At 72.2% G+C, this 57671-nt stretch carries 50 protein-coding genes (1 of these 50 cut by a window edge); 25 read left to right on the top strand and 25 right to left on the bottom strand.

The genetic code is table 11. The features are described from left to right. Positions 1–53, top strand: the 3' portion of a protein-coding gene (locus ABD419_RS05595; RefSeq protein ID WP_425555934.1) for a sulfurtransferase. The gene continues 757 nt to the left of window position 1, outside the view; the window shows 53 of its 810 coding nt (coding positions 758–810); its start codon lies off the left edge, out of view; the stop codon is at positions 51–53. Beyond that, positions 50–664: a hypothetical protein gene (locus tag ABD419_RS05590; RefSeq protein WP_344482872.1), complete on the top strand. Its 615-nt coding sequence runs from the start codon at positions 50–52 to the stop codon at positions 662–664. The genes ABD419_RS05595 and ABD419_RS05590 overlap by 4 nt, the downstream gene beginning before the upstream one ends. A gap of 282 nt (positions 665–946) precedes the next feature. Here the strand turns inward: ABD419_RS05590 and ABD419_RS05585 are convergent, their stop codons facing one another. The 5 genes from ABD419_RS05585 to ABD419_RS05565 form a co-directional block, all read right to left on the bottom strand. Continuing rightward, entirely contained in the window at positions 947–1633 is a 687-nt protein-coding gene (locus ABD419_RS05585) for a metal-dependent transcriptional regulator (protein WP_344482870.1), read from the bottom strand. Between the two features lie 96 nt (positions 1634–1729). Continuing rightward, the gene (locus ABD419_RS05580; RefSeq protein WP_344482868.1) at positions 1730–2698 is read right to left on the bottom strand and encodes a sigma-70 family RNA polymerase sigma factor; all 969 of its coding nucleotides are present in this window, start codon (positions 2696–2698) and stop codon (positions 1730–1732) included. Between the two features lie 151 nt (positions 2699–2849). Beyond that, the gene (locus ABD419_RS05575; RefSeq protein ID WP_344482867.1) at positions 2850–3479 is read right to left on the bottom strand and encodes a trimeric intracellular cation channel family protein; all 630 of its coding nucleotides are present in this window, start codon (positions 3477–3479) and stop codon (positions 2850–2852) included. Positions 3480–3548: 69 nt separating this feature from the next. Continuing rightward, positions 3549–3791 carry a DUF3039 domain-containing protein gene (locus ABD419_RS05570; protein ID WP_344483455.1) on the bottom strand — a complete coding sequence of 81 codons (243 nt, stop codon included), beginning with the start codon at positions 3789–3791 and terminating at the stop codon, positions 3549–3551. Positions 3792–3882: 91 nt separating this feature from the next. Next, entirely contained in the window at positions 3883–4206 is a 324-nt protein-coding gene (locus ABD419_RS05565) for a DUF3099 domain-containing protein (RefSeq protein WP_344482866.1), read from the bottom strand. A gap of 41 nt (positions 4207–4247) precedes the next feature. Between ABD419_RS05565 and dtd the strand changes: the two genes are divergently transcribed. After that, positions 4248–4670, top strand: a complete 423-nt coding sequence (gene dtd, locus ABD419_RS05560; RefSeq protein ID WP_344482864.1) for a D-aminoacyl-tRNA deacylase — start codon at positions 4248–4250, stop codon at positions 4668–4670. 96 nt (positions 4671–4766) lie between these two features. Beyond that, positions 4767–6485: a DEAD/DEAH box helicase gene (locus ABD419_RS05555; protein WP_344482862.1), complete on the top strand. Its 1719-nt coding sequence runs from the start codon at positions 4767–4769 to the stop codon at positions 6483–6485. A gap of 100 nt (positions 6486–6585) precedes the next feature. On the opposite strand, the gene ABD419_RS05550 is transcribed toward ABD419_RS05555, so the two are convergent. The 3 genes from ABD419_RS05550 to ABD419_RS05540 form a co-directional block, all read right to left on the bottom strand. Beyond that, complete coding sequence (locus ABD419_RS05550) at positions 6586–6825, bottom strand: DUF7455 domain-containing protein (RefSeq protein WP_091053111.1); 240 nt, start codon at positions 6823–6825, stop codon at positions 6586–6588. A gap of 309 nt (positions 6826–7134) precedes the next feature. Further along, the gene (locus ABD419_RS05545) at positions 7135–8727 is read right to left on the bottom strand and encodes an RNA polymerase sigma factor (RefSeq protein ID WP_425555933.1); all 1593 of its coding nucleotides are present in this window, start codon (positions 8725–8727) and stop codon (positions 7135–7137) included. Between the two features lie 202 nt (positions 8728–8929). After that, positions 8930–9442: a LytR C-terminal domain-containing protein gene (locus ABD419_RS05540; RefSeq protein ID WP_344482856.1), complete on the bottom strand. Its 513-nt coding sequence runs from the start codon at positions 9440–9442 to the stop codon at positions 8930–8932. 350 nt (positions 9443–9792) lie between these two features. Between ABD419_RS05540 and ABD419_RS05535 the strand changes: the two genes are divergently transcribed. Then, a complete protein-coding gene (locus ABD419_RS05535; protein ID WP_091053105.1) occupies positions 9793–10089 on the top strand; it encodes a DUF4193 domain-containing protein in 297 nt (98 codons plus the stop codon). An 86-nt stretch (positions 10090–10175) separates the two neighbouring features. On the opposite strand, the gene ABD419_RS05530 is transcribed toward ABD419_RS05535, so the two are convergent. Continuing rightward, complete coding sequence (locus tag ABD419_RS05530; protein WP_344482850.1) at positions 10176–10646, bottom strand: DUF3093 domain-containing protein; 471 nt, start codon at positions 10644–10646, stop codon at positions 10176–10178. Between the two features lie 137 nt (positions 10647–10783). Between ABD419_RS05530 and dut the strand changes: the two genes are divergently transcribed. Genes dut through ABD419_RS05510 form a run of 4 tightly spaced genes read left to right on the top strand, consistent with a single transcriptional unit; the run spans position 10784 to position 13131 of the window. Next, a complete protein-coding gene (gene dut, locus ABD419_RS05525) occupies positions 10784–11263 on the top strand; it encodes a dUTP diphosphatase (protein ID WP_344482847.1) in 480 nt (159 codons plus the stop codon). Further along, a complete protein-coding gene (locus ABD419_RS05520; RefSeq protein WP_344482844.1) occupies positions 11256–11999 on the top strand; it encodes a DUF3710 domain-containing protein in 744 nt (247 codons plus the stop codon). Before dut ends, ABD419_RS05520 begins: the two co-directional genes overlap by 8 nt. Beyond that, on the top strand, positions 11999–12373 hold the full coding sequence (locus ABD419_RS05515; RefSeq protein WP_344482841.1) for an OB-fold nucleic acid binding domain-containing protein: 375 nt from the start codon (positions 11999–12001) through the stop codon (positions 12371–12373). Before ABD419_RS05520 ends, ABD419_RS05515 begins: the two co-directional genes overlap by 1 nt. A 35-nt stretch (positions 12374–12408) precedes the next feature. Then, the gene (locus ABD419_RS05510) at positions 12409–13131 is read left to right on the top strand and encodes a DUF3159 domain-containing protein (protein ID WP_344482838.1); all 723 of its coding nucleotides are present in this window, start codon (positions 12409–12411) and stop codon (positions 13129–13131) included. A gap of 45 nt (positions 13132–13176) precedes the next feature. Here the strand turns inward: ABD419_RS05510 and ABD419_RS05505 are convergent, their stop codons facing one another. The 4 genes from ABD419_RS05505 to ABD419_RS05490 all read right to left on the bottom strand — a co-directional run bounded on the left by ABD419_RS05505 (position 13177) and on the right by ABD419_RS05490 (position 16970). Then, complete coding sequence (locus ABD419_RS05505) at positions 13177–14310, bottom strand: lytic polysaccharide monooxygenase (protein ID WP_344482835.1); 1134 nt, start codon at positions 14308–14310, stop codon at positions 13177–13179. 160 nt (positions 14311–14470) lie between these two features. After that, a complete protein-coding gene (locus ABD419_RS05500; RefSeq protein WP_344482832.1) occupies positions 14471–15538 on the bottom strand; it encodes a lytic polysaccharide monooxygenase in 1068 nt (355 codons plus the stop codon). Positions 15539–15639: 101 nt separating this feature from the next. After that, positions 15640–16305: a potassium channel family protein gene (locus tag ABD419_RS05495; RefSeq protein ID WP_344482830.1), complete on the bottom strand. Its 666-nt coding sequence runs from the start codon at positions 16303–16305 to the stop codon at positions 15640–15642. After that, entirely contained in the window at positions 16305–16970 is a 666-nt protein-coding gene (locus ABD419_RS05490) for a potassium channel family protein (RefSeq protein ID WP_344482827.1), read from the bottom strand. Before ABD419_RS05490 ends, ABD419_RS05495 begins: the two co-directional genes overlap by 1 nt. Positions 16971–17138: 168 nt before the next feature. Between ABD419_RS05490 and ABD419_RS05485 the strand changes: the two genes are divergently transcribed. The 4 genes from ABD419_RS05485 to ABD419_RS05470 all read left to right on the top strand — a co-directional run bounded on the left by ABD419_RS05485 (position 17139) and on the right by ABD419_RS05470 (position 22277). Then, positions 17139–18164 carry a S66 peptidase family protein gene (locus ABD419_RS05485; protein ID WP_344482824.1) on the top strand — a complete coding sequence of 342 codons (1026 nt, stop codon included), beginning with the start codon at positions 17139–17141 and terminating at the stop codon, positions 18162–18164. Positions 18165–18265: 101 nt separating this feature from the next. Continuing rightward, a complete protein-coding gene (locus ABD419_RS05480) occupies positions 18266–20233 on the top strand; it encodes an APC family permease (protein ID WP_344482821.1) in 1968 nt (655 codons plus the stop codon). A 66-nt stretch (positions 20234–20299) separates the two neighbouring features. Further along, positions 20300–21478, top strand: a complete 1179-nt coding sequence (locus tag ABD419_RS05475) for a class I SAM-dependent RNA methyltransferase (protein ID WP_344482819.1) — start codon at positions 20300–20302, stop codon at positions 21476–21478. 64 nt (positions 21479–21542) lie between these two features. Further along, entirely contained in the window at positions 21543–22277 is a 735-nt protein-coding gene (locus tag ABD419_RS05470) for a hypothetical protein (protein WP_344482816.1), read from the top strand. A gap of 154 nt (positions 22278–22431) precedes the next feature. Here the strand turns inward: ABD419_RS05470 and ABD419_RS05465 are convergent, their stop codons facing one another. From ABD419_RS05465 to ABD419_RS05440, 6 genes are all read right to left on the bottom strand, one after another. Continuing rightward, complete coding sequence (locus ABD419_RS05465) at positions 22432–23544, bottom strand: DUF5685 family protein (RefSeq protein ID WP_344483453.1); 1113 nt, start codon at positions 23542–23544, stop codon at positions 22432–22434. A 535-nt stretch (positions 23545–24079) separates the two neighbouring features. Then, positions 24080–25447, bottom strand: a complete 1368-nt coding sequence (locus ABD419_RS05460) for an alginate lyase family protein (protein ID WP_344482813.1) — start codon at positions 25445–25447, stop codon at positions 24080–24082. A gap of 188 nt (positions 25448–25635) precedes the next feature. After that, entirely contained in the window at positions 25636–26547 is a 912-nt protein-coding gene (locus ABD419_RS05455; RefSeq protein WP_344482810.1) for a glycine betaine ABC transporter substrate-binding protein, read from the bottom strand. Positions 26548–26605: 58 nt separating this feature from the next. After that, positions 26606–27505, bottom strand: coding sequence for an ABC transporter permease (locus ABD419_RS05450; RefSeq protein ID WP_344482807.1), 900 nt, complete (start codon positions 27503–27505; stop codon positions 26606–26608). Beyond that, entirely contained in the window at positions 27502–28611 is a 1110-nt protein-coding gene (locus ABD419_RS05445) for a quaternary amine ABC transporter ATP-binding protein (protein WP_344482804.1), read from the bottom strand. Before ABD419_RS05445 ends, ABD419_RS05450 begins: the two co-directional genes overlap by 4 nt. A gap of 299 nt (positions 28612–28910) precedes the next feature. Continuing rightward, positions 28911–29807, bottom strand: a complete 897-nt coding sequence (locus ABD419_RS05440; RefSeq protein WP_344482801.1) for a hypothetical protein — start codon at positions 29805–29807, stop codon at positions 28911–28913. 218 nt (positions 29808–30025) lie between these two features. Between ABD419_RS05440 and dxs the strand changes: the two genes are divergently transcribed. Then, a complete protein-coding gene (gene dxs / locus ABD419_RS05435) occupies positions 30026–31951 on the top strand; it encodes a 1-deoxy-D-xylulose-5-phosphate synthase (protein WP_344482798.1) in 1926 nt (641 codons plus the stop codon). A gap of 310 nt (positions 31952–32261) precedes the next feature. Here the strand turns inward: dxs and ABD419_RS05430 are convergent, their stop codons facing one another. The 6 genes from ABD419_RS05430 to ABD419_RS05405 all read right to left on the bottom strand — a co-directional run bounded on the left by ABD419_RS05430 (position 32262) and on the right by ABD419_RS05405 (position 43501). Continuing rightward, positions 32262–34943, bottom strand: coding sequence for a proline-rich domain-containing protein (locus ABD419_RS05430; RefSeq protein WP_344482795.1), 2682 nt, complete (start codon positions 34941–34943; stop codon positions 32262–32264). 281 nt (positions 34944–35224) lie between these two features. Beyond that, entirely contained in the window at positions 35225–37483 is a 2259-nt protein-coding gene (locus tag ABD419_RS05425; protein ID WP_344482792.1) for an SCO7613 C-terminal domain-containing membrane protein, read from the bottom strand. 260 nt (positions 37484–37743) lie between these two features. Further along, positions 37744–38559, bottom strand: coding sequence for a peptidase M23 (locus ABD419_RS05420; RefSeq protein ID WP_344482789.1), 816 nt, complete (start codon positions 38557–38559; stop codon positions 37744–37746). Between the two features lie 249 nt (positions 38560–38808). Continuing rightward, positions 38809–40887: a 3-hydroxyacyl-CoA dehydrogenase NAD-binding domain-containing protein gene (locus ABD419_RS05415; RefSeq protein ID WP_344482786.1), complete on the bottom strand. Its 2079-nt coding sequence runs from the start codon at positions 40885–40887 to the stop codon at positions 38809–38811. Then, positions 40887–42077 carry a thiolase family protein gene (locus tag ABD419_RS05410; RefSeq protein ID WP_344482783.1) on the bottom strand — a complete coding sequence of 397 codons (1191 nt, stop codon included), beginning with the start codon at positions 42075–42077 and terminating at the stop codon, positions 40887–40889. Before ABD419_RS05410 ends, ABD419_RS05415 begins: the two co-directional genes overlap by 1 nt. Positions 42078–42286: 209 nt before the next feature. Next, on the bottom strand, positions 42287–43501 hold the full coding sequence (locus ABD419_RS05405; protein WP_425555931.1) for a ribonuclease D: 1215 nt from the start codon (positions 43499–43501) through the stop codon (positions 42287–42289). A gap of 206 nt (positions 43502–43707) precedes the next feature. Between ABD419_RS05405 and hemE the strand changes: the two genes are divergently transcribed. The 11 genes from hemE (at position 43708) to ilvC (ending at position 57598) form a co-directional block, all read left to right on the top strand. After that, positions 43708–44748: a uroporphyrinogen decarboxylase gene (gene hemE / locus ABD419_RS05400; protein ID WP_425555949.1), complete on the top strand. Its 1041-nt coding sequence runs from the start codon at positions 43708–43710 to the stop codon at positions 44746–44748. Then, entirely contained in the window at positions 44745–46151 is a 1407-nt protein-coding gene (hemG, locus tag ABD419_RS05395) for a protoporphyrinogen oxidase (RefSeq protein ID WP_344482778.1), read from the top strand. The genes hemE and hemG overlap by 4 nt, the downstream gene beginning before the upstream one ends. A 30-nt stretch (positions 46152–46181) precedes the next feature. Next, a complete protein-coding gene (gene hemQ, locus ABD419_RS05390) occupies positions 46182–46895 on the top strand; it encodes a hydrogen peroxide-dependent heme synthase (protein ID WP_344482776.1) in 714 nt (237 codons plus the stop codon). Positions 46896–46904: 9 nt separating this feature from the next. Further along, positions 46905–47096, top strand: a complete 192-nt coding sequence (locus ABD419_RS05385; protein WP_344482773.1) for a hypothetical protein — start codon at positions 46905–46907, stop codon at positions 47094–47096. Beyond that, a complete protein-coding gene (locus ABD419_RS05380) occupies positions 47083–47508 on the top strand; it encodes a S24/S26 family peptidase (protein ID WP_344482770.1) in 426 nt (141 codons plus the stop codon). The genes ABD419_RS05385 and ABD419_RS05380 overlap by 14 nt, the downstream gene beginning before the upstream one ends. Before the next feature lie 65 nt (positions 47509–47573). After that, positions 47574–49418, top strand: coding sequence for a dihydroxy-acid dehydratase (gene ilvD, locus ABD419_RS05375; protein ID WP_344482768.1), 1845 nt, complete (start codon positions 47574–47576; stop codon positions 49416–49418). Positions 49419–49541: 123 nt separating this feature from the next. Further along, a complete protein-coding gene (locus ABD419_RS05370) occupies positions 49542–51113 on the top strand; it encodes a hypothetical protein (protein ID WP_344482766.1) in 1572 nt (523 codons plus the stop codon). Positions 51114–51237: 124 nt separating this feature from the next. Next, positions 51238–53931 carry a putative bifunctional diguanylate cyclase/phosphodiesterase gene (locus tag ABD419_RS05365; protein ID WP_344482764.1) on the top strand — a complete coding sequence of 898 codons (2694 nt, stop codon included), beginning with the start codon at positions 51238–51240 and terminating at the stop codon, positions 53929–53931. A 227-nt stretch (positions 53932–54158) separates the two neighbouring features. Beyond that, positions 54159–56039, top strand: coding sequence for an acetolactate synthase large subunit (locus ABD419_RS05360; RefSeq protein WP_344482761.1), 1881 nt, complete (start codon positions 54159–54161; stop codon positions 56037–56039). Continuing rightward, positions 56039–56566, top strand: a complete 528-nt coding sequence (gene ilvN / locus ABD419_RS05355; RefSeq protein ID WP_091053034.1) for an acetolactate synthase small subunit — start codon at positions 56039–56041, stop codon at positions 56564–56566. Before ABD419_RS05360 ends, ilvN begins: the two co-directional genes overlap by 1 nt. 21 nt (positions 56567–56587) lie before the next feature. After that, positions 56588–57598 carry a ketol-acid reductoisomerase gene (gene ilvC / locus ABD419_RS05350; protein WP_344482757.1) on the top strand — a complete coding sequence of 337 codons (1011 nt, stop codon included), beginning with the start codon at positions 56588–56590 and terminating at the stop codon, positions 57596–57598. Positions 57599–57671: the final 73 nt, after the last annotated feature.

Here is a 57671-nt window from a genome sequence, read left to right as displayed (position 1 = left end):
GGAGCGACTGGACCTCCCGCGACCGCGAGGTCGCCCGCGGGGAGGAGTCGTGAACCGCCTCCTGGTCGCCGTCCCGGCGGCGCTCCTGCTGGCCCTCGGCGCGTGCAGCGACGACGCCGACCCCGCCGACGACGGGTCCATGGACACCGCCGCGAACGAGGGCGACGCCGCCGAGACGGGCTCCGCGCCGGTCGAGCTCGACCTGGCCGACGCCGCGGGCGCGTGCCCGTTCATCGACTCCGAGCTGCTGAACTCGACCACCGGCGAGGACTTCCGCTTCGCCTCCGGCGGGCCCGGCGCCGTCGAGGGCGAGGAGGCCCCCGCGCAGCTCACCTGCGCCGTCCAGACCGGTGAGGCCGCCTACCCGGACCTGACCGTGTTCATCATCGGCACCGACGCGAGCGTCGAGGTGTACGAGGAGGAGCTGGCCGACGGCACCTCCGAGGTCGACGGCCTCGGCGAGGCCGCCTACTGGATCGTCCACACCGAGGACACCGGCGCCGGCCCGGCCCTGGAGATGGGCTGGTACGACGGCGGCACCATCTTCGAGATGCGGTACACCACGCCCGTCGACACCGACCCGGCCGCCGTCGAGGGCCTGGTGAACGGGTTCGCCTCGATCGGCGCCGGCATCTCGGCCGCGCACGCCGAGGCCGCCGGGTAGCCGCAGGCGCGAGCACGGCCGCCGGACCCTCGGTCCGCCGGCCGTTTCCTCTCCGCACGCGAGCGCCCTCCCCGCCGGGGGTGCGGGGAGGGCGCTCAGGTGCGGAGTGCAGTTCGGGGGGTTTCGGGCGGGTCGGCTCGGGAGTGGAGCTACCGCGCGATTGAAACCGTTTCCAACGCTTTGGTCAGCCTACTCCCCGGTAGTCCGGTGGTCAAGACTCCGTCACGTGCCTTAAACGCATCGTCATGTCGACGAAAACGCTTGCGACGCAAGCGAATCGGACTAAACGACAGGAACGGCGAAGATCTTCGCGGCGTCGTCGACCGACAGCCGCAGCGAGCGCCCGCCGGAGGTCACCGCGACCTCGCCGTCCTGGCGGTCGATGACCACCTCGGCGCCCGGGTCCACGCCCGCCTCGTGCAGCGAGGCCAGCAGGTCGGGGTGGGTCTGCGCCGACTCGCACAGGCGCGTCACGCGCACCTTCGCGCCGGGGGAGACCACGCTCATGGGCCGCTCGTCGGCCTCGTGCGCCGCCGTCACGGCGTCCGCGTCGAGCTCCGACAGTCCGGGGATGGTGTTGCCGTACGGCGAGCGGGTGGGGTGCTGGAGCAGCTCGTACACGCGCTTCTCGACGGTGTCGCTCATGACGTGCTCCCACTTGCACGCCTCGTCGTGCGCCTCGGTGTAGGACATCCCGATGACGTCGACCAGCAGGCGCTCGGCCAGCCGGTGCTTGCGCATCACCGCGACCGCCTGGCGGCGGCCCTCCTCGGTGAGCTCCAGGTGGCGGTCGCTCTTGACGTTGAGCAGTCCGTGGCGCTGCATCCGGCCCACGGTCTGCGAGACCGTCGGACCGCTCTGCTCGAGCCGCTCGGCGATCCGGGCGCGCAGCGCCGGGACGCCCTCCTCCTCGAGTTCGAGGATCGTGCGCAGGTACATCTCGGTGGTGTCGACGAGGTCCGTGGTCACAGCTTGGTTTCCTTCACTTTGTCCGCCCGCAGGGCACCGGGCGGGGTGGGTCAAGTAGCCGCCAGACCCCCTGTCTGCACCAATGGTATACGGCGATCAGGCCACATAGTCGGCGAGCCGACCCGCGTAGTCGGGCTGGCGGAGGCGGTGCAGCGCGTTCTTCTCGATCTGGCGGACGCGCTCTCGCGAGAGCCCGAAATCGGCCGAGACCTCCTCGAGCGTGCGCTGGCGCCCGTCATCGATACCGAAACGCAGGCGGAGGACCGTTTGTTCCCGCTCGGGCAGCGAGGCCAGCACGTTCGCGATGTGGCGGCGCAGCAGCGCGTACGAGACCGCGTCGTCGCTCGCCCGCTCGCGCGGCAGGTGCGCGACCAGGTCGCCCAGGGCCGTCGAGTCGTCCTCGCCGACGGTCTGGTCCAGGCTCACCGGCTCGCGGTCGTAGGACATGAGCTCCAGGACCTTGCCCGGGGTCGTGTCGAGCTCGCGGGCGATCTCCTCGTAGCGGGGCTCGCGGCCCAGCTCGGCCATGAGGTCCTGGCGCACCCGGTTCATCCGCTTGATCTGGTCCACGGTGTGGGCGGGGACGCGGATCGTGCGGGACTGGTCGGTGACGGCCCGGTTGATCGCCTGGCGGATCCACCAGGTGGCGTACGTGGAGAACTTGTAGCCCTTCTGGTAGTCGAACTTCTCGACCGCGCGGATCAGGCCCAGGTTGCCCTCCTGGATCAGGTCGAGCAGGCTCATCCCGGCCCCGGAGTAGCGCTTCGCGACGGACACGACCAGGCGCAGGTTCGACTCGAGCATCCGCTGCTTGGCGGCGCGGCCGTCGGCGGCGACGCGGGCCAGGTCGGAGCGGCGGTCGGGGTCGGTGGTCTCGGAGATCCGGCACTCGGCCATCAGGCCGGCCTCGATGGCCTTGGCGCACTCGACCTCCTCGGAGGCGGTGAGCAGGCGGTGCTTGCCGATGCCGTTCAGATAGGCGCGCACGGGGTCGCCGGAGTACTCGGTGGCCCGCTGCGCCGGTCGCTGGGCCGGACGCTGACGGATGCTGTCGACAGGTGCCATCGGATTCGCCTTTCGCTGCATTCCCTCGCGTGCGGGTCGGGGAACCCGCACCAGGCCCGGCGGGCACCGGGCTTGGGTTTACCAGCTTGCAGCGGTTTTCACGTTTTCAGATCCCCCGGCGCGAAGGGTGGCACGAACCCGGGAGACACGATCAGAAATTCGGCTTCGGGGCCTCCCAGCGATACCTGATCGCCACCAGCCGTACAACGAAGATCGTCGCGATGGCGATCAGCATCAGGGTCCAGTGCCCGATCTGGGACTCCCACCGGGCGCCCACCGCGACGATGACCGACCCGACGGCCGCCGCCATCGCGTAGAAGTCCTCGCGGAGCACCGCAGGGATCTCCTGGACCAGCATGTCGCGCAGGATGCCCCCGCCGATTCCGGAGAGTACACCGACGATGCAAGCCGCGTAGACCGCGAAGCCGTAGTCGAGGCCCTTCAAGGTCCCGACGACGGTGAACAGCGCCAGCCCGGCCGCGTCGAGCACGAGCATGGTGGGGCGGATGCGCGACAGCGCCGGGTGGAACCGGAACACCACGAGGGAGGCGACCACGGCCACCAGCGGGTACCGCCAGTCCGTGAGCGCCAGGGGCTTCGCGTCGATGAGGACGTCGCGCAGGGCGCCGCCGCCGAGGGCGCACAGGGCCCCGATGACGACGACGCCGAACAGGTCCAGCCGCTTGCCGACCGCGGCGCTCGCGCCGGAGGCCGCGAACACGGCGATGCCGGCGAGCTCGGCGACCAGCGTCACGGTCCCGCCGTCGATGTCAGTCTCCACCTGAGCGTTATAGCAGGCAGATCCAGGTCACACCGGCGCTCGGCGAGAAGGTGAGAGCGGCGTTGCCCGCTACTTCCGCATCTTCTCGTAGATGTCCTTGCACTGCGGGCAGATCGGGAAGCGGTCGGGGTCGCGCGTGGGGACCCACATCTTCCCGCACAGGGCCTTCACCGGGACGCCGTCGACCATGGCGGCCATGAGCTTGTCCTTGGGCACGTAGTGCGAGAACCGGTCCTCGTCGCCGTCCTCGTAGGTGTAGTTCGGCTGCGTCTGGGTCTGCTCTTCGAGCAGGGTGGAGCCGCCGCCGTCCAGACCGCCGGTCCCGGTCTCGGGAAGTCCGCTCACGTTGATCCACTCCTCGTCGCGCGGGCAAGATCCGTCAATCTTGCCACGCTCGGGGCGCTCACTCCGAATCGATCATGGGCCGGTCGGGCGCGGGCAGGGTCTCGGCCCGCCGCTGCCGCCGGAAGAACGCGCCGGGGCGCTTGACCACCCGGTCGTTCGCGAGGAGGACGGCCAGCCACGGCAGGACCGCCATGCCGGCGACCCCGAAGAGGAGCCACACCCACAGGTACGGGACGTCGGCCATGACCAGGACGCCCAGCAGGATCACCAGGAACCCGCGGACGGACATCATCAGGATGTAGCGGACCGTCCGGTACCGGCGCTCCTCTTCCAAGGAGATCGCCGCATCGGTGATGACCGCTGTCTTCTCACGCCGACCCACCCTCCGAGCGTACGCCTGCCCCATAGGGGAGGATCGGGGGCATGAGAGCAGTCGTCCAGACCGTCGCCGAGGCCGAGGTCACCGTCGACGGGGCGAGGGTCGGGGCGATCGGCGAGGGCCTCCTCGTCCTGGTCGGGGTCACCCACACGGATGGAGACGCGGAGGCGCACTGGATCGCCGAGAAGATCTGGAGCCTCCGCATCATGGAGGGCGAGCGGTCGGCGTCCGATCTGGACGCCCCGGTCCTCCTGGTCAGCCAGTTCACCCTCTACGCCGACACGAGGAAGGGCCGCAGGCCCTCCTGGAACGCCGCGGCGCCCGGACCGGTGGCCGAGCCCCTGGTCGAGGCCGTCGCGGCCCGCCTGCGGGCCCTGGGCGCGCATGTCGAGACGGGGAGGTTCGGCGCCATGATGCGCGTCGCGAGCGTCAACGTCGGACCGAACACCGTCATCCTGGAGCGCTGAACGTGACCGCCCCGATGTCCGGGCGGCAAGCGGCCGCCGGGACGGGCGCCGCGGCCTAGAATCATCCGGGTCCGTCGTCCACCGGAAGGAGCCCGCATGATCCCGGCCGCCCCACCCGAATCGCTTCCGTCGCTTCGGGTCTGGCAGCGCAAGGCCATGGTCGCGTACCACCGGGGTCAATCGCGCGACTTCCTGGCGGTCGCCACCCCGGGGGCCGGCAAGACCACGTTCGCCCTGCGCATCGCCTACGACCTGCTCGCCGACGGCACCGTCGACACGGTCACCGTCGTGTGCCCGACCGAGCACCTGAAGGTGCAGTGGGCCGGCGCGGCCGCGCGCTTCGGCATCGAGCTCGACCCGGCCTTCCGCAACTCGCACGTCCACAGCGCCGCCGACTTCCACGGCGTGGTCCTCACGTACGCGCAGATCGGCGCCGACCCGGCCGTGCACCGCCGCCGCACCCTCGCCCGCCGGACCCTGGTGATCCTCGACGAGATCCACCACGCCGGCGACGCGCGCTCCTGGGGCGACGGCGTCAAGACCGCGTTCGACGAGGCCGAGCGCCGCCTGGCGCTCACCGGGACGCCGTTCCGCAGCGACGACAACCCGATCCCGTTCGTGGAGTACGAGGAGTACGACGACGGCGCCCGGCGCTCGCGCGCCGACTCCCTCTACGGCTACCGGGACGCCCTCGCCGACGGCGTGGTCCGGCCCGTCATGTTCATGGCCTACTCCGGCCAGGCGAAGTGGCGCACCAGCGCGGGCGACGAGCTCGCCGTGCGCCTCGGCGAGCCGCTCACCAAGGACATCACCAGCCAGGCCTGGCGCACCGCGCTGGACCCGGAGGGGGAGTGGATCAAGCAGGTCATCCGGGCCGCCGACCGGCGCCTGACGTCGCTGCGCGCCGCGGGCATCCCCGACGCCGGCGGCCTCATCATCGCCTCGGACCAGAACTCGGCCCGCGCCTACGCGGGCATCCTGAAGCGGGTCACCGGCAAGAGCGCCGCGATCGTCCTCTCCGACGACGCGGGCTCCTCCGACAAGATCGCGAAGTTCGCGGCGTCCGAGGACGAGTGGCTGGTCGCGGTGCGGATGGTCTCCGAGGGCGTCGACATCCCGCGCCTCGCGGTCGGCGTGTACGCCACGAACGCGCACACCCCGCTGTACTTCGCGCAGGCCATCGGCCGCTTCGTGCGGTCGCGGCGGACGGGTGAGACCGCGTCGGTGTTCCTGCCGAGCGTCGTCCCGCTGCTGAGCCTGGCCGAGAACCTCGAGCAGGACCGCGACCACGTCATCAAGCCGAAGTCCGAGGACCAGGACCCGGAGCTGCTCCTGGAGCAGGCGCAGCGGGTCCTCAACGAGGGCACCGAGCTCGGAGGCCAGCGCGAGACCCTGGAGTCGAGCGCCGAGCTCGACCAGGTGATCTTCGACGGCGGCTCGTTCGGCCTGCCGGTGCAGGCCGGGAGCCACGAGGAGCAGGAGTACCTGGGCCTGCCGGGGCTCCTGACGCCCGAGCAGATCCACCTGCTGCTCCAGAAGCGCCAGCGCGAGCAGATGTCGAAGCAGAAGAGCGGCGGCGCGCGCACCGACGTCGCCGAGCGCCCGGCCGCCACCGAGCCGCCGATGACGAACGCGCAGCGGCGCCTCAAGCTCCGCAAGCAGCTGAACGCGCTCGTGGGCGCCCGCTCGTTCGCCACGAACGAGCCGCACGGCAAGATCCACGCGGCCCTGCGCTCCAAGTGCGGCGGCCCGCCGAGCGCCCAGGCGACCATCGAGCAGCTGGAGGAGCGGATCGCCGCGATCCGCTCCTGGTAGCGCGGACGGCCGGNCCGGGGGGCCCCGCCCGCCTCCTGAGAACGACGCAGGGCCCGAGCGGACAACCGCTCGGGCCCTTGAAGTCTTGATGTGTTCCGGGCTAGTTCTCCGAGGCCATGAGGTCGGTGCCGCGCCACTCGAATTCGGGGTCGGCGGTGAAGTCGATGGCGATCGGCACGAGCTTCTCGGCGAACTGGTTCGCGTGGTGGCCGCAGAAGACGAGGTCGCCGCCTTCGGCCAGGGTCACGCGAAGCTTCGCCGCGGCGCTACACCGATCGCAGCGCTCGCCCGCGATCGGACGTTCCTCCGTCTGGGGCGGGGGCGTCAGGGTGGATGTCATACCAGGTCCTCCGCTGCGTTCGGTCGCTGTGCTTTCAACACAACGTAGGTGTTCTGTCGGCCTGTTGACCGGCTCGTTCCGTTCAACGCCTGCACTGTACTACCCCTTCCCGACATCGACCGACTGAGACTCGGCTCACTCGCCCTTGACGGTCGGGATAGTTGTTCCACACCGTAGCCCACGGAACGGCGATCGACAACCCGGTGCGTTGTTCAGGTACCCACCCGTTCGGGTGATACACACCAGGTCCGGGGCTTGGGGTGATCGCGACTTCGGGTGCCGTGTAAGCCGACAGCGAACGGATCGCCGCTAATCGAGGTAGTCGCGGAGCACCTGCGAGCGGGACGGGTGTCGCAATTTGGACATCGTCTTGGACTCGATCTGGCGGATCCGCTCGCGCGTGACGCCGTAGACCTGACCGATCTCGTCCAGGGTCCGCGGCTGGCCGTCGGTGAGCCCGAAGCGGAGCCGCACGACCCCGGCCTCGCGCTCCGAGAGGGTCTGGAGCACCTGCTGGAGCTGACCCTGGAGGAGCGAGAAGGAGACCGCGTCGACGGCCACGATGGCCTCGGAGTCCTCGATGAAGTCGCCGAGCTGGCTGTCGCCCTCGTCGCCGATGGTCTGGTCGAGGCTGATCGGCTCGCGCGCGTACTGCTGGATCTCCAGGACCTTCTCCGGCGAGATGTCCATCTCCTTGGCGAGCTCGTCCGGGCTGGGCTCGCGGCCCAGGTCCTGGAGCAGCTCGCGCTGGATGCGGCCGAGCTTGTTGATGACCTCGACCATGTGGACCGGTATGCGGATGGTCCGCGCCTGGTCGGCCATGGCCCGGGTGATCGCCTGCCGGATCCACCAGGTGGCGTACGTGGAGAACTTGTAGCCCTTGGTGTAGTCGAACTTCTCGACGGCGCGGATGAGGCCGAGGTTGCCCTCCTGGATCAGGTCCAGGAACGCCATGCCGCGGCCGGTGTAGCGCTTCGCGAGCGAGACGACGAGGCGGAGGTTCGCCTCCAGGAGGTGGTCCTTGGCGCGGTCGCCGTCGCGGACGATCCACTCGAGGTCGCGGCGCATCTGCGTCGGGATCTCCTCGCCGCCCTCCTTGAGGAGCTTGACGCGCTCGACGGCGTACAGGCCGGCCTCGATGCGCTTGGCGAGCTCGACCTCCTGCGCGGCGTTGAGGAGCGGGACCTTGCCGATCTGCTTGAGGTACGCGCGGACCGAGTCGGCCGAGGCCGTCATCTCGGCGTCCTTGCGGGCCTGCTTCAGGGCTTCGGAGTCCTCCTCGTCCCACTCGAAGCCGGACTCCTCGTCGTCGTCCTCGTCGCCGTCCTTCTTGGACTTCCCGCGGGCGGTGGTCTTCTTGGCGGCCTTCTTGCGGGTGGCCTTCTTCGCCGGCGCGGCCGCGGCGGCCTCGGCCAGCGCGTCGTCGTCGGCGGCGGCCGCCGCGGCGAGGTCGGCCTCGTCGGGCTCCTCCTCGCCGGGGACGGCGGCCTTCTTGGCCACGGCCTTCTTCGCCGTCTTCTTCACGGCGGCCTTCTTGACCGCGGTCTTCTTGGCGGCCTTCTTCGCCGGGGCGCCGGACTCGTCGTCCTCGGCGCTCTTCACGGCGGCCTTCTTCACCGCGGCCTTCTTGGCGGCCTTGGCGGTGGTGGTCCGGGACGAGGTGGCGGTGCGGGCGGCCGGCACTCGCTTGCGCGTCGAGGTCGAGCCGTCGACGACCACGGTGACATCGGCCTCGGCGAGTGCGCGGAGGACCTTCTTGCCTTCGGCGGGGGAGGCCGACGCCGACTCCAGAACCTGGGCGACCGTCGCGGACGTCAGCTGCCCGTTGCTCTCTCGGGCCAGAGCGAGCAGCGAGTCGGTCAGGGAATTGACGTCTGTGCCGGTGGGACGTGCGTCAGTCACGAGCAACCTTCCGAGGCAATGGCGGGCACGGCGCAGCCGGGCTCCATAGCGGGTGAGCATTGGATATTGGGTCGGCAGCCCAGGTCGGCACAACGACCGGGCAGGCGTGAATTGTAGCGCCGAAAATCGCCTGCGGCCCGTCCGTGATGCCGTTTCGAGCTGTGTTTCCGCATTTTCAGTGAGCGTCGGGGGTGACGGCGGTCTATTCTACCGTGCAGGTGCCCTCGGGCGCCTCGATGCCGCCGCTCTGCGCGAACGACTGCCGCGCGTCCGACGCGGACCTGACCTCCCGGAAACCGTCTCCCAGCGTGATCGTGATCGGCTGGTCCCACTCGAGGTCGAACCCGTCGCGGCCCTCGTAGAAGTACGCGTACGTGTGAAGCCCGGCGGCGTACTGCTCCGGCCCGTACTGGATCAGCGCCGTCCCGTCGTAGGCCTCCGGGGCGTCGCCCGTCTCGACGACCACGAAGCCGCGGTCCGCCAGCTGCGAGGCCGCCTGGTCGGCGAGGCCGGACTGGTCGGTCCCGTTCAGCACGATCACCTCGATCTCCGAGGGGTCCGGGATCGGCGCCGTCTTGATCTCCACCGCGCCGGGCTCGCAGTCGCTGCTCGCCGACAACTGCGAGTCGTTCCTGATCGCCCAGAGCGTCACCAGGCCCGCGACCAGCGCCAATGCGCACAGCACTACCAAAGCGCGGATACGAGCGATACGCACGGCTTGCCTCCCCGAGTATTCGAACCCCAGCGGTTCGCCTTCCGGCTCTTAGACGAGCCGACGTCCCGCAAACGTTGCCATGGGAAGGCTATCGTGCGCGGGACGTCTCCGTGGGCGAGAGGCGGTACACTCGCAGCCCTCGCCGCGAAAGTGTTTCTCGCCACAATGGGGATGAAAAAGCGAGGGGCTTCGTGTATAGGAATGGACTGCACGCGGTAAGGTACGCCGCCTGCACGGAGGAACCGAGCCGGCCGGGCCCGAGCCGAGCCGCCGTGCCACCCGAGCACGCCGGCGGCACCCCGAGTCCGGTTCCGGTGCCGCAGATGCAACACCAATGGGAGTGGAAAACGATGGCAACCGACTACGACGCCCCCCGCCGGGACAAGGAAGAGACCCCTGGCCCCGACGGCATCGAGGCGCTGGCCAAGGGGCGCACCGACCAGTCCGGGTCGGTCGACGTCGACGAGGCCGAGGTCGCCGAGAACTTCGAGCTGCCCGGCGCCGACCTGGGGGACGAGGAGCTGTCCGTCAAGGTCCTGCCGATGCAGGCCGACGAGTTCCGATGCTCCTCCTGCTTCCTGGTCCACCACCGGAGCCAGTACGCCAAGGAGAAGAACGGGCAGCCGATCTGCAAGGACTGCGCGTAAGCGCGGGAGCGACCCCTCGGACAGCGCACGGCTCGTGGGAGGCCTTCGCGACAGCGGAGCCCCGCGGGCCGTCTCGCTCGTCCGGGTCAGACCCGGCTCTCCGCCAGCAGTGCCCCGCGCAGGCGCTCAGGCGCCCGTGAGGACACGATCCAGTACGGGGTCGGGTCCTCGGGGTCGTCGAGCACGATCCGCACGCCACGGTTGATCCAGGGCCGCTGCACGACGAAGGCGAGCGGGTGCTGCGCGACGCCGAGCGCGTCGGAGTACGCGACGGGCTCCAGGACCTCGACCGAGGCGACCGCCGACATCGGCAGCCGCGCGTCGTCGACGTGCAGCCACCGGCCGTCGGCCTCCTCGACCACCCGGACCGGGAGCCGGCCCAGCCACCAGGCGCCGACCACCGGCACGACCAGGACGGCCGCGCTCGCGGCCAGGCGCCACCAGCGCATGTCGCCCATGTTCGACAGGGCCGCCGCGATGACCGCCAGGGCCGCCACGGCGAGCCAGCCGGCCAGGGGCAGCCGCATGCGCTCGGCGTACCGTTCCCCGTTCCTCATGTCTGAGACCATATCCCCGGCCCCCGGCGACGCGTATCCAGCCGTCGGCCGCCGCGGACCGGCCCACGCCGGCGCGGAGCCGTAGATTTGGCACGTGCGCTCCGCACGCGGGCGCGCGCCCGAGCGAGAGGAACCCGATGACCGCGGAAGTCCCGGTCGCCCTGCGGCGGCTCGACCCCGACCTGCCGGTCCCCGCCTACGCCCACCCGGGCGACGCGGGCGCCGACCTGTACGCCGCCGAAGGGGTCGAACTGGCCCCCGGCCAGCGGGCCCTCGTCGGGACCGGCGTGGCCGTGGCGATCCCCGACGGGCACGTCGGGTACACCAACCCGCGCTCCGGGCTCGCCCACCGGCTCGGCGTGACGATCGTCAACGCCCCCGGCACGATCGACTCCGGCTACCGCGGTGAGATCAAGATCAACCTCGTCAACCTCGATCCCGAGCGGACCGCCGTCATCGAACGCGGCGACCGTGTCGCACAATTGGTAGTCCAACCGGTCGTGCGAGCCCGTTTCACCGAGGTCGACGATCTCGCGCCGACGCAGCGCGGCGCGGACGGCCACGGCTCCACCGGCGGGCACCGCCGACTTGCAGAGGAGAAGAGCGAACGTGTTTAAACGGCGACGGGGGTCCAAGAAGCAGCGCCCCGCTGAGGGCGCGGTCCTCGACTCGCTGGCCGAGAGCGGCGACACCTACGAGCGTGAGGCCACCGAAGGGCCCTACGACGTCGCCGACGCCCCCGAGGACGACATCCGGCGCATCGACCTGGGAGCGATCCGACTCCCCGTCCCCAAGGGCGTGGGCTTCCAGGCGCAGACCGACGCCAAGGGCAACATCAGCCAGGTCCTGCTCACCACCGGCTCCTCCGCGCTCCAGCTCCTCGTGCGCGCCGCCCCGCGCTCCGAGGGCATCTGGCCGGAGATCCGCGAGGAGCTCGCCGGCACGGTCGTCGGGCAGGGCGGCCAGGTCGAGGAGGTCGAGGGCCGCTGGGGCACCGAGCTCATCGCGAAGGTCGCCACCAAGAAGGGCACCAACTCGGTGCGCTTCTGCGGCCTCGACGGCCCCCGCTGGTTCGTGCAGGCGACCTTCCAGGGCCAGCGCGCCCTCGACGAGGACGCCGCCCCCGAACTCGACGAGGCCCTCCGGAACCTCGTCATCGACCGCGGCTCCATCGCCATGCCGGTGCGCGAGGTCCTGCCGCTGAAGCTCCCCCCGAAGATGGCCGAGGAGGCCGCCGCCCGCATCGCGCAGCGCAAGGCCGAGGGCGGCGACGGCAGCCGCGCCATCATCGCCGCCGGCGACACCCCGCGGCCGCAGGTGCGGCGCAAGCCCTCCCCGCGCCCGAAGCGGTAGTGGTCCCCGCGCAGGGGCGCACCGGGCTGCGCGAGTGGCTCAGGCGCCTGGCCGTCCCACAGCAGGAGCTGTTCGCCGCCGAGATCCGGCAGGGCCTCGACGCCGACGCCGTGCCGCTCGGGGACCTCGAGGCCCGGCATCTCGCGGTCGCCGCCGGGCGGCTGCGGTCGGTCGTGCACCGCACCGACGGCCGCTCGCCCTCGGTGGAGGCCGAACTCTACGACGGCACCGGTCAGGTCGCATTGGTCTGGATGGGCCGACGGCGTATCGTGGGCTTGGAGGCCGGGACCAGGCTCGTCGCCCGCGGACGGGTCGCCCAGCTGGGCGACGGACGCCTCGCGATCTACAACCCGACCTACGAGCTGCGCCCCTGAGCGCGGACCGGCCACATCGAACTGGAAGGCCCGCATTGAGCACCGAGACGCCGAGCCGCAAGCCCGACGCCGAGCCCCGCGACGGCGCCGACCCGGACGAACTCCCGCCGTTCACCGAGCAGCTCTCCCAGCAGCTCGGCGGCGTCAAGGGCGTGGTCGAGGCCGCCGTGCCGATCACGCTGTTCGTGGTCCTCAACCCGCTGCTGCCCGACCGCATGGGGCCGCTGAGCGGCCTCCAGTGGGCGATCGTCCTCTCCGCGGCGAGCGCGCTCGGCATCGCCGCGTGGCGCGCGGCCCGCAAGGAGTCGATCCGGCACGCCCTCAACGGCCTGTTCGGCATCGCCCTCGGCGCGTTCCTCGCGTGGCGGTCCACGGACGCGCGCGACTTCTACCTGCCGGGGATCATTCAGGGCTCGATCTACGGGGTCCTGCTCATCGTCTCGGCGCTGGTGCGCCACCCGGTGATCGGCTGGATCTACGCGGTCGTCGCCCAGGGCGGGAAGAAGGAGTGGCGGCAGAACCGGCCGCTGGTCGACATCCTCTCCAAGATCACGATCCTGTGGGGGATCGTCTTCCTCCTCAAGAACGCGGTCCGGATCTGGCTGTACTGGATCGACGCGGACAACGCGCTGGGGATGATGACCCTCTTCGGCGGCTGGCCCGTCACGATCGCGCTGACGGCCTTCACGATCTGGGCGGTGCGCCGCCACATGCGCGCGGTGGGCCAGGAGCCGCCGGAACTGGTCAAGACCGACTGACGAACGGCCCGGGGCTCGCGCCCCGGGCCGCTTCCGTCCGGTCCGCTACGTCGGGAGGCAGTCGAATGCCGGAGCGGTCGACAGCGATCCGTTGACGTTGAACCCGAACTCGATCTGCCCGCCGACGGCTATGGCCTGGTTCCAGGCCGCGGGCCCGGCCATCTCCATGCCGCCCATCGTGGAGTGCTCGGCGCTCCAGATGTTGCTGACCGTCACGCCGGAGCCCGGCCACGTCCAGTGCAGCATCCAGTTGTGGATGGCCTGCGATCCGGTGTTGGCGACCTTGACGCTGACCGTCGCGCCCGAGCCCCAGGAGTTGACCGTGGCCGTCGCGGTGCAGGCGTACCCGGCGGGGGTGCCCGTGGTGGGCTCCTCGGTCGGGTCGTCGGTCGGCTCCTCGGTGGGCTGTTCAGTGGGCTCACCGGTCGGCTCCTGCGGCTGGCCGGAGCCGAACCACACGTCGGAGCAGGAGTAGAACGACTGGTCCTGGTGGCTGGCCTGCCAGATCATGTACACCACGTGGTGCCCGGTCCGGTTCGGCGCGGTGATCGGGATGTCGACGAGGGTGCCGCCGCCGGAGGGCGGGGTCCGGCCGACGCCGGGGTTGATGTCCCCGGTGTCCTTCAGCAGTTCGAGGTCGGCCCAGTCGAGCGCGTCCGTCTGGGCGTTGTACCCCTGCTTGGTGACGTAGATCCGGTAGTAGTCCGCGCCGTGGTTCGCCTGGTCCCAGTTGGTGAACGTGAAGCTGCTGTTCACCTGGGTGGTCTTCCAGGCGCCGGGCGTGTCGAGGGCCGCGTACCGGGTGCCGCCCGTCCTGCCGCCGGAGCAGAGCTGGTTGTCGGGGACGGCGGCCTGGTGGTTGCCGCCGACCTGCTCGCGGTAGAGGCCGTTCCAGTTCCACATGGCGTTGGTGTCGTTCTGCCATGCGGCCCAGCACATCGGGTCCTGGGTCGCCATGGCCGGGTTCTGGAAGTCCGAACCCCACCGCTCCCAGCAGCTGTAGTGCCGCGAGGGCTGTGCGATGGAGGTCCCGTGGCTGGAGGCCGGCTGGACGAACAGGACGGCCGCGGTGCCGGCCGCGACGAGCGCGGCGACGGCGACGAGGGCGGTGCGCAGGCGCCGCCGGCCCGGTCCGGGCGGGTCGGCGCGGTGCATGAGGAGATTGCGGAGTCTGAGCATGTAAGCGCTCCCAAAATATAGGAACATTGAGAACTTTCAATGTAACCGGCTTGAGCTGCGGATGTAAACCCCGGCGGCCATGTTTCTGTCGTCCGACCCGTCGAATTCCCTCCCCGGGCACGGCGNGGGCCCGGGCCCCCCCGCCGTCGGGGTCGAGTCGCTATGAAGGCAGGCAGTCGATCTCGGGCATCGTGCTCAACGATCCGTTCACGTTGAACCCGAAGGAGACCGACCCTCCCGCCGCTATGGTCTGGTTCCACCCCACGGGCGCGGCCATCTGCATGCCGCCCATCGTGGAGTGCGAGGCGTTCCAGATGCTGCTCACCGCCGCGGTCGAGCCGGACGCCCACGCCCAGTGGAGCATCCAGGAGTTGACCGTGCGGGTCCCGGTGTTCGCCACCGTCACGGTGACCGTGGCGCCCGAGCCCCAGCTGTTGACCGACGCGGTGGCGGCGCAGCTCAGGTCGGCCGGCGGGTCCGTCGGGTCGGTGGGGGGATCGGTCGGGTCCGTCGGCGGGTCGGTCGGGTCCGTGGGGTCGGTCGGCGGGTCGGTGGGACCGCCGCCGCCGAACCACACGTCCGAGCAGGAGTAGAAGGCCTGGTCGATGTGGCTGGCCTGCCACACCACGTAGACCACGTGCCGGCCGGTGCGGCCGGGCGCGCTCACGGGGATGTCGATCTCCTCGCCCGGCTCGTAGACCCCGGTGGAGACGACCCGCTCGAGGTCGGCCCAGTCGAGCGAGTCGGTGGTGGCGTCGTAGCCCTGCTTGGAGACGTAGACCCAGTAGTAGTCGCCGCCGTGGACGGCGGTGTCCTCGTAGTGCAGCGTGAAGTTGTTGCTCAGCGGCGTGGTGTGCCAGGCGCCCGCCGCGTCGAGCGAGTTGTACCGGCCGCCCTCGGCCCGCCCGCCGGAGCAGAGCTGGTTGTCGGGGATGCGCGACTCGTGCTGGCCGGCCATGCCCTCCCGCAGGAGGCCGTTCCAGTTCCACATCGTGTTGGGGTTGGCCTGCCAGGCCTGCGCGCACATGGGGTCGGTGTCGCCCATGTCGGGGTTGAGGTGGTCGTCGCCCCACCGCTCCCAGCAGCTGTACTGCCGGGACGGGGGGCTCGTGGCCGTGCCGTGGCCGGCCGCTGGCTGGAGGAAGAAGAACGTCGAGGCTCCCGCGGCGGCGAGGGCGGCGACGAGGACGATGAGCTTTCTGGCTCGATGTCGGGCGGTACGGATCATGGTAGCGCTCCCAATCGGAAGGGGAAAGAAATCGATGTTTATCAATGTAACTTCCCCGGGCCCGCCTGTAAAGTCCGAATGCGACCTTTTGCGAACCGCGCTCAGCGGGTCTTGCCGAGCATCACCGAGCGCGTCGCGTTCTCGGCGTCCTCATGGCACACGAACACCAGCTCGTCGCCGGCCTCGACCGTGTCGTCGGGCGTCGGCGCGATGACCCGCCGGCCCCGGATGATCGCCACCAGCGCCACGTCGTGCGGCAGCGGCACCTCCGCGACCCGGCTCCCCACGTGCGGCGCGTCCAGCGGCAGCGTGATCTCCACCAGGTTCGCCTGCGACTGCCGGAACGTCAGCAGCCGCACCAGGTCGCCGACGCTCACCGCCTCCTCGACGAGCGCGGCCAGCAGCCGCGGCTTCGACACCGAGACGTCGACGCCCCACTCCTCGTTGAACAGCCACTCGTTCTCGGCCCGGTTCACCCGCGCCACCACCCGCGGCACCGCGAACTCCGTCTTCGACAGCAGGCTCACCACCAGGTTCACCTTGTCGTCGCCGGTCGCCGCTACCGCCACGTCGCACGTCTCCAGGTGCGCCTGCCGCAGGTTCTCCAGCTCGCACGCGTCCGCCAGCAGCCACTCGGCCTCCGGCACCCGCTCGGGCCGCATCGAGTCCGGGTCCCGCTCGATGAGCAGCACCTGGTGGCCGTTCCCCACCAGCTCCGACGCGATGGACCGGCCCACGTTCCCGGCCCCGGCGATCGCCACCCGCATCAGGCACCCCCCTGCGGGGCCGCGCCCGCGATCCGCCGGATGCCCGCCTCGTCGCCGTCGCCGACGAGCATGAACACCTGGTCGCCGTCCTGCAGCACCGTCGACGCCGTCGGCAGCGTCGCCCGCCCGAACCGGTTGATGTACGCCACCCGGTGGCCCGTCGCCTGCTCCAGCACCGCCAGCGCCGTCCCGTACCAGGCCTCGTCGCACACGACCTCGACCATCGACAGCGTCGCCGTCGGGTCCCGCCACAGCGGGTCCTGGCCCTCCGGCAGCAGGTGCCGCAGCAGCCGGTCGGCCGTCCACCGCACCGTCGCCACCGTCGGGATGCCCAGCCGCTCGTACACCGTCGCGCGCTGCGGGTCGTAGATCCGCGCGATCACCTTCGGCACGCCGAAGTTCTCGCGCGCCACCCGCGCCGCGATGATGTTCGAGTTGTCGCCCGAGGACACCGACACGAACGCGTCCGCGCGCCCGATCCCGGCCTTCGCCAGGACCTCCCGGTCGAACCCGACGCCGCGCACGGTCGTCTCGTCGAAGTCGGGGCCCAGGCGGCGGAACGCCTTCGGGTTCTGGTCGATGATCCCGACCGTGTGCCCGCGCTCCACGAGGCTCCGCGCCAGGGACGAGCCCACGCGCCCGCACCCCATGATCACCACGTGCACCGGCACCACCCCTCGATCTGACGTGCTGTGACCTTACCGCGCGGGCCCCCGCCGCCGCCCGGGACGCTTCCACTCCGGAATCCGCCGGAAAAATCCGGCGAAGAGGTGCATCGAACGGCGCCCCAAAGCGTCTAGACAGTGGACCCGCTCACCACAAAGGAGTTCCACATGGAACGTCGCCCGTCCCTGTCCCGCCGCGCCCTCATCGGCGGCGTCGCCGCCGGGGCCGTCGCCGCCGCGGCGGTCGCCTCGCCGGCCGCCGCCAAGGGCCGCAAGCCGAAGAAGCTCGTCCCCGGCGACCTCGTCGTCGTCCCCGCCCCCGGCGGCCCCAGCACGGCCGCCGCGGTCGGGCGCGGCATCGCGATCCTGGAGGGCTGGGGCCTGCGGGTCGAGCTCACCGAGCACGCGCTCGACACGTTCGGCTACCTGTCCGCCCCCGACGCCGACCGGCTCGCGGACCTCAACTACGCGCTGGCGCACCCGGAGGCGAAGGCGCTCATGACCGTGCGCGGCGGCTACGGGACCACCCGGATCATCGACGACGCCGACGTCGACGCCCTGAAGGACCACCCGAAGATCGTCATCGGGTACTCCGACATCACGGCGCTGCACTTCGCGGTCGCCGAGCAGACCGGCCTGCCGTCGCTGCACTCGCCGATGATGGCGTGGTCCTCGAACAACACCGCCGCGACCGCCGAGTCCCTGCGCAAGGCGATCATGACGGCCGACCCGGTGGTCCTGGAGCGGGACCCGGCCGAGCCGACCTCGGCCGTGGAGGTCGCCGGGACGGCCTCCGGGAAGCTCCTGGGCGGGAACCTCTCGCTCATGGCCGCCGAACCGGACCGGTCGAACTGGCCGGACATGGAGGGCGCGATCCTCCTCATCGAGGAGGTCGAGGAGGCCCGCTACCGCGTCGACAACATGCTGACGCGGATCATCCGGGCGGGCCACTTCGACGACCTCGCCGGCATCGCGGTGGGCCAGTTCGTGCCCCATCCGCTCGACGAGTACAAGCCGGGCGAGTGGACGATGAACGAGGTCATCATGGACAAGCTCGGCGGCCTCGGCGTGCCGGTCCTGGGCGGCCTCAAGGTCGGCCACGACCTCGACCCGCGGGTGGTCCCGCTCGGCACCGAGGCCGTGCTCGACACGGCCGCGGGCACTCTGACGGTGGAGGCCGCGGTCCGCAACTGAGACCGGCTGAGGGGGGCTCGGACGGCTCCCCGGTCCCGACCGCCGGGGCCGCGGGGAAACTCGCGGCCCCGGCGCGGGCCGGCGGACGCTACGCTACGGCCGTGACAAGGTCGTGGGCAGTCCTCAAGCGGCTGCTGGTGGGCGAGCCGTTCGCCTCCGGGCGCGGGTCCTCCCTGGTGCTCTCGAAGCGGTACGCGATCCCGCTCCTCGCGGTCAACCCCATCTCGTCGATCGCGTACGCGCCCGAGCAGGTGTTCCTCGTGCTCGGCCTCGCCGGGACGGCCGCGTACGCCTACTCGCCGTGGACCGGCCTCGCCGTCGCGGCGGTCATGTGCGCCGTCATCGCGTCCTACCGGTACACCGTGCAGGCCTACCCGGGCGGCGGCGGCGACTACCGGGTGGTCGCCGCGAACTTCGGGCCCGGCGCGGGCCGCCTCGCCGCGGCCGCGCTCGTCCTCGACTACATCCTCACCGTCGCCGTCTCGGTCGCCGCCGCCGTCGCGGCCCTCGACGCGCTCATGCCCGCGCTGCACCCGTGGCGCGAGTGGATCGCGGCCGCCGCGATCGCGATCCTCGCCGCGTTCAACCTCCGCGGCCTGCGCGTCTCCGGCCGCGTCGCCGCCGGCGTCACGATCGCGTTCGTCGCCGGGATCGCCGCGATCGTCCTCACCGGCCTCGTCCGCCTCGCCGCGGGCGAGGACCTCACCGCCGCCTCCGCGTCCCACGAGACCGCCGAAGACCAGCGCGAGTGGACGTCCGCGGCCCTGTTCCTGCTGTGCGCCAGGGCGTTCGCGGCCGGATCGGTCGCCGTCACCGGCGTCGAGACGTTCACGACCCGGGTGCGGTTCTTCCGGCCCCCGCGCGGCCGCAACGCCGCCGCCGCGATCACCGCCGTCGGCGCGGCCACCGTCGCCCTGTTCACCGGCATCGTCGTCCTCGCGTTCCTCGTCGGCGCGCAGACCGCCCCCGCGGGCCACGGCGCCCTCCAGTACCCGCTCGTCGCGCAGCTCGCCGACACCGTCTTCGGCGGCTCGCCCGCCGCCCGGTGGCCGGTCCTGCTCGCCACCGCCGGGGTCCTGCTCCTGGCCGCCAACACCGCGTTCGTCGGGTTCCCGCAGCTCGCCTCCGTCTTCGCCGAGGACTCCCTGCTGCCGCGCCAGCTCCACAAGCGCGGCGACCGGCTCGTCTACTCCAACGGCATCCTCATCCTCGCCGTCGCGGCCGCCCTCCTCGTGGTCCTCTCCGGCGGCGGCGCGTACGAGCTCATCGGCCTGTACGTCGTCGGCGTGTTCCTCTCCATGGTCCTGTCGCACGCGGCGATGACCCGGCACTGGCGGCGCGTCCTCGACGTCGAGCGCGACCCCGGCCGGCGCGCCCGCGCCCGCCGGGCCCGCGCCACCGCCGCCGCCGCGGTCCTCGCCTGCGCGGTCGTCCTCGCCATCGTCGCGTTCACCGTGTTCCGGCGCGGCGGCTGGATCGCGATCCTCATCATCGGCGGCTGCTACCTGCTCATGCGCGCCATCGCCACGCACTACGCGGCCGTGCGCGACGAGATCGAGCTGCCCCGCGGCAAACCCCAGCTGCCCTCCCGCAGCCACGCGATCGTCCTCGCCTCCAGCGTCAACCTCCCGCTCATGCGGATGCTCTCCTACGCCAAGGCCACCCGGCCCGACACCATCACCGCCCTCACCGTGAACGTCGACGCGGCCGCCTCCCGCCGCCTCGTCGCCGAATGGGACCGCCGCCGCATCGGCGTGCCGCTGACCGTCCTCGACTCGCCGTACCGCGAGATCACCGGCCCGATCGCCGAGTACGTCAAGGCCCGCCGCCGCGACGCCCCGCGCGACGTCGTCACCGTCTACCTCCCCGAGTACGTCGTCGGCCTCCGCCCCCAGAAGGGCCGCCTCTCGCGCGGGTACTTCAACTGGTCGACCAGCCTGCTGCACAACCAGACCACCAAGGCCCTGCGCCGCCAGCTCAAGTACGAGCCCGGCGTCATGGTCTGCACCGTCCCCTGGATCCTCGGTGACGGCACCGAGCCCCCGCCGCTGCGCCGCGTCGCCAGATAGCCCGTCCCGTATCCTGGCGTGCGGCCCGCTGCGCCCAGCGCGCCGCAGCTCGGGGAGAGGGAATCGATGATCGTCACCGTCGGAGACGTCGCGGCCGGAGGCCACTGCGTGGCCCGAGTCGACGGCGAGGTGTACTTCGTGCGCCACGCCCTGCCCGGTGAACGAGTCCGCATCGAGATCACCGACCGCAAGAAGCGCTTCGCGTTCGCCGACGCGGTCGAGGTCCTCGAGGCCTCGCCCGACCGCGTCGAGCCCCCGTGCCCGTGGGCCGGCCCCGGCAAGTGCGGCGGCTGCGACTTCCAGCACGCCACCCCCGAGGCCCAACGCCGCCTCAAGGCCAAGGTCCTGTACGACCAGCTCACCCGCATCGGCGGCATCGACCCCGCGCTCCTGGAGGGCGTCGAGGTCGAGGCCCTCCCGTGGGACGACGGCGCCCTCGCCTGGCGCACCCGCATGCAGTACGCCGTCGACGAGGCCGGGCGGCCCGGCCTCCGCCGGCACAAGTCCCACGATCTCGTGCACATCGACTGGTGCCGCATCGCCACCGAGCGCATCCGCGAGGCCGACGTCCTCACCGCCCGCTGGGACGGCATGGGCGCCGTCGGGGTCGTCGACGCCGACGACGACGAGCTCGCCGTCTACACCCAGCTGCGCCGCACCGCCCGCCCCCACCACAAGAGCGGGCCCAAACTCGTCCACCAGACCGTCGCCGACACGCAGTACGAGATCGGCTTCGACGCGTTCTGGCAGGTCCACCCGGCCGCCGCCCCCACCTTCCTCGCCACCGCGCTCGAACTCCTCGCCCCGCGGGAGGGCGAGTCCGCCTGGGACCTCTACGCCGGCGCCGGACTCTTCGCCACCGGCCTCGCCGCCGCCGTCGGCGACACCGGCCGCGTCGTCGCCGTCGAGAACGCCCCCGCCTCCCGCACCGCCGCGAACCTCGCCGCGTTCAAGAACGCCGGCGCCATCGAGGGCGACGTCGCCGCGATCGTCCCCGACCTCGGCTCCGTCGACCTCGTCGTCCTCGACCCGCCCCGCAGCGGCGCCGGGGCCGAGGTCGTCGTCGCGCTCGGCGAAGCCCGCCCCCGCGCGATCTGCTACGTCGCCTGCGACGCCGGCGCGCTGGCCCGCGACGCGAGCGACCTCGCGATCGAGGGCTACGCGCTCACCCGGCTCCGCGCGTTCGACGCGTTCCCGATGACCCAGCACTTCGAGACGGTCGCCCTGTTCGAACCGGTCGACTGACGGGGGCGTCGGCCCCGTGGGGTAGCCTGTCGCCTCTACAGACCGCACTCCTCGGAGCCGATCGATGACCAACTCTCCCTACACGTCCGGGCCCGCGCCCGACCCGAACCGGCCGCCCCAGGGCGGGCCGTCGTTCCAGTACCGGCCGCAGGACCCCGGCGACGTCCAGTACGGACAGCCCGCGGGCCCGGTGCTGCCGCCGCCGCCCACCTGGGGCCAGCGCTGGGGCGTCCTCCCGAAGGACGACCGCCCCCGCCAGGTCACGGTGATGCTCCAAGCCCTGTGGCTCCACCTGGCCGCGACCCTGGTCGCGACCCTGCTCGGGCTCACCGGCGTGGCCGCCCTCAGCGTCGTCTTCGGACTGCTCGCCGCCGCCGTCAACCTGGTGCTGATCTGGGCCGTGGCGCGGGAGCAGCTGGGCCGCTTCGGTTCCGAGGACCCGAAGCTCCCGCTCTACATCGGACTCGGAGTGCTGGCCGTGGCCGCGCTCTACCGCTGCTTCAGCGTCTTCACCCTGGTGCCCGCGCTCCTTCAGCTCGCCGCGGTGCTGCTCGTCCTCGTGCTCGCCTTCACCCGGCCCGTGCGCGCCTGGCTCCAGGAGCGTCCCGGTAACCGTCCCAAGCAGTCCCAGGAGCCCGCCGCCGGCGCGCCGCTGGCCCCGCAGGCGCCCCCGCCGCAATGGCGCGACCCCGCCGGCCCCGGCGCCCAGAGCCCGTACGGCTACCAGCCGCCGGCCCAGCCCGGCCCGCCCGCGAACGGCCCCGCCGCCTCGAACGGCTGGCCGCAGCCGCCCCGGTAGCGCGAGCAGCCGCCGAGGCGAAGCGAACGGGACCGGCCGCGAGAGCGGTCCGGTCCCGATGCTGTTTCAGACGGCGGTCGTGTTGGAGCCCTTGCGGAGTCCGGAGAGCAAATGAGCGGCGACCGGAGTGCGAACTCCGGTCCGCCCGCTGCGGTCAGTCGCAGCCGCAGGGGCAGCAGTCGCACTCGCAGCAGTCGCAGCCGTCCCGGCAGCAGCCCGAGCGGCGGCGGCGGGACCACGGCCCCTCGTAGTGGTCCCGGCAGCACATCTGGCAGGTGCAGCACAGGACCGTGAACGCGCACAGCCCCGAGAAGAACCCGCGCGGCTCCGGCCGGTAGCGGTCGTGGTCGTAGTGGTCTCGCGAGCGACGGCGCTCCCGATACTCGCGGTACTCGCGCCGGTCCGCGCGCGGCCAGGTGGCGCAGGTCGAGCCGAAGGTCTTGGCGACCGCGTGGTGCGCGTAGCGGTCGAGCAGCAGGGCGGTCATGGTCCGGTCGAGCAGCGCCGCCGATTCGAGCGCGGTCCGCAGGCCGTCGAGCGCCCCGCGCACCAGCGGCATCGCGCCCTCGACACCGGTGCCGGTGGCCGCCAGCGGATTCCAGGCACCGCGCGCGGCGTCCTCGTCGAAGTCCTCGGCCGCGTCGAGCAGGTGCGCCAGGCGGCCGAAGGCCGCCCCGGCGGTCCGGAACGCCTCGGCGTTCTCGGGCCGACCGCCGAGGACCGCGGCGTGCGCGAACAGCGCGGCGGTGGCCGCCTCCGTCGGCGCGGTGACCTCGGTGAGCGCGGTGCCCGGACCGCAGTCCGCCTCGACCGCGCGCTGGCCCGCGACGGCGGCGAGGAGCGGGTCCACGTCGAGCCCGATCGATTCCCCGAGCCCGATCGCCTTGGCGCGCAGCCGGTCAGAGGTCATACCGGCGAGACCGCGAGCGCCGCGCCGGGCGGCGAACCCGTCGCCGTCGTCCACGTGGTCGCGGATCTTCGCCGAGGCGAGGAGCAGTGACGCGGTCGCGGCGAGCTTCGGACCGGCGCCGGCGGCGACGGTCTGGCGCCGCATCCCGCGCAGGGCGCACGGCCCGGCGTGGCGGGAGTCCGCCTCGTCGCCGATCTGGGCCTCCACGAGGACCGAGAGGGCGAGCGCGTCGTAGTTGGTGGTGAGCCGGGCGAGCTGCCCGGCGTCGTCGCGCAGTTCGAGGCACAGGCCGCAGAAGTGCCCCATCCAGCGGGGCTTGAGGTCGTCGGGGGTGCGGGACGGGCAGGGGGCGAGCATGCCGAACAACGGGTCTCCTAGCTCGTCGGCAGCGCACCGACGAGTCGGCGGCTGAAGGCGGGTCCTGCCCGGGGATGCTACCGGTCGCCACTGAGGCGAGGGGTACACGTGTCTCCTGGAGGGCACCGAAGCCGTTGCGGCGCTGTGGAACGCTCTGCCGTCTCCTCTCGCCTCGCCTCGCTCCGCCTGTGCCCGCTCCGCTTCGCAGCGCCCGGCCTCGACCCGCCTCGCTGCACCCGGCTTCGCTTGGCCCAGCCGCGCTTGGCCCGGCCCAGCTTGGCCCGGCCGCGCTCGGCCCCGCTGTACCCGGCCCCGCTCGGTCCCGCCCCGCAGCTCCGCGGGCGTGCCCCTCCGCCTTCCGCCGGGTCGTTCACGCCGAGGGTCGCTCACGTAACTTCCCTCGATCGGGCGACTTCGGCGGCGCGGGGGCGGGTTCTTGTCGGACCCGAGGGGGAGGATCGGGGCCTATCCTCTTCCCCGGGCGGGTGGGGGTTAGGGATGGACGTCCCCACCCACCCACCCCCGCACGCGACGGTCAGCCGAGCGGCTTGAGGTCGTCCGGCATCTCATCCCAGGTCAGGCGCACGTGCGCGAGCGTCCCGAAGCCGAGGGTGTCGAAGCCGCCGGAGGTCGTGCCGTAGTCGCCCCCGCCGCCCTCGGGGCTGTTGGCGCCGCACAGGTCCGCCACGTTCGGCATCGCGAAGCCCCTGCGCGAGGTGTAGTGGTGGAACACCATCTCCCACACCGGGCGCGCCTGCCCGCGGCCGCCCGAACCCATCACCGTCTGCTCGCGGTACGCGCAGTCCTGGCCCGTGCCCCAGCTGTACAGCGTGAACGGCAGGTCGTCGTGCCCGAGGTTGTAGCGCGCCACGTACTCCGCGGCCTTCGCGAACGCGTTCCCGTTCGCCCCGTACAGGTCGATGCCCTGATTCCAGGCCATCTCCATGAACGACGCCATGAGCCCGATCCCCATGATCGAGTGCCCCTGGTCGCGCCCGGACTCCTGCCACTGCGCCAGCCCGCCGGCGTACACGAACGGGATCGCGTTCCCGATCGAGCCGTTGCCCTCGCCGTTCCAGAAATAGTCGATCGCCTCGTCGCGAACGCCGTCGTCGTCGCAGATGATCCCGATCGCGAGCTTGGAGGCCATGTTGCACAGGTCCCAGTTCGCCCAGTAGTTCGTGATGCACGCGTCGTTGTGGCCGGTCAGGAACGCATCGTTCATCGGCAGGAACACGCTCGTCATCATGTCCTGGAACGCGCCGAGGTCGAACCCGCTCTGGCCGCGCACGATGTCGGCCGCCGCGCAGAACTGGTACCCGTAGATGCCCGCGGCCAGGAACCGGTCGGCGTTGCCGCCCACGGTCGTCAGCGTGTTCGACCACGCGTTGAGGATCGCGATCGCCTTGTCCCGGTGCGCCGTCGTGCCGGCGACCCGCCAGCGGAGCGCGTTCTTGTACGCGGCGTGGATGTCGTTGTACAGCTGCGGGTAGTTCTGGCCGTCGCCGCCGCGGATGATCGTCGCGGTGGGCCGGGCCGTCCAGGTGGACTGGGCGCGGGAGTTCGCGATGAGCTTGCTCCACCCCGAGAACCACGGCTCCAGGCCCGCGTTCACCTTGGCGCGCATGCGGTCGAAGTCGGCCTGGGTGTGGAGCATGCCGGGGTGGACGGCGAGGGCGCCGACCTCTTCGGCGGCGGGCTCCTGCGCGGCGGCGAGGCCGAGGCCGCCGGCTCCGGCGACCGCCAGGCCGCCCGTGGCGACCGCGCCCTGGAAGAGGCGGCGCCGCTTGAGCTGCGGACCGGGGGCCTCGCGGCCCCGGTCAGGGGATGTGGACGTGTCGTGGTCGTCGATCGACATGGTGCTCCAATGCGCCATGCGGTGCGCGATGCCGGGGAATGCCACCGCCAACCTGCGGCGATCGGCCCGGAGACCGATTGCCACGTCACATAATAACTGATCCATCAACATATTTCAATGCAAATGCACGGATCCCGACGCATCGCATCCGAGGTTCGGTGCGGGACCGGGGATCGGCCGGTCCCGCACCGGGGGCCGCCTCCTGCGGGGAAGGCGGCGGGCTCATGCAGGGCCTAGGCCACCAGGTCCGTGAACGCGTTGTCCGCGAGCCAGGCCGTGACGCCGGCCTGGACGTCGCCGCCGTGCTCGGAGAACACCAGGTTCTCCAGGCTCGCCAGCTGCTCGTCGCTCATGGCGAAGGTCCCCAGGGCCTCGGCGACGTCGGCGAACTCCTCGCTGAACCCGGTGCGCGCCAAAACGTTGATCGTCTCGGCCTCGCCCAGGGTCGCCTCGGGGTCCGCGAGGTTCTTCAGGTCGTACTTCGCGTACGCCCAGTGCGGCTGCCACAGCGTGACCACGATCGGCTCCTCGGCGGCGATCGCCGAGTCGAGCTCGGTGAGCATCGCCGTGGTCGAGGAGGTCTCCAGTGTCAGGTCGCTGATGCCGTACGTCGGGATCGCGCTGTGCTGCACCGCCTCGGTGAGTCCGGCGCTGGCCTCGATGCCGACGATGCGGCCGCCGAAGAGCTCGGCGTTCGCGTTCAGGTCGGCCAGCGAATCCACATCCACATAGGTCGGCACGGCGACGGTGAGCGCGGCGTTCTCGTTCCAGGTCCCGAGCTGCTCCAGCCGGTCCCCGTACGTGTCCATGTAGGTCTGGTGCGTGATCGGGAGCCATCCGTCGAGGAACACGTCGAGGTCGCCCGAGGACAGGCCCTCGAACAGCGGCCCGACCTCGGTGAACTCCTGCGCGGTCACGGTGTACCCCGACGCTTCGAGGGCCTGGCGCCACAGCTCGGTGGCGACGACGGCCTCGTCCCAGTTGATGTAGCCGATGACGATCTCGCCCTCGCCCTCGGGCAGGCCGAAGTCGACGCCCTCGGCCGCGGCGTCGCCGGGTTCCTGCTCGACCGAGCAGCCGGCCAGGGCGATCGAGGCGGTCGCGCCGGTGGCGAAGGCGCCCTTCATGATCGAACGTCGTTGCATGTCTCCTGCTTTCCGGCGCGCGCGAGCACGCGCGCCCTGTTCGGGGGCGTTCGGGGGTCTAGCGGGCGAGCTTCGCGGCCCGGGCGACGGGGGTGCGGACGGACAGGCCCTGCGTGACGCGGTCCAGGAGGATCGCGAGCAGGACCACGGCGAGGCCGGCGTTGAACCCGGCGGCGATGTCGAGGCGGCCCAGGGACCCGGAGATGACCGCGCCGAGCCCGCCGCCGCCGACCAGGCCCGCGATGACCACCATGGACAGTGCGAGCATGATGACCTGGTTGAGCCCGGCCATGATCGTCGGCAGCGCGAGCGGCAGCTTGATCCGCGCCAGGATGCGGGCGGGGGAGGCGCCGAACGCCTGCCCGGCCTCGACGACCTCGCCGTCGACCTGGCGCAGGCCCAGTTCGGTGAGGCGCACGCCCGGCGGCATCGCGAAGATGATGGTGGCGATGATGCCCGGCACCACGCCCACGCTGAAGAGCATCACCACGGGGATGAGGTACACGAACGCCGGCAGCGTCTGCATGAAGTCCAGGACCGGCCGCGCGACGGCCGAGAACGCGCGGCTCTCGGCGGCGGCGATCCCCAGGGGGATGGCCAGGACGATCGCGATCGCGGCCGCCACCAGGACCATCGACAGGGTCTGCATCGTCTGCTCCCAGTACGGGGTCCACGCGACGACGAACATGCCGACGCCGATCCCGACGCCGAGCTTCCAGCCCCGCGCGGCCCAGGCGGCCGCGGCGAACAGCAGGACCATGACCCCCGAAGGGAGCCAGAGGAGTCCGTCGGCGAGGTGCAGGTACAGGAACTCCAGGCCGGCGTCGACGGCGTCGAACCCGGCGGCCCACGCGTCGCGGGCCCAGCGGATGAACGTCTCCATCCAGTCGCCGAACGGCATGTCGGGCAGGGGCTTCCAGATGTAGGTCCAGAACCAGTCGCGGAGGTACTCGATCATGCGGGCTGGGCCTCCTGCTCGGCGCGCGCGGCGCCGTCCGAATCGGGTGTGCGGTCGTCGGGGGCGCGGCCGGACCGCGGTGCGCCGTCGTCCTCGGGCCCGCTCTCCGGCGCCAGCGACTTGATGATGGACCGGGGCGTGACCACGCCGAGCGGGTCGGCGTTGTCGTCGACGACCAGCAGGGGCGCCTTGGAGCTCAGGACCGGCTCGTACAGCTCGTTCACGGGCACGTCGGACTCGACCTGCGGGAAGGCGCTGGTGTCGCGGGTGCCGCACGGCTCCATGACGGCCTCGGCGGTGAGGACGCGGGTGCGGTCGACGTCGGCGGTGAACTCGGCGACGTAGTCGTCGGCCGGGTGCAGCAGGATCTCCTCGGCGGTGCCCAGCTGCTTGACCCGGCCGTCGCAGATGGCGATCCGGTCGCCGATCCGCATGGCCTCGTTGAGGTCATGGGTGATGAACACGATGGTCTTGCCGAGCTTCGCCTGGAGTTCGAGGAGCTGGTCCTGCATCTCCTGGCGGATGAGCGGGTCGAGGGCGCTGAACGCCTCGTCCATGAGCAGGATCTCGGTGTCGGCGGCGAGCGCCCGGGCCAGGCCCACGCGCTGCTTCATGCCGCCCGAGAGCTGCGCGGGCAGCTTGTCCTCGTGGCCGGCGAGGCCGACGAGCTCGACGGCCTCCCTCGCGCGCTCCAGCCGCTCGGCCTTGCCGAGGCCCTTGATCTCCAGGCCGAACGCCACGTTCTCGACGACGGTCCGGTGGGGGAGGAGCGCGAAGTGCTGGAAGACCATGGAGATCTTCTCGCGGCGCAGGCGGCGCATCTCGCGGGCGGAGAGCGAGCCGAGCTCCACACCGCCGATCCGGATGGTGCCGGACGTGGGCTTGATGAGGCCGTTGAGCATTCGGATCAGGGTCGACTTGCCCGATCCCGACAGGCCCATGACCACGAAGGTCTCGCCGGGCTCGATGGCCCAGTCGTGGTCGATGACGGCGGCGGTCACGTGCTTGAGCTCGTCGCGGGGGACTCCGGCCTCGAGCTGGGCGACGGCGCCTCTGGCGCCTTTGCCGAAGACCTTGTACAGGGACTCCACTTCGATCGCTGGCATTGCTTCCTTTCACGTCCCGGCCTGGGGGAGTGCTCTCGCGGCGGGGACGGCGCGGAGCGGCCGGGCTTGGGCGTCTCGGGGCGGCAACCCTGGAAACAGTAGTCAACACCAGTGCTTTTTCAACCCGAACAGCGCGTGAGAAGGTATACACGACCCGTTGCGGCGCAATGTTTCCGCAGGTAAGGGACGTGAAATGCGATCACAGATTGTCGTCGGTTGTATTGTCTACAAACTGACATTCGACAGAGTCGAGATCGCGCGGAGACCACTCCGATGCGGTTCCGTGACCGTCTGGTCGCCTACAGCCGCGAGGCCTTCGCGCGCTCGGTCATCCCCGCCAGGTCCGCGTCGCTCAGCCCCAGCGCCCGCGCCTTCTCGTACTCCCCGGCGATGTTCGTCCCCATCCGCATCGGCGAGTCGGTCCCCAGCACCACCGCGATCCCCGCCTCCAGGAACAGCGGCAGCGGGTGCGCCTCCAGGGTCGGCACCATGCCCAGGACCACCGAGGACGTCAGGCACACCTCGACGGTCACGCCGCGCTCGGCCAGGAGCCGCATGATCCCCGGGTCGGTCGCCGCGCCCACGGCGTGGCCGATCCGCCCGATCTGCTCGATCTCCGCCAGCGAAGCCAGGTTCGAGGCGTTGAACGCCCCCGCCGGCACCGTCACGCCCAGGCCCGCCGCACCCGCGGCCTCGGCCACCACCCGGCCCCGCGACCAGTCCGCCTCCGCGGCGTACGGCACGTAGATGATCTCGACCCCGGCCAGGCCCGCCGCCGACGCGTCGGCGAACGCGTCGCACAGCTCCCGCAGCATCGGGTCCCACAGGTTCATGCTCAGCACCGCGCCCGCGTCGAACTCCGGGTAGTCCTCGGCCACCCGCGCCCGCGCCGCCTCGAACCGCTCCATGAACTGCGGGTACACCACCGACTCCTGCGGCAGCCGCAGCTCCGTGTACACCGCTCCGCCGCGCGCGGCGGCCGCCAGCGCGTCGACGAGGATGCCCTCGTAGACCTCCGGGTCGACCACGTCGAGGTCGAACCGAGGCACCGCCGACATCCGCTGGAGCCGGGCCAGGCCCGGGGCCACGCCCTTGACGCTGTCGCGGCGGTCGCCCCAGTCCACCGGCGAGGAGCTCAACACCTGATCGAGGCGCGCCGGCCATTCCGTGTTCTGGTGCAGGTCGATGAGGTCCATGTCGGCATGATCACATTTCGATCACGAAGGAGCCGGTCTTTCGGACGGCGTGTCCCTTTCGAGGACTGACTGCTTTCCGACACTGCGCCTGGCCGTCCCCCCAACGGATGAAATTCCGGCCGACCGCCTGATCACGGCCTCCCCGCCCTCATGAGACACGTCCCAGCCGCACTCGCGGAGGTTTCGTCCACCCGGTGTCACGGATAGACTTCCGCGTTATGAACCCGCACGACGAACCCGTGATCGGCCCGCTGCTGTCGGGCATCGGCCGGCTGGCCGACTTCAAGTCGCTGGACGAGTCCGACCTGCCGGAGCTGGCCGAGGAACTCCGCGGATTCCTCGTCGACGCGGTCGCCCGGACCGGCGGCCACATCGGCCCCAACCTCGGCGTCGTCGAGCTGACCATGGCGATCCACCGGGTCTTCGACTCCCCGCACGACCAGGTCGTGTTCGACACCGGGCACCAGTCGTACGTCCACAAGGCCCTCACGGGGCGCGCCGACCGGTTCGTCGGCCTGCGCAGCCGCGGCGGCCTCACCGGCTACCCGAGCCAGGCCGAGTCGCCCCACGACCTCGTGGAGAACTCGCACGCCTCGACCGCGCTCTCGTACGCCGACGGCCTCGCCAAGGCCCACGCGCTCTCCGGCTCCGACCGGCACGTCGTCGCCCTCGTCGGCGACGGCGCGCTCACCGGCGGCATGTGCTGGGAGGCCCTGAACAACATCGCGGCCCGCGACGACCTCAAGCTCGTCATCGTCGTCAACGACAACGGCCGCTCGTACGCGCCCACCGTCGGCGGCCTGGCCAAACGCCTCTCCGCGCTGCGCCTCAACCCCGGCTACGAGCCGGCGCTGCGCAAGATCCAGGAGCTCGTCGAGCGCATCCCGGTGTTCGGCCGCGCCGCGTACGCGGGCCTCCACGCCGCCAAGACCGGCCTCAAGGACGCCCTCGCCCCGCAGGGCATGTTCTCCGACCTCGGCATCAAGTACGTCGGTCCGGTCGACGGCCACGACCTCACCGAGCTGACCCTCGCCCTGGAGCGCGCCAAGGGCTTCGGCGGGCCCGTCATCGTCCACGCCCTCACCGAGAAGGGCCGCGGCTGGGCCCCCGCCCGCGCCGACGAGGCCGAGCAGATGCACTCCCCGCCCGCGTTCGACCCGATCACCGGCGAGTCCACCGGCTCCTCCAAGCGCCGCTGGACCGGCGTGTTCGCCGACGAGCTGGTGGCCCAGGCGAACCTGCGGCCCGAGGTCGTCGCGATCACCGCCGCCATGCCCGGCCCGACGGGCGTCGACAAGCTCATGAAGCGCCACCCCGAGCGGGTCTTCGACGTCGGCATCGCCGAGCAGCACGCCGTCACCTCGGCCGCGGGCCTCGCCATGAACGGCATGCACCCGGTCGTGGCCGTCTACTCCACCTTCATGAACCGCGCGTTCGACCAGACCGTCCTCGACGTCGCCATGCACAGGCTGCCGGTCACGTTCGTCCTTGACCGCGCCGGGATCACCGGCCCCGACGGGCCGAGCCACTACGGCATCTGGGACACCTCGATCTTCCGGGTAGTGCCGGGCCTGCGGATCGCCGCCCCGCGCGACGCCGCGAGCCTGCGCGAGGAGTTCGCCGAGGCCCTCACGGTCGACGACGCCCCCACCATGGTGCGCTTCCCGACCGGCGCGGTTCCCGAGGCCGACATCCCGGCCGTCGAGGTCCACGAAGGACTCGACGTGCTCGTCAAGCACGAGGACGACGAGCTCCTGCTGGTCTCCTGCGGCTCCCTCGCCGGCATCGCCGTCGAGGCCGCGGCCCTCCTCGCGGAGCAGGGCATCCGGGCCACCGTGGTCGACCCGCGCTGGATCTCCCCGGTCCCCGACGCGCTCGTCAAGCTCACGGGCCAGTACCCGCTCGTGGCGACGCTCGAGGACGGCATCCGCACCGGCGGCTTCGGCGACGCGCTGGCCCAGGCCCTGCGCGACTCCGGCGACGAGGTCCCGCTCGTGGACTTCGCCGTCGAGCGCGGCTGGCACCAGCACGGCACCCGCGACCAGCTCCTCGCCGACCTCGGCCTCACCCCGGAGGCGATCGCAGAGCGCCTCGCCGCCGAGGTCCACCGCCGCGGCGAGGACGACGGGCACCACCACCACTGATCCGAGGTACGCCGCGGCCCGCGCCGAACAGGTGCGGAGCGGTCGGCGTGACGCGGTGCCGGTTCAGGCGCGCCGCGCCTGACGCGGTTCTTGTCCATGTGCGCCGCGCCTGACGTGGTGCCGGTCCACGTGCACCGCGCCTGACTTGGTTCTGGTTCACGTGCGCCGCGGCGCCGTGTCACGTGTGACACGTGATGTACTACCGCGCCTTGGAGCAGCCCGGGAACGACAGCGGCGCGGCGGACCTGTTGGGTCCGCCGCGCCCGGTGCTATCCGTTAAGACGCCGTCCGGCGCCGATCGGTTGCACCGTCACCGCATCGCTTTCAGGCCGCTCCTGATCCGGGCGAGATCCCGGCGGCGCTTCTCGAACGTGGCGCCCGCCCCGATGAGGATGACGCCGCCGATCGCCGGCGGGATCCACACCGGGATGTAGTGCCACACCAGCGCCAGCTCGTTGACCGTGAGCACCGCGAGCGCGATCGACCCCAACACCAGCGGCGCCTGCCAGCGCCGCCCCAGCCCGGCCACGATCACCAGGATCGCCGCCGCGCCGACGCCCACGCGCCGCGCGGGTTCGCCGTCGCCGAGCGCCAGGAGCAGGCTCGGGGCGAGGCCCAGGAGGATCGGCAGCCCCAGCGTCGACCAGGACCCGGCCTGCGGCCGCCGCTCCAGACGCCACAGTCCGATGAGGAACAGCACGGCGGCGGGCGGCGCGGTGAAGAACTCGATCGTCGTCACCTCCTGCCCGGCCAGCAGCAGCCACCAGCCGAACGTGCCGGTGCACAGGGCCGCGATGACGTACCCCCACTTGCGGACCGGGACCATCATCGCGGTCCCGGCCAGCGCCAGGGTGTACACGCCGAACTGCGCGGGCAGGAGCATCCACATGCCCTCGCCCTCCCAGAGCGCGTCCACGTACGTGTACACGCCGCCCGCGGCGGCCAGGGCCGCGACGACGTGCGCGAGCACCGACGCGAGGACCCGGTCCGGGCGGCTGCGGCGCGGCGCACCCGCGGCCGTGAGCAGCATCGCGGCGGCGGTCGCGTTGAGCCAGAACGGAATCCAGCCCTCGCCAGGGTCGACCGTGTCGGAGTACGACGCCGACAGCGCCGCGATCGGCGCCCACGCGGCGAGGGCGACCCAGCCGCAGCACCGGCCCGCGAGCGTCCGCGACGCCAGGGCCGTGACGAGGCCGATGACCGCGCACAGCGCGAACCCGAGGAACGGCACCGCGTCCCATCGCGCCGGGTCCTCGTGCCACAGCAGGATCGAGGCGGAGACGATTGCGAACGTGACCGCGAGCGCCGCGCCCTGCACCCGGTACTTCACCGGCAGCAGCACCGCGGCGAAACCCAAGGCCACCAGGACGATCGGGATCTCCCAGGTGAAGACGCCGGCGGGCGCGGCGTCCCACCACAGGACCCCGAGGCCGCCGAGCGTGATGAGCGAGGCGGCGAGCGCCGTCCCGCCGGCGATCAGGTACGAGGCGATCCGCAGCGGGCCGCCGAGCGGCTCGCCGATGAGCGGCGCGACCAGGCGCGCGGCGAGGAACGCGACGAAGTAGGCGCTCAGGTCGGGCGCGCCGAACGCCACGGTCGCGAACACGGCGAGCGAGGCGAGCCCGGCGGCCTGCGCGCTCGCGAAGCCCCACGTGTGGTCGCGGGACCCGATGGTGGCGAAGGGGATCACGGCCGCTGCGAACAGGGCGAGCGACGGCACGACGAGCTCGGTCGACCCGGAGCGGATCGCGAGGGTCCACGCGCACAGCACGAGCGACCCGGCCGCGGAGGCGGCGACGAGCATGCCCGTGGTCGACACGCGAAGGCGCTTGGCGAAGCCGACGCCGACGAGGTTCGCGGCGGCGAGGACGGCGACGCCCGCGGCGACCGCGGGCACGACCGGGTCGTCGAGGCCGAACGCGGCCCGCAGACCCGCGGAGCAGGCGGCGACCACGGCGGCGCAGGTGAGGAATCGCGAGGCCCACAGGTCCGAGCGCGCGTAGCGCCCGGGGAAGATGGCGGTCAGCCATGCGGCGATGCCGAGCGCGAGGGCGGTGGCGAGCAGGAGGAGCACGGCGAGGCCGAGATCGCTGGCGGCGGCGTACGAGGCGCCGATCGCGGCGAGGGGGAGCAGGGCCCAGCTCGTGGCGCTGAGCCGGGCGATGCCCCGGTAGGCGGCGAGGACGGCGAGCACGCCCGCGGTCCAGGCGCCGACCGAGTCGGGCCCGAACTCGGTCCCGGGCGGCCGGTACAGGTAGTAGCCCGCGAGGGTGGTGCACCACAGGGCGAGCGCGCCGAGCGCGGCGAACGTCTCGGCGGTGGCCCACAGTTTGAACCGCTTGAACGGGAAGGGGATCGCCAGCAGCAGGAGGGTGGCGAGGCCGAGCACGGCCGCGCGGCCGCCGTTGCCCATGTTGCGCCAGGCCACGGCCGTGAAGATGATGAGCGCGGCGGCCACGAGCAGGCCGCCGAGGCTGAGCAGGACGGTCTGGACGGTCTTGGACCCGACCTCGCCGCGCTCCCGCGCGGGCGCGGCCGGCGCGTAGTGGAGGACCTGCGGGTTGCCGCTGGGCGGGGTGTTCGGGGCGGCCTGCCGCGTGCCGTGCGGGGGCGTGCCGGCCGTGGCGGCCTGCGGCGTGCCCTGCGGCGTCGTGCCGACCGGGGCAGCCTGCGGCGTGCCCTGGGGCGACGGCGGGGCAGGGTACCCGGCGGCGGGTGTGGCGGCGGTAGCGGGGGTCTGCGGGGCGGCCGCGGCCTGGGCGTGCCGCTCGGCCTCGGCGAGGTACCCGGCGGCCCGGTCGCGCAGGCCCTCGAGGACTTCGGTGCGCTCGGTCTCGACGGCGGCGCGGCTCTTGAGCGTCGCGGGCATCGACGCCAGGACCGCGTCGAGCTCGCCGAGCCGCGCGAGCAGCGGCTCGGGACCGCGCCCGCAGGCGGGGCACCCGGCCGCCGTCGAAGGGCGCCCGCAGCGCGGGCAGTTGTACGTCGTCATGTGCACAGTGTGCTGGTCCTGTCAAATAAGGGATCGGGCGAATCGGACTCCGATTGTGCACGGTGCACAACACAGGGTCGCCGCGAGCCCGGTTTCCGGCCCGGATTCTTCAGGTTTCCTCCAAACGGACCACCGGTGAAGTCGATGCGGAGGCCGTCCCGAGGCGGTAATCCTGTCGCAGCCCCGCTCGGCCTCCGCCCGCCCGGGCCCGCTGCGCCTCCAAGCCAGCCATCCCGACCCGCGCCGCCGCCGCTCGCACCGCGACCGGCGCGACGCACCGGTCAGCGCATGGCCTTCAGCGAGCGACCGATCCGCGCCAGGTCGCGGCGCCGCTGCTCCAGGGTCGCGCCCGCCGCGATGAGGACCGCGCCGCCGATCGTGAGCGGGACCCACTTCGGCACGACGCTCCACACCAGCGCGATCTCGTTGACCGCCAAGGCCGCCAGCACGACCGCCGCGATGATCAGCGGCGCCTGCCAGCGGCGGTTCGCGCCGACCAGCAGCACCGCGAGCGCGACCGCGCCGACGGCCGCGCGCCGCCACGGCTCGCCGTCCGGGCCCAGCGCCGTCACGAGCGAGGGGCCGAGTCCGACCGCGAGCGCCGGTCCCAGCGCGAGCCACGAGCTCGTCCCGGCGTCCCTGCGCAGCAGCCACAGGCCCAGGCCGACCAGCACGGCCGCGGGCGGCGCCGTGTACCACTCGATCACGGTCGTGCCGCTGTACGCGGCGAACATGAGCTGCGCGGCGATCACCGCCGCGCCCGAGCCGAGGACGCGGCCGAGGCGGCCGTCCCCGCCCGCGAGCGCCGCCGCCGCGAGACCCGCCGCGTACAAGGTGAACCCCAAGGGCGCGTACAGCGTCATGCCCTCGAACAATGCGGGACCGGTGAGCCACACCAGGCACACGGCGATCGTGAGATGCGCCCAGGCGCGCGCCCACATCCGGTCGAGGCCGTCGCGTCCGCGTCCGAAGTGCGCGGCCGCGAGGAGGACCGAGGCCGCGCCCACCGTGGCGGCGAGCGCCGGGCCGGTGTCGACCGCGTTCGCCTCCGGCCGGTACCAGGCGGCGAGCGCGGTCGCGGTGAGCGCCGGGAACGCCGCCGTCCAGCCGGCGGCCCGCCGTGCCGCGCCCGGCGAGGCGAGCGCGACGAGGACCGCCGCGCCGGTCGCCGCCGCGAGCGACGCCGCGGGCGCCCAGCGGGCCTCGGACAGCGCCCCGGCGCTCAGGGCCGCCACCGCCGCGACGGCGGCGAGGTAGTCGCGCCGCCAGCCCGTGCGGACGAGCGCGGCGCCCACGGCGCCGGCGGCCGCCAGCGCCGGGATCTCCCAGCGCAGCAGCGGGACCGGCTCGGCGCCGAAGGCGACCGGGAGCACGGCCGTGCTGAGGAGCGCGCACCAGACGAGCACCGCCGCGCCGATCACCATGGCGCCGTTGCGGAGCGCGCCGGCGAGCGCGGCCGGGAAGATCGGGGAGCAGGCGAGTGCGAGGAGCGCGGCGGCGAAGAACGCGGTCAGCTCGAACACGCCGGTCGTCACCGCGCTCAGCGTCGCGGTCGAGGCGACGACCGCCGCGGCGCCGGCGCTGAGCGGCAGCCGCTCGTACCCGTTCGGGTCGACCCAGGACGAGACGACGACGATGGCGACCGCGCCGAGACCGAAGGCGGGGACCGCGAGGAGCGGCTCCTCGGAGCGGAGCGCGAGCACCCAGCCGGTGACGGTGAGCGCGCCCGTGGCGGCGACCAGTGTCCCGACGGCCGGGAGGGACGCCCCCGCGAAGCGGGCGTGGGCGGTCGCGAGCATGCAGACCGCGGCGAGAAGGCAGGCAATCGCGGCCGCGACCGGCAGGAGCGCGGCCTCCAGGCCGTACGCGGCCCGCAGCCCCGCGAGGAGGACGGTGACGGTCCCGGCGGCCAGGAGGATCCGCGCCGACCACCGGTCGGAGCCGGCGTGGCGGGTCGGGGCGGCCGTGACGGTCCAGGCGGCCCCGGCGAGGACGAGGCCGATGGCGCCCATGTGCAGGGCGGCCTCGAGCGCGTCGCCGAAGGCCGCGAACGCGGCGCCGGTCGCGGCGAGCGGCAGCAGCGCCCAGGCGGGGGCGGTGACGCGGGCGGCGGCCCGGTAGAGCACCGCGGCGGCGAGCACCGCCGCGGTCCAGCGGGCGACCGGCAGGGCGGTGAGCCCGGTGCCGCTCGGCAGGTACAGGTAGTACCCGGCGAGGGCCGTGCACCACAGGGCCAGGGTCGCGGTGGCGGCGAGGGTCTCGGCGGTCGCCCACAGCCGGAACCGGGTGAGCGCGAACGGGACCGCGAGGAGCAGGCCGGTGGCGCCGGCGAGGATGGTGAGCCGCCCGCCGTCGCCGAGGCGGCGCCAGGCGACGGCGGTGAAGACGATGATGCCCGCGGCCAGGAGCAGTCCGCCGAGGGACAGCAGGACGACCTGGACGGACTTCGCGGTGACCTCGGCGCGGCGGCCGGGCGGGTCCGCCGGGGGCGGAGGGGCTTGGTGCGGAACGGGTTCCGACTGCGCAACGTGCTGATCCATACGCTCAGTGTCGGGAGCATGTCAAATCCGTAATCAGACAAATCGGGCAGATTTTGTGGAGTCCCGACAGTGTCCCGAACCGCCGCGCCGCCGCGCCGCGCCGTTTTTCTCGGGTTCCTCCAAACGGGACGCGGCCCGAGCGGGGCGCCCGGCGCGACCCCCGCGCATCGCCCCGCAGAGGTGCGACGGTTCCCGGACATGGGAACGGGCCTCGCGATGCGGTGATCGCGAGGCCCGTCCCGTCGGGAGGAGGATTGGTCTTATGCGGCGCTCTGGTAGGCGTCGATGATGTCCCAGGCGAGGTCTTCCCACTGGGCGTAGTAGTCGGGGTAGGCCGAGACCTGCACGGCCTGCGCGGCGGAGGCGATCGACATGTTCTCCCAGCCGTCGACGTCCTCGAGGGTGCCGTAGAACTTGCTCGCGGAGGTGGACACGTCCATCAGCTCCTCGACCGAGCCCCAGCCCATGGAGGTCCGCTGCTGGAAGATGCCGACCGAGTCGTGGTCGGAGTAGGTGACGTCGGAGTCGGTGTACTCGAAGCTCTCCGGGACGGCCTCGGAGGCGGCGTTGTAGAGCTTCGCCTCCTGCATGGCGGTGGCGAGGGCGACGGCCCAGCCGTTCTCGTCGAAGCCCATCTCCTGGCCGGTCTCGATGATCGTGACGGCGTTGGCCTCCTGCTCGTCGTCGATGTCGGAGACGTCGATGTCGACGGGCCCGGCGGGCTCCTCGGTGGTCTCCTCGACGACGGGCTCGGGAGCGGCCTCGGTGGTCTCCTCCGCGACGGGCGCGGGGGCGGCCTCGGTGGCGGCGGCCTCCTCGGTCGCCTCCTCCGTGGCGGCGGCCGGGGCCTCGGCCACGGCGGCGGTCTCCTGGACCGGCTCCTCGGTGTTCGAGATGGCCCACGCGGCGGTGGCGCCCGAGCCGGTGAAGACCGCGGCGGCGAGGCCGACCGTGGCGACCCGCCGGAAGCGGTGCTCGCGGAAGCCTTCAAAGGAATTGCTCAGCCGCTGGGATGCCGCGGCGGCGGCGCTCCGGACCGGACCGGTCACGCCTTCGATGATCTTGCGAAAATGCACCTGGCAAACCTAGGGGCGAAAATCCCCAGGTCAAACCCGCTCTTCTCATGGGATTCCAAGGGGGCAAGGGTTTTCCCTACCGGCGAGTAGCCTCCGCGGCTTTTGCCGGGTACCGGCCCTATCGTCGCCCTCGCCCGACCGCGTCCCCGCTGCCGTCCGGCCCGCTCGGTACACGGGACGAGCCCGGACTCGTCCGTTCGGAGGAGTCCGGGCTCGCCGCAAAGATAATGTGACCGGGCGCACGAGGTGCTAGCCCGAGAACGGCTTTCCGGTCACATCGGTCGAAATCCCCTCGCGGTCCAGGTACGGCGTGAGGCCGCCGAGCCAGAACGGGAAGCCCGCGCCGAGGATCATCGCGAGGTCGACCTGCTTCGCCGAGGGCACGACGCCCTCGTCGAGCATGAAGCCGATCTCCTCGGTCAGGCCGCGCAGGACGCGGGCCTTGACCTCCTCGGCGGTCGACGGCGCGTCGCCGAGCACGATCTGCGCCTTGGCCTCCTCGGTGAGCCGGCCCTTGCCCTTGGCCGCCGGGTCGAACACGGGGAAGCCGGCCTCGGCCATCTTCCGCAGGTTCTCCGAGGCGGGGAAGCGCGGCCCGAGGTCCTCGTTCAGGTGCTGGCACAGGTGCCAGGCGACCTGGAGGCCCACGAGCTCCAGCAGCGCGAACGGGCGCATCGGCAGGCCCAGCTCGTCGAGGGACACGTCGGCGGTCTCGACGGGCGTGCCCGCGTCGACCGCGCCGGTGACCTCGGCGAGCATGCGGCCCAGGAGCCGGTTGACGATGAACGCCGGGCGGTCGGCCGAGCCCACGGCGGTCTTCTTGAGCTTCTTCGCCACCGCGTACGCGGTCGCCAGGGTCTCCTTGTCGGTCGACTCGGTCGCGATGACCTCGACGAGCGGCATGACGGCCACCGGGTTGAAGAAGTGCATGCCCACGAGCCGCTCGGGGTGCTTCAGCCCCGAGGCCATCGCGGTGATGGAGAGCCCGGAGGTGTTGGTGACGAGCAGGGCCTCGTCCGAGACGATCGCCTCGACCTCGGCGAACACGGCCTGCTTGACGCCCAGCTCCTCGAAGACCGCCTCGATGACCAGGTCGCAGTCGGCGTACACCGACTTGTCGGAGCTGGCGGCGACGAGCGAGCGGAGCTTGGCGGCCTTGAGCTTGGACGTGCGGCCCTTGGCCTCCAGCTTGTCGATCTCGGCCCGCACGTACGCGAGGCCCTTCTGGGCCCGCTCCTCGTCGAGGTCCGTCATGACCACCGGCACCTCGAGGCGGCGCGCGAACATGAGCGCGATCTGGCCGGCCATGAGCCCGGCGCCGACGACGCCGACCTTGCGGATCTCCTTGGCCAGGCCCGGGCTCGGGGCGCCCTCGGGGCGCTTGCCGAGCGAGCGGACCAGGTTGAAGGCGTAGATGCTCGCCTGGAACTGCGGCCCGGCCTCCAGGTCGGCGAGGGCCTCGTCCTCGGCGAGGGACCCCTCCTCGAACGTGGCGTGCTGCGCCAGTTCGAGCAGGTCCAGGGCCCGCACGGCCGCTGCTGAGGCGTTGTGGACCTTCTCGTCCACGAGCTTCCGGGCGCCCGCGATGACCGCCGGCCACGCGTCGCGGTCGATCTCGGGGCGCTCGACGGCGATCTCGCCGGTGACGACCTTGATCGCCCAGTCGAGGGACTCCTCGATGAAGTCCGCGCCCTCGAACTCGGCGTCGGCGATGCCCAGCGGCACCAGGTCGGCGCCCTTGAGCATCTTGTTCTGGTTCAGCGGGTTCCCGACCACGACCTGCGCGGCCTTCTCGATCCCGATGAGGTTCGGCAGGATCTGCGAGCCGCCCCAGCCGGGGATGAGCCCGATGGAGACCTCGGGCAGGCCCAGGCCGAGCGCGGTCTTGGAGACGGTGCGGTAGTGGCAGTGCAGCGCCAGCTCGAAGCCGCCGCCGAGGGCCGTGCCGTTCACGAACGCGAACGTCGGCACCGCGGAGTCCTTGAGCCGCTTGTAGAGCGCGTGCCCGGCCTGCGCCAGGGCGAGGCCCTGCTCGCGGGTCTCCAGGCTCGGCATGAGCTTGATGTCGGCGCCGGCCAGGAAGATGAACGGCTTCCCGGTGACGGCGATGAGCTTGACGTCGTCCTCGGCCTCGACCCGGTCGATCGCGCGCCACAGGCTCTTGAGCCCGCCGGGGCCGAACGACGACGGCTTGGTGTGGTCGTAGCCGTTGTCGAGGGTGATGATCGCGGCCTTGCCCCCGAGCCCGCGGGGCTCCAGGAAGCGCACGAGGGACTCGGTGACGACCTCTTCCTCGAAGTCGGGAAGATCGAGCGGCGTCGCGGACATTACTTGGCCCCCTTGAAGTTCGGGTTCTCCCAGATGACCGTGCCGCCCTGGCCGAGGCCGACGCACATGGTCGTGATGCCGTAGCGCACCTCCGGGTGCACGGCGAACTCGCGGGCGAGCTGCGTCATGAGGCGCACGCCCGAGGAGGCCAGCGGGTGGCCCATCGCGATGGCGCCGCCCCACGGGTTCACCCGCGGGTCGTCGTCGGCGATCTTGAAGTGGTCGAGGAACGCGAGCACCTGGACGGCGAACGCCTCGTTGATCTCGAACAGCCCGATGTCGTCGATGGTGAGGCCCGCGCGGGCGAGGGCCTTCTCCGTGGACGGGATCGGCCCGACGCCCATGGTCTCGGGGTCGACGCCCGCGAACGCGAAGCCGACCATCCGCATGGCGACCGGCAGGCCCAGCTCGGCGGCGGTCTCGGCGTCGGCCAGCAGGCACGCGGTGGCGCCGTCGGTGTTCGGCGAGGAGGTGCCGGCGGTGACGCGGCCGTGGGGGCGGAAGGGCGTGCGCAGGTTCGCGAGGCCCTCCATGCTCGTGCCCGGGCGCGGCAGCTCGTCGCCGGTGGCGACGGTCCAGCCGTCGTCGGCCGACCGCGCGGCCATCGTGGTGATGTCGGCGCTCAGCTGGTCGACCGCGGCGGCGTAGCGCTGCTGCGTCCGCACGGCGTACGCGTCGGCGCGCTCCTTCGTCAGGTGCGGGTACAGGTCGTGCAGGTTCTCGGCGGTATAGCCCATCTGGAGCGCGTCCGGGTCGACCAGGCGCTCGGCGATGATGCGCGGGTTGGGGTCGACGCCCTCGCCCATCGGGTGGTTCGACATCGACTCGACGCCCCCGGCGATGGCGATGTCGTACTGGCGGGCGGCGATCGCGGAGGACACGCTGGTCACCGCGGTCATCGCGCCCGCGCACATGCGGTCGATCGAGTAGCCGGGGACGGAGCGGGGCAGGCCCGCCAGGAGCGCGGCGGTGCGGCCGAGCGTCAGGCCCTGGTCGCCGATCTGCGTGGTCGCGGCCAGCGCGACCTCGTCGACCCGCTCAGGCGGCAGCCCCGGGTTGCGGCGCAGCAGCGTCCTGATGCAGCGGATGATCAAGTCGTCGGCGCGGGTCTCCTCGAAGAGTTTCCCCGCCTTGCCGAACGGGGTCCGTACCCCGTCGACGAAGACGACATCGCGGATGGTGTCGTTCACGCCAGCCCCTCCTTTGGGTATGCAGCGTCGTTCAGCCTGCGGTCGAAAGTGTGCATCGTCACCGAGAATGTTACCCGCAAGTAAGTTCGTTGTCACGGGCCCCCGGGGCGTGTCGCGAACCCGTCTTCCGGGAAACGTTTGCGCAGCTCACCATACAGCGAAGGCCCCGCCTCGGCGGGGCCGTTCCGTGCTGCGGCGAGGGTGCGTCCTCAGTCCTTGAGCGCCTCGGTCAGGCCCTCGGCGAGGAGTTCGACCTGCCATTCGCGCGCGCCGCCCTCGGCCAGGACCGTGCGCACGTGCCGCTCGGTGACCCGCTTCGGCGGCTCCCACGCCAGGCCCCGCACCAGCGCGGGCGCGATGAGGTTCTCGGCCGGGAGGCGGTGCTTCTCGGCGATCTCGGCGACCACCTCGCGGGCGGCGGCGAGGCGCTCGGCCGCGACCGGGTCGCGGTCGGCCCAGCGGTGCGTCGCGGGCGGGCCGTCCTGGGGCGGCGTCGTCGACGGCAGCTGGTCGGCCGGGACGGCGCGCGCGTCCGACAGCGCCTGGAGCCACAGCCGCGCGTTCGTGCGACCGCCCCGGCGCCGGAAGCCCGGCAGGCTCATCATCTCCGCGAAGTCGGTCGGGTCGGCGGTCGCCGCCTCCACGATCGCGGCGTCCGGCAGGACCTTCCCGGGCGCGCGGTCCAGCTTGCGCGCCAAGGCGTCCCGGGCCTCCCACACCGCGCGGACGCGGCCCAGGGCCTTGGCCCCGCGGACCTTGTGGATGCCGCTGGTGCGCCGCCACGGCTCCTTGCGGGGCTTGGGCGGGCCCGCGGTGCGCACGTGCTCGAACTCGGCCTCGGCCCACGCGGACTTGCCCTGCTTGGCGAGCTCGGCGGCGAGCTTGCCGCGCAGCTCGATGAGGAGCTCGACGTCGAGGGCGGCGTATACGAGCCAGTCGTGGGGGAGCGGGCGCGAGGACCAGTCGGCCGCCGAGTGCTGCTTCTCCAGCCGGAACCCCAGCAGCTGCTCCGTGATCGACGCCAGGCCGACCTTCTCGAAGTCGCACAGGCGCGCGGCCAGCTCGGTGTCGAACAGCCGTGCGGGGTGCAGGTCCAGCTCCTCGAGGCAGGGGAGGTCCTGGCTGGCGGCGTGCAGGATCCACTCGGGGCCGGCGAGAGCCCGGCGCAGCGGCTCCAGGTCCTCGATCGGGATGGGGTCGACCAGGATCGTGCCCGAACCGGCGCGGCGCAGCTGGATGAGGTAGGCCCGGCCCGAGTAGCGGAAGCCGGAGGCGCGCTCGGTGTCCACCGCGATCGGACCCGACCCGGCCTCGAGGCGCTCGGCGGCCTCGGCGAGATCCGCGGACGTCTGGATCAGCGGGGGCATGCCTTCGCGCGGCTCGGTGAGGAGTGCGGCTTCTGGTTCGGGCTGGGGATCGGTCACCTGTTCACCGTACGGGCAGGTAACCTGCGCGCGCTACTGCCCCGCCGGGCAGGAGACCGATTTCCACCCGATAGTGGGCGAATCACCCCTTTGCCCTCTACGGTGGACGGCCAGGCCGCCCGACCTCCCTCACAGTGGCCCCGCCGCTGCGGGCCACATCGCACTCGCCGCTGCGGGCGGACCGCCCGGACGCGTGCAAGGATGGCATCGTGGTCAACGCTGCTGCTCCGTCAGAGTCCCCGTTCCTCGCGGCCTGCCGCGGCGAGGAGCCCGACCGGACCCCGGTCTGGTTCATGCGCCAGGCCGGCCGGTCGCTCCCCGAGTACAAGCGGGCCCGCGCCGGCACCGCCATGCTCGAGGCCTGCCGCACGCCCGAACTCGTCTGCGAGATCACCATGCAGCCCGTCCGCCGCTACGGCGTCGACGCGGCGATCTTCTTCTCCGACATCGTCGTCCCCGTCGCCGCCGTCGGCGTCGACATCGAGATCGTCCCCGGCGTCGGCCCCGTCGTCGCCGAGCCGTTCCGCACCGAGGACGACGTCAAGCGCCTGCGCAACCTCGACCCGTGCGACGTCCCCTACGTCACCGAGGCCATCGGCCTGCTCGGCAAGGAGCTCGGCGACACCCCGCTCATCGGCTTCGCCGGCGCGCCCTTCACCCTCGCCTCCTACCTCATCGAGGGCGGGCCCTCCCGCGACCACGCCAAGACCAAGGCCCTCATGCACTCCCGCCCCGACGTCTGGCACGCCCTCGCCTCCCGCCTCGCCGCGATCTGCGGCGAGTTCCTCCGCGTCCAGGTCGAGGCCGGGGCCAAGGCCGTGCAGCTGTTCGACTCCTGGGCCGGCGCGCTCTCCGAGGCCGACTACCGCGAGTTCGCCCTGCCGCACTCCACCGCCGCGCTGGCGGGCGTCGCGCAGTCGGTGCCCCGCATCCACTTCGGCGTCGGCACCGGCCACCTCCTCGAGGCCATGTCCGAGACCGGCGCCGAGATCTCTGGCGTCGACTTCCGCGTCCCGCTCGACCACGCCGCCGCGCGCCTGCCCGGCAAGGTCCTCCAGGGCAACCTCGACCCGGCCCTGATCCTCGCCGACGAGGCTCCTCTGCTTGCCGCGACCGACGCGATCACCGCCGCCGGCCGGGCCGCCAAGGGCCATATCTTCAACCTCGGGCACGGCGTGCTCCCCGACTCCGACCCCGAGAAGCTCAAGCTCGTCGTCGACCGCGTGCACGAAACCACCGCGCGATGAGCCCCGTGACGCCCGCCCGCGTCACCGGCACGCCGGGCCGCACCCGGGTCCTCGTCGCGGGCGGCGGCATCACCGGCATCGCCGCGGCCCACCGCCTGCGCGAACTCCTCGGCCCCGACGCCGAGATCATCGTCGCCGAGCAGTCGATGCGCCTGGGCGGCAAGATCCGCACCGCCGACTTCGCCGGGCGCTCGGTCGAGACCGGCGCCGAGTCGCTCCTCGCGGCCCGACCCGAGGCGATCGGGCTCGCCCGCGCCGTCGGCCTCGGCGACGCCATCGTCCACCCCGCGGCCCTCAAGCCCGCCCTGAGCATCGGCGGCGAGCTCGTCGACTTCCCGGCCGGGCACATGATGGGCATCCCCGGCGACCCCGCCGACGTCGCCGCCATCGCGAACGCCAAGGAGCGCCCCGACAACGGCCTCCCGATCCTGGAGCCCGGACAGGACCTGTCCGTCGGCGCCCTGGTCCGCGAGCGCCTCGGCGACGAGGTCCTCGACCGGCTCGTCGCCCCGATGCTCGCGGGCGTCTACGCCGGCGACGTCGACCGCCTCTCCGTGCGCGCCGTCATGCCGCAGCTCGCCGACGCGCTCGAACGCCATGCGCGCCTGACCGAGGCGGTCGCCGAGATCAAGCGGCCCGCCACCGGTAGACCCGTCTTCGCCACGATCGACGGCGGCCTCGACCGGCTCGTCACCGCGACCTCCGCCGCCGCCCGCGCCGAGATCCGCCTCGGCATGACCGTCCGCGAACTGCGCGAGACCGCCGCGGGCTGGGAGGTCATCACCGGGCCCGTCCCCGACCCCATCCGGGTCACCGCCGACGCCGTGATCCTCGCCGTCCCCGCCAAGCCCGCCGCCGACCTCCTGCGGGCCGTCGCGCCCGAGGCCGCGGCCGCGCTCTCCGGCGTCGCCTACGCCTCGGTCGCCCTGGCCGCCTTCGCGTTCGACCGCATCGACCTGCCCGAGCGCTCGGGCTTCCTCACCCCCGCCTCCGAGGGCAAGACCGTCAAGGCCGCCACGTTCGCCTCCAAGAAGTGGCCGCACCTGGGCCGCCGCCGCCAGATCGTGCGCGTCTCCATGGGCCGCCTCGGCGAGGAGGCCCTGCTCCAGTACGACGACACCACCCTCGCCAAGACCGCCCTGCGCGAACTCGGCGAGCACCTCGGGCAGCGCCTGCCCGAACCGGTCGAGCAGCGCATCGACCGCTGGGGCGGCGCACTGCCCCAGTACGCTCCGGGGCACGTCGCCCGCGTGGCCGCCGCCCGCGAGGCGCTGGCCCGCCACCGCGGCGTCGCGATCGCGGGAGCGGCCGTCGACGGCGTCGGCATCGCCGCGTGCGTCGCCTCGGGCCAGGCCGCCGCCGAAGCGGTCGCCGCCTCGCTCGCCCCGGCGCCGCGCCAGTAGCATTCGTTTCAGAAGTAGAAGGGCCGCAACGTGACCGAACGCCAGTCCAACAATCCCAACGCCGCTCGGATCAAGGAGCTGAACGACACGCTCCGGTACACGCTGTGGTCGGTGTTCCGCGTCGAGGAGCCCATGCCGTCGATCCGGCAGGACCTCGCCAGCGACATGGAGGCGTTCTTCAAGAAACACTGCGGCGACCACGGCGTGGTCGTGCGCGGCACCTACGACCTCACCGGGATGCGCGCCGACGCCGACCTCATGGTCTGGTGGCACGCCGAGACCTCCGACCAGCTCCAGAAGGCGTACTCCGACTTCCGGCGCTCCGGGCTCGGGCGCCACCTCGCCCCGGTCTGGTCGAACATGGCCCTGCACCGGCCCGCCGAGTTCAACCGCAGCCACCTCCCGGCCTTCCTCACCGAGGAGCCGCGCGGGTACGTGAGCGTCTACCCGTTCGTGCGCTCCTACGAGTGGTACCTGCTCCCGGAAGAAGAGCGGCGCGACCTGCTGCGCGAGCACGGCCAGATGGCCCGCGACTACCCCGACGTGCGCGCCAACACCGTCCCGGCCTTCTCCCTCGGCGACTACGAGTGGATCCTCGCCTTCGAGGCCGACGAGCTCCACCGGATCGTCGACCTCATGCGCGAGCTGCGCGCCTCCGGCGCCAGGCGCCATGTGCGCGAGGAGATCCCGTTCTTCACCGGCAAGCGCCGCACGATCACCGACATCATCAACGACCTGCCGTAAGGAGGCCGGGTGGACACTCCAGACGGGTCGGGCCCGCTGGTGATCGCCAACTTCGCGATCATGATCGTCGTGGTCCTCGCGTTCGCCTACGCGATCCTCGCCGTCATGGCCGCGCTCGGGCTCACCAGCTTCAGCGTGCTCGAGCGCTTCCGCAAGAAGCGCGAGGAGCCCGAGGACGACGGCATCGATGGACTCTTCTAGCTGGCTCTACCCGCTGCTGCTCGTCGCCGCCGTCGCGCTCACCGTCGAGAGCGTGCGGCAGCTGCGCCGCCGCTGGGTCCTCGTCAAGGTCGAGGGCGCCTCGATGGAGCCCGCGCTCAAGGACGGCGACGAGGTCCTCGCCAAGCGCACCCGCCGGATCGCGACCGGCGACGTCGTGGTGGTCGGAGCCCCCGACCCGGACCTCGGCTGGGCCGAGGTGCGGCGGCTCAAGGCCCCCTGGTGGATCAAACGCGTCGCCGCCGGTCCGGGCGAGGTCCCGCCCGGCGCGGCCGAACCCGTCCCGGCCGGGCACTACTACCTGCTCGGCGACAACCCGGCGGGGGAGGACTCGCGCCGCCACGGGCCCTGCCCGGAGCAGATGATCTTCGGCACGATGGTGCGCGGTTTCTGACAGGATAGGCGATCCTAACCTGCGGGCGGCTCGTCCCGGTATCCGAGACGTGGCAGACTTGAGCCATGCCAGCGCTTCGTTCACGCACTTCCACTCACGGCCGCCAGATGGCGGGCGCTCGCGCGCTGTGGCGCGCCACCGGCATGACCGACTCCGATTTCGGCAAGCCGATCGTGGCCATCGCCAACTCGTACACGCAGTTCGTGCCGGGCCACGTCCACCTCAAGGACATGGGCGACATCGTCGCCCAGTCGATCGCCGCCGCGGGCGGGGTCTCCAAGGAGTTCCACACGATCGCCGTCGACGACGGCATCGCCATGGGGCACTCGGGGATGCTCTACTCGCTCCCCAGCCGGGAGATCATCGCGGACTCGGTCGAGTACATGGTCAACGCGCACTGCGCCGACGCCCTCGTCTGCATCTCCAACTGCGACAAGATCACCCCGGGCATGCTCATGGCCGCGCTGCGGCTGAACATCCCGGTCGTGTTCGTCTCCGGCGGGCCCATGGAGGCCGGCAAGACCGTCGACAACGACGGCATCGTCACCCAGAAGCTCGACCTCATCGACCCGATGGTCGCCGCGGCGAACGACGACGTCTCGGACGCGGAGCTGCGCCGGATGGAGGAGGCCGCCTGTCCGACCTGCGGCTCCTGCTCGGGCATGTTCACCGCGAACTCGATGAACTGCCTGACCGAGGCCATGGGCCTCTCGCTGCCGGGCAACGGCTCCACCCTCGCCACCCACGCCGCGCGCCGCGCCCTCTTCGAGGAGGCCGGCCGCGTCGTCATGGACCTGGCCAAGCGCTACTACGAGCAGGACGACGAGTCGGTCCTGCCGCGCCGCATCGCCTCCCGCGGGGCCTTCGAGAACGCCATGGCGCTCGACGTGGCGATGGGCGGGTCGACCAACACGATCCTGCACCTGCTCGCCGCCGCCCGCGAGGCCGAACTCGACTTCAGCGTGGCCGACATCGACGCGATCTCGCGCCGGGTCCCGTGCCTGTCGAAGGTCGCCCCGAACTCGCAGAAGTACCACATGGAGGACGTCCACCGCGCCGGCGGCATCCCCGCGATCCTCGGCGAGCTGCACCGCGGCGGCCTCCTGAACGACGACGTCCACGCCATCCACGCCGACTCGCTCGCGTCCTGGCTGGCCCAGTGGGACATCCGCAGCGGCGAGACCGCCCCCGAGGCGATCGAGCTGTTCCACGCCGCGCCGGGCAACGTCCGCACCACGCAGGCGTTCTCGACCGCGAACCGCTGGAAGACCCTCGACACCGACGCCGAGGACGGGTGCATCCGCTCGGTGGAGCACGCGTACACCAAGGACGGCGGCCTCGCGGTCCTGTTCGGCAACCTCGCCGAGGACGGCTGCGTCGTCAAGGTCGCGGGCGTGCCCGAGGAGAACTGGACCTTCACCGGCCCCGCGCACGTCTTCGAGTCGCAGGACGACGCGGTGCAGGGCATCCTCGACAAGTCCGTGGTCGAGGGCGAGGTGGTCGTCATCCGCTACGAGGGCCCCAAGGGCGGCCCCGGCATGCAGGAGATGCTGTACCCGACCTCGTTCCTCAAAGGACGCGGACTGGGCCGCAAGTGCGCGCTCATCACCGACGGCCGCTTCTCGGGCGGCACGTCGGGCCTGTCGATCGGGCACGTCAGCCCCGAGGCCGCCGGCGGCGGGCTCATCGCGCTCGTGGAGAGCGGCGACCTGATCGAGATCGACATCCCGAACCGCCGGCTCGAGCTGAAGGTCGACGACGCGGTGCTGGAGCAGCGCCGGGTGGCCCAGGAGAAGCGCGAGCAGCCGTTCACGCCGGTCGACCGCGACCGGGTCGTCTCCCGCGCGCTCCAGGCGTACGCGGCGATGGCGACCCCCGCCAGCGACGGCGCCGTCCGCAGGGTGGACTAGCAGCCACTGTCGCATTAGGACAGACGATCCGCGGCGGGGTCCTCCGAACGGAGGGCTCCGCCGCGGCCGTGCACCGGGCACAATGAAACCGCACTCATCCCTCACCCTCCCCGGAGCAGCCGCATGGCCCGCACTGTCAGCCAGTGGAACTGGTCGGACTTCAGCCAGGAGTGGTCGCAGACCGCCGCGATCAACGAGCTCACCGACGAGGTCGGCGCCGAGCGCCGGGCCCGCCGCCGCGAACTCGAGTCCGTGCAGAGCGAGATCGGCGAGGGCCTGCAGCGGGTCGACTCGCGGGTCGACGCCGTCGCCGACCGGGTCGGCCTCCTCCTCGCCTGGACCGACCTGCGCTTCCAGCTCCTCGAACTCGACGAGTACCAGGCGCGCAGGGAGATCCGCAGCGCGTTCCGCGCCCTCGCCGAAGGTCGGCCCGCCCGCCGCCCCGACCTCCCGGACCTCCCCGGCTACTGGCTCCCGCCCGCCGCCGCCGCGATCCTGCCGCTGGTGTTCCGCGGCCGCCCCGGCGCCGACGGCAAGGCCCCCGCCGGCGGGCTCACCACCGGACTCGACGCCGCCCGCGACCGCGACGCCGTCCGCGCCGAGCTGTTCAACCTCGCCGTCGGCCGCTGCTTCGGCCAGGCGGTCCTCGTCGACGCCGCGTTCCTGCGGCTCATCCACGACCCCGCGGACCTCGGCGAATGCGACAAGGGGCTCATCGCGAACGGCTGGCGCGCCCTGTGGGAGCACGCCGCCCTCGGTGCCTTCGGGCCCGCCGCGGTCGTGCAGCTCACCGGCCGCCTGCGCGAACTGTTCGACCCGGACGACGCGGACGAGGCCGAGCTTTGGGACGCCGCGATCACCGGATTCGGCGCCGCCGACGGCCAGACGCCCACCCTCGCGGAGGCCTGCAACGCCCTCCGCGTCCACCTCGCCGCCGAACCCGCGACCGCCGACCTCGCCGAACTCGAACGCAGCGACGGCCGCTGGCGCCGCTACCTCGAAGAGCTCATCGAGGAGCCCAGCCCCGCCGAGCGCCCGATCGTCGGCGAGATGGAGGCCCTCGGCCTCGACGACGGCCCCGACCGCAGCCGCCCCTCCTGGGCCGAGCCCGCCGGCACCCCCGCCGCGCTCCTGCGCCGCGACCTCTTCGACCCCGCGGCCCCGGTCGCCCTGCGCCGCCTCGCACTCGACCTCGCCGCCCCGCTCCTGCGCGCCCGCCTCGCACACATCGAGGCGACCGCGACCGCCCCCGAGCCCACCGTCACCGCCGTCAGGCGCCGCGGCGAGTCCATCGACGTCACCGCCGCCGGACACGACCCCGCCGCCCTCGCCCTCGCCGAAGCGCGCATCGGCCGCGGCTTCGACACGGACGGCCCCTCGAAGCCGCTCCACACTGCCTCGGCGGTCGTCTTCGGCGTCTGGGCCGTCGTCGCCGCGGCCTTCGGCCAGTGGGCCCTCGCCCTCGGCCCCGCACTCGCGATCGTCGTCCCGGTCATCGCCTACCGCCGCGCCGCCGCCAAGGCCCGCCGCCAGACCGAGGCCCGCGACGAGCGCCTCGCCGAACTGCGCGCCGCCCTCTTCGCCGCCCGCGCCGACGCCAGCGAGGCCGACAAGGCCGCCGCCGCGGCCCACCAGGCCGACCGCACCGCCCTCGAACGGCTCCTCGCCACCCTCCCCGAACGCGCCTCGGAGTAGCCGTTCCGTTACAGCCGAAGGGATTCGCGGAGGGCCCGATACCGGTACACCGGACCATGCGGCATCCTGTAATGCACGAGGCTTCCTACGATTGGGCCAGTGGATGACGCCAACACCCCGTCGCGTGCGGCAGTTGCTGTCGTGGACCGCGACCACCGCAGTCTGGTGCTCCGTGCTGGCCGCCGCCGTCGTGGTCGGCGTCGAAGGCTCGCTGCAGACCATCGCCCCCGGCACCGCCGCCGCCCTCGGCTCCCTCGGCGCCGCCTGCGCCGGCTCCCTCATGTGGCGCGCCGCCGGCCGCATCGCCGCCGGACGCCGCACCACCTACCAGCTCATGGCCGCCGGCATCCAGACCATGGCCGCCGCCTTCGCCGCCGCCTGCTGGCTCCCCGACCCCGCCGCCGACTCCGTCGCCGGCACCGGCTTCGCCGCCTCCGTCGTCCTCTGGGCCCTCGCCCTCCTGCGCCTGCCCGACAGCGGCTGGGCCCCCCAGGCCGTCCAGCGCCGCCTCGTCGACGGCTCCTTCGTCGGCCTCTGCGCCCTCTTCTTCGCCTGGACCCTCTTCGCCCGCCCCCTCTTCGCCGAGATGCGCGGCCCCCTCGGCGAAGGCGACCTCGCCATCGTCATCCCCGGCATGATGGGCATCGTCATGCTCGGCGTCGGCTTCACCACCACCTTCCGCATCCAGCGCTGGCGCCGCCGCCACGCCCTCGCCTACATCGCCGTCTTCGCCGTCCACTTCACCGGCCTCTCGACCTTCGTCGCCTGGCAGTGGCAGCGCCCCGAGGAACGCGTCCTCTGGTGGTCCGTCCTGTGGGTCGCCACCTGCGCGGCCCTCCTCGGCGTCACCTACCTAGCCCGCAGCCAGAAGCCCGCGCCGATCGACAAGCCGAACTACCCCGGCGTCCACTACACCGTCATGGCCGGCGCGGGCGCCCTCGCCGCCGGCGCCGTCCTCATCAACGGCGCCACCAGAGGCAACCTCCCGCTCGACGCGACCCTCCTCGGCCTCGCCGCCGTCGGCGCCCTCGGCGCCCGCCTCACCCTCACCTACTTCGACGTCCGTCGCGTCACCGGCGAGGCCACCGCCCGGCAGCGCCGCCTCTCCGCCATCGTCGGCGTCGCCTCCGACACCGTCCTGGTCCTCGACCCCGACCTCACCGTCACCTGGCACCCCGAGGACTCCGCCTGGCGGCCCGCCACCGACGCCGGCACCTGCGTCGGCGCCTCCTTCCTCGACCTCGTCCACGTCGACGACCGCCGCAACACCGAGGAGGACCTCCGGACCCTCCTCGACGGCCTCAGCCACACCGGCCAGGTCTCCCTCAACATCCGCGTCCGCGACTCCGCCCGCCGCTGGCGCCACACCGAGACCGTCGTCACCGACCTTCGCGGCCGCCCCCAGGTGCGCGGCCTCGTCGCCCGCATGGAGGACGTCGGCGCCCGCCGCAGCCTCGAGACCGAACTCGCCCGCATGGCCTACTCCGACCCGCTCACCGGCCTCGCCAACCGCCGCGCCCTCCTCCAGAGCCTCGAAGACGGCGTCGCCGCCGAGGAGCACCAGACCGCGCTCCTTTTGCTCGACCTCGACGGCTTCAAGAACGTCAACGACACCCGCGGCCACGACTTCGGCGACGAACTCCTCGTCGAGGTCTCCCGCCGCATCAAGGAACTCCTGCGCCCCACCGACGTCGGCGCCCGACTCGGCGGCGACGAGTTCGCGATCCTCCTGCGCGCCAGCTGGTCCGAGGCCGTCGCCACCGCCAAGGCCCTCGTCGCCCGCCTCGGCGAACCCTACGAGTTCCACGACGAGTCCACCGTCTTCGTCACCGGCTCCGTCGGCATCGCCACGGCCGCAGAGGGACTGGGCGACCCCGAACTCCTCCTCCGCAACGCCGACCTCGCCCTCCGCGCCGCCAAGCAGGCCGGCAAGAACCGCTACGCCACCTACGACAGCGAGTTCGACCGCCTCGTCCGCCGCAAGAACGAGCTCAGCCAGGAGCTCCGCGGCGCCATCGGCCGCGACGAGCTCCGCCTCGTCTACCAGCCCGTCTTCGACGTCACCGACCGCACCATCGTCGGCGCCGAGGCCCTCCTGCGCTGGAACCACCCCCGCCTCGGCCAGGTCAGCCCCGCCGAGTTCATCCCCGCCGCCACCGAGTCCGGACTCACCCAGGACCTCGCCGTCTGGACCGTCAACCGCGCCGCCGAGCAGCTCGCCGCCTGGCAGAACGGCGGCATCAAGGCCTGGATCTCCGTCAACGTCTCCGTCAAGGAGCTCCACACCCACCTCTTCGCCACCGAGGTCAACACCGCGCTCATCGCCGCCGGCGTCCCCGCCAAGCGCCTCGTGCTCGAAGTCACCGAGCACGACTTCTCCCACCAGATGAACACCCTCATCGCCCAGCTCGGCGCCCTCCGCGGCGCCGGCGTGCGGATCGCCCTGGACGACTTCGGGTCCGGGTACTCCTCGCTCGGCCAGCTCGAACGCCTCCCCGTCGACATCATCAAGATCGACCGCGACCTCATCGCCAAGGACGACGGCGGCGTCGGCCCCCTCGCCGCGGTCACCGTCGCCCTCGGCCGCATCCTCGGCATGGAGGTCATCGCCGAAGGCGTCGAGACCGACCTCCAGCTGAACGCCATGATCGCCGCCGAAGCCCCGCTTGTGCAGGGCTACCTGCTCGCCAAGCCCATGGACCCGGACGACCTGACGCGCTGGCTCACCGAGGAGCCCAAGGCCCTCGCGTCCGCCGCGTACCCCGTCCCCGGTCCCCGCGACACGCCGCGCGACGTCCCGGAGTCTGAGAAAAGTTGACTCACGGGCCGGAATCGTGAATCATGGGGAACGTGCCGCAGCAGAACTACGACCAGAACGCGACCGAGGCCTTCGCCGCCCGGCCGCTCGTCGTAGTACTTACCTAGCGCACCGTCGTTCCCTGACGGTGCGCTCGCCCCGTGCGTCCTAGCACGCGGGCGATTTTTTCTGCCCGGGGAACGACGCAGCATGTCGAACCAGCCACATCTCCCTATTGGACGAAGGACATGAGCACACCAGTGAAGGCACCCAAGCCAGGGCCGCAGGCTGCACGGGATGGGTCGCAGGCTGCCAAAGCTCAGCCCGCGAGGCCGAAGGCACCCAGGCCCGCACCCCCGCTCGGCGCTCCCGCCGCCGCGCCCGTCCTCACCGGCGCGCAGGCCGTCGTCCGCGCCCTCGAGGAGCTCGAGGTCGACTCGGTCTTCGGCATCCCGGGCGGCACCATCCTCCCGGCCTACGACCCGCTCCTGGACTCCGAGAAGGTGCGCCACATCCTCGTCCGCCACGAGCAGGGCGCCGGCCACGCCGCCCAGGGCTACGCCCAGGCGACCGGCCGCGTCGGCGTGTGCATGGCGACCTCCGGCCCCGGCGCGACCAACCTGGTGACGCCGCTCGCCGACGCCTTCATGGACTCCGTCCCGATCGTCGCCATCACCGGCCAGGTCGTCTCGACCTCGATCGGCACCGACGCCTTCCAGGAGGCCGACATCGTCGGCATCACGATGCCGATCACCAAGCACTCCTACCTGGTGCGCACGGTCGAGGAGATCCCGCGCGTGCTCGCCGAGGCGTTCTACGTGGCCGCCTCCGGCCGGCCCGGCCCCGTGCTGGTCGACATCCCCAAGGACATCCTCCAGACCCCGGGCGAGTTCGTGTGGCCGCCCAAGATGGACCTGCCCGGCTACCGTCCCACGACGCAGCCGCACGGCAAGCAGATCCGCGAGGCCGCCGCGCTCATCGCCGAGGCGAGGAAGCCGGTGCTCTACGTCGGCGGCGGCGTGTTCAAGTCCGGCGCCACCGCCGAGCTCATCGAGCTCGCCGAGCTGACCGGCGCGCCCGTCGTCACCACCCTCATGGCCCGCGGCGCCTTCCCCGACTCGCACCCGCAGCACCTCGGCATGCCCGGCATGCACGGCACGGTGCCCGCGGTGCACGCGCTCCAGAAGTCCGACCTCATCGTGGCCCTGGGCGCCCGCTTCGACGACCGCGTCACCGGCAAGCTCGACACGTTCGCGCCCGAGGCCAAGATCGTCCACGTCGACATCGACCCGGCCGAGATCGGCAAGAACCGCGAGGTCGACGTCCCGATCGTGGGCGACTGCCGCGCTGCGATCGCCGCCATGACCGAGGCCTACGCCGACCCCGGCAAGGAGCGCCTGAAGACCTGGTGGGAGACGCTCGACGACCTGCGCGGGCGGTACCCCCTGGGCTACACCGACATCGACGACGGCCTGCTCACCCCGCAGTGGGTGATCCAGCGCCTCGGCGAGCTGGCCCCCGCCGACACCATCTGGACCGCCGGCGTCGGCCAGCACCAGATGTGGGCCTCGCAGTTCATCAAGTACGAGGCCCCGGGCACGTTCATCAACTCCGGCGGTCTGGGCACCATGGGCTACGCCGTGCCGGCCGCCATGGGCGCCAAGCTCGGCGTGATGGACCGCACCGTGTGGGCCGTCGACGGCGACGGGTGCTTCCAGATGACCAACCAGGAGCTGGCGACCTGCGCGATCGAGGGCATCCCGATCAAGGTCGCGGTCATCAACAACGGCAACCTGGGCATGGTCCGCCAGTGGCAGACCCTGTTCTACGGCCAGCGGTACTCCCAGACGAACCTGTCGACCCACCACTCCGAGGCGTCCCCGCGCGTCCCGGACTTCGTGAAGCTCGCCGAGGCCCTCGGCTGCGTCGGCCTGCGCGCCGAGACGGCCGCCGAGGTCGACGCGGTCATCCGCCAGGCCAACGAGATCAACGACCGGCCCGTCGTCGTCGACTTCACCGTCGGCCCCGACGCCATGGTGTGGCCGATGGTCCCGGCCGGGGTCTCCAACGACGAGATCCTGTACGCGCGCGACGTGCGCCCGAACTTCGACGACGAGGGAGAGATCTAGTGACCACGCATACGCTTTCGGTCCTCGTCGAGAACAAGCCGGGCGTCCTCGCCCGGGTGGCCGCGCTGTTCTCCAGGCGCGGTTTCAACATCGACTCCCTCGCCGTCGGCGAGACCGAGCACCCCGGCGTCAGCCGCATCACCATCGTGGTCGACGTCGAGGCCGGCTCGCTGGAGCAGGTCACCAAGCAGCTCAACAAGCTGGTCCACGTGCTGAAGATCGTGGAACTGGAAGCGGGCTCCTCCGTGCAGCGCGAACTGCTGCTGGTGAAGGTCCGCGCCGACGCCGCCACCCGCGGCCAGGTGATCGCCGCCGCCGAGCTGTTCAAGGCCCGCTCGGTCGACGTCACACCCGACACGGTCACCTTCGAGGTCACCGGGAACCGCGACAAGATCGAGGCGTTCCTGGAAGTCCTGGAGCCGTTCGGGATCAAGGAGCTCGTCCAGTCGGGGACGGTCGCACTGGGGCGGGGGGCCAAGTCCATGGCCTCGCTGTCGCGCTACGTCTCACCGAATAGCCAGCAGTAACAAGGGAAGAGAAGCAATCGCATGACCGCTGAAGTGTTCTACGACGACGACGCCGACCTGGCAGTGATCCAGGGCAAGAAGGTCGCCGTCCTCGGTTACGGCTCGCAGGGCCACGCCCACTCGCTGAGCCTGCGGGACTCCGGGGTCGATGTCGCCGTCGGCCTCCAGGAGGGCTCGAAGTCGCGCCCCAAGGCCGAGGAGGCGGGCCTGAAGGTGCTCACCCCGGCCGAGGCCGCCGCGTGGGCCGACGTCATCATGATCCTGGTCCCCGACACCGCGCAGGCGAAGCTGTACGCCGAGGAGATCGCCCCGAACCTGTCCGCCGGGAACTCGCTGTTCTTCGGCCACGGCTTCAACATCCGCTACGACCTGATCCAGGCCCCCGCGGACGTCAACGTCGCCATGGTCGCCCCGAAGGGCCCGGGCCACATGGTCCGCCGCCAGTTCGTGGACGGCAAGGGCGTCCCCGCGCTCATCGCGGTCGAGCAGGACCCGTCCGGCGACACCCAGTCCGTGGCCCTCGCCTACGCGAAGGCCATCGGCGGCACCCGCGCCGGCGTCCTGAAGACCACCTTCAAGGAGGAGACCGAGACCGACCTGTTCGGCGAGCAGGCCGTCCTCTGCGGCGGCGCCGCCGAGCTCATCAAGGCCGGCTTCGAGACCCTGGTCGAGGCGGGCTACGCCCCCGAGGCCGCGTACTTCGAGTGCCTGCACGAGCTCAAGCTCATCGTGGACATGATCTACGAGGGCGGCATCGCCAACATGTGGTACTCCGTCTCCGACACCGCCGAGTACGGCGGCCTCACCCGCGGCCCCCGCGTCGTCAACGCCGACACCAAGGCCGAGATGAAGCGCATCCTGGGCGAGATCCAGGACGGCACCTTCGCCAAGGAGTGGGTCGCCGAGGCCGAGAAGCGCGAGAACTACGCCAAGCTCCAGCAGGAGCAGAACGACCACCCGATCGAAGAGGTCGGCAAGAAGATGCGCGACCTCATGCCCTGGGTCCAGCGCAAGATCACCGAGACGGCGTAAGTCTCAAGCGCAGTTTATGGCCGGGAGCCGCGAAGCGGCTCCCGGCCATAGGTGTTTCGGGCCGGAAAGGTTG

The sequence above is a fragment of the Glycomyces endophyticus genome (genome assembly GCF_039531525.1).
GTDB lineage: Bacteria > Actinomycetota > Actinomycetes > Mycobacteriales > Micromonosporaceae > Glycomyces > Glycomyces endophyticus.
This window is presented reverse-complemented; position numbering and strand designations above follow the sequence as displayed.

Excerpts from the sequence above, each read along its gene's own strand:
- ABD419_RS05415 (WP_344482786.1), bottom strand. The coding sequence starts at position 40,887 with ATGTCCGCGACGCCGCTCGATCTTCCCGACTTCGAGGAAGAGGTCGTC.
- ilvC (WP_344482757.1), top strand. The coding sequence starts at position 56,588 with ATGACCGCTGAAGTGTTCTACGACGACGACGCCGACCTGGCAGTGATC.
- ABD419_RS05440 (WP_344482801.1), bottom strand. The coding sequence starts at position 29,807 with ATGGACCTCATCGACCTGCACCAGAACACGGAATGGCCGGCGCGCCTC.
- ABD419_RS05360 (WP_344482761.1), top strand. The coding sequence starts at position 54,159 with ATGAGCACACCAGTGAAGGCACCCAAGCCAGGGCCGCAGGCTGCACGG.
- dxs (WP_344482798.1), top strand. The coding sequence starts at position 30,026 with ATGAACCCGCACGACGAACCCGTGATCGGCCCGCTGCTGTCGGGCATC.
- hemG (WP_344482778.1), top strand. The coding sequence starts at position 44,745 with ATGAGCCCCGTGACGCCCGCCCGCGTCACCGGCACGCCGGGCCGCACC.
- ABD419_RS05485 (WP_344482824.1), top strand. The coding sequence starts at position 17,139 with ATGGAACGTCGCCCGTCCCTGTCCCGCCGCGCCCTCATCGGCGGCGTC.
- ABD419_RS05580 (WP_344482868.1), bottom strand. The coding sequence starts at position 2,698 with ATGGCACCTGTCGACAGCATCCGTCAGCGTCCGGCCCAGCGACCGGCG.
- ABD419_RS05465 (WP_344483453.1), bottom strand. The coding sequence starts at position 23,544 with ATGCTCGCCCCCTGCCCGTCCCGCACCCCCGACGACCTCAAGCCCCGC.
- ABD419_RS05495 (WP_344482830.1), bottom strand. The coding sequence starts at position 16,305 with ATGCGGGTGGCGATCGCCGGGGCCGGGAACGTGGGCCGGTCCATCGCG.
- ABD419_RS05470 (WP_344482816.1), top strand. The coding sequence starts at position 21,543 with ATGACCAACTCTCCCTACACGTCCGGGCCCGCGCCCGACCCGAACCGG.
- ABD419_RS05445 (WP_344482804.1), bottom strand. The coding sequence starts at position 28,611 with ATGCCAGCGATCGAAGTGGAGTCCCTGTACAAGGTCTTCGGCAAAGGC.
- ABD419_RS05380 (WP_344482770.1), top strand. The coding sequence starts at position 47,083 with ATGGACTCTTCTAGCTGGCTCTACCCGCTGCTGCTCGTCGCCGCCGTC.
- ilvD (WP_344482768.1), top strand. The coding sequence starts at position 47,574 with ATGCCAGCGCTTCGTTCACGCACTTCCACTCACGGCCGCCAGATGGCG.
- ABD419_RS05450 (WP_344482807.1), bottom strand. The coding sequence starts at position 27,505 with ATGATCGAGTACCTCCGCGACTGGTTCTGGACCTACATCTGGAAGCCC.
- ABD419_RS05505 (WP_344482835.1), bottom strand. The coding sequence starts at position 14,310 with ATGCTCAGACTCCGCAATCTCCTCATGCACCGCGCCGACCCGCCCGGA.
- ABD419_RS05550 (WP_091053111.1), bottom strand. The coding sequence starts at position 6,825 with ATGACATCCACCCTGACGCCCCCGCCCCAGACGGAGGAACGTCCGATC.
- ABD419_RS05555 (WP_344482862.1), top strand. The coding sequence starts at position 4,767 with ATGATCCCGGCCGCCCCACCCGAATCGCTTCCGTCGCTTCGGGTCTGG.
- ABD419_RS05500 (WP_344482832.1), bottom strand. The coding sequence starts at position 15,538 with ATGATCCGTACCGCCCGACATCGAGCCAGAAAGCTCATCGTCCTCGTC.
- dtd (WP_344482864.1), top strand. The coding sequence starts at position 4,248 with ATGAGAGCAGTCGTCCAGACCGTCGCCGAGGCCGAGGTCACCGTCGAC.
- ABD419_RS05535 (WP_091053105.1), top strand. The coding sequence starts at position 9,793 with ATGGCAACCGACTACGACGCCCCCCGCCGGGACAAGGAAGAGACCCCT.
- ABD419_RS05455 (WP_344482810.1), bottom strand. The coding sequence starts at position 26,547 with ATGCAACGACGTTCGATCATGAAGGGCGCCTTCGCCACCGGCGCGACC.
- dut (WP_344482847.1), top strand. The coding sequence starts at position 10,784 with ATGACCGCGGAAGTCCCGGTCGCCCTGCGGCGGCTCGACCCCGACCTG.
- ABD419_RS05370 (WP_344482766.1), top strand. The coding sequence starts at position 49,542 with ATGGCCCGCACTGTCAGCCAGTGGAACTGGTCGGACTTCAGCCAGGAG.
- ABD419_RS05425 (WP_344482792.1), bottom strand. The coding sequence starts at position 37,483 with ATGGATCAGCACGTTGCGCAGTCGGAACCCGTTCCGCACCAAGCCCCT.
- ABD419_RS05475 (WP_344482819.1), top strand. The coding sequence starts at position 20,300 with ATGATCGTCACCGTCGGAGACGTCGCGGCCGGAGGCCACTGCGTGGCC.
- ABD419_RS05530 (WP_344482850.1), bottom strand. The coding sequence starts at position 10,646 with ATGAGGAACGGGGAACGGTACGCCGAGCGCATGCGGCTGCCCCTGGCC.
- ABD419_RS05430 (WP_344482795.1), bottom strand. The coding sequence starts at position 34,943 with ATGACGACGTACAACTGCCCGCGCTGCGGGCGCCCTTCGACGGCGGCC.